The organism is Sulfuriroseicoccus oceanibius (assembly GCF_010681825.2).
GTDB lineage: Bacteria > Verrucomicrobiota > Verrucomicrobiia > Verrucomicrobiales > SLCJ01 > Sulfuriroseicoccus > Sulfuriroseicoccus oceanibius.
The window spans coordinates 2650809-2708479 of record NZ_CP066776.1; the positions used below are offsets into that span (position 1 = coordinate 2650809).

The 57671-nt window shown below is 59.0% G+C and carries 50 protein-coding genes (1 of these 50 only partly in view); 24 read left to right on the plus strand and 26 right to left on the minus strand.

All coding sequences use genetic code 11. The annotated features are described in order from the left end of the window. Positions 1 to 13 precede the first annotated feature (13 nt). From G3M56_RS10700 to gap, 6 genes are all read right to left on the minus strand, one after another. On the minus strand, positions 14 to 733 hold the full coding sequence (locus G3M56_RS10700; RefSeq protein ID WP_164362104.1) for a hypothetical protein: 720 nt from the start codon (positions 731 to 733) through the stop codon (positions 14 to 16). Between the two features lie 239 nt (positions 734 to 972). Next, positions 973 to 1782, minus strand: coding sequence for an aminotransferase class IV (locus G3M56_RS10705; RefSeq protein WP_164362102.1), 810 nt, complete (start codon positions 1780 to 1782; stop codon positions 973 to 975). Between the two features lie 28 nt (positions 1783 to 1810). Next, a complete protein-coding gene (gene argC / locus G3M56_RS10710) occupies positions 1811 to 2863 on the minus strand; it encodes an N-acetyl-gamma-glutamyl-phosphate reductase (protein ID WP_164362100.1) in 1053 nt (350 codons plus the stop codon). A 244-nt stretch (positions 2864 to 3107) separates the two neighbouring features. Further along, the gene (tpiA, locus tag G3M56_RS10715; protein WP_164362098.1) at positions 3108 to 3899 is read right to left on the minus strand and encodes a triose-phosphate isomerase; all 792 of its coding nucleotides are present in this window, start codon (positions 3897 to 3899) and stop codon (positions 3108 to 3110) included. A gap of 135 nt (positions 3900 to 4034) precedes the next feature. Then, positions 4035 to 5234 (minus strand): phosphoglycerate kinase, encoded by a 1200-nt coding sequence (locus G3M56_RS10720; protein ID WP_164362096.1) that lies wholly within the window; start codon positions 5232 to 5234, stop codon positions 4035 to 4037. 266 nt (positions 5235 to 5500) lie between these two features. Further along, positions 5501 to 6505: a type I glyceraldehyde-3-phosphate dehydrogenase gene (gap, locus tag G3M56_RS10725; protein ID WP_164362622.1), complete on the minus strand. Its 1005-nt coding sequence runs from the start codon at positions 6503 to 6505 to the stop codon at positions 5501 to 5503. Between the two features lie 271 nt (positions 6506 to 6776). On the opposite strand from gap, the gene fabG reads away from it, so the two are divergent. Together fabG and G3M56_RS10735 are read left to right on the plus strand one after the other, a co-directional pair. Beyond that, positions 6777 to 7523, plus strand: a complete 747-nt coding sequence (gene fabG / locus G3M56_RS10730; protein WP_164362094.1) for a 3-oxoacyl-[acyl-carrier-protein] reductase — start codon at positions 6777 to 6779, stop codon at positions 7521 to 7523. Positions 7524 to 7762: 239 nt separating this feature from the next. Next, positions 7763 to 9613, plus strand: coding sequence for a glycerophosphodiester phosphodiesterase family protein (locus G3M56_RS10735; protein ID WP_164362092.1), 1851 nt, complete (start codon positions 7763 to 7765; stop codon positions 9611 to 9613). Between the two features lie 410 nt (positions 9614 to 10023). Here G3M56_RS10735 and G3M56_RS10740 read toward each other — a convergent pair whose 3' ends face one another. From G3M56_RS10740 to G3M56_RS10750, 3 genes are all read right to left on the minus strand, one after another. Next, positions 10024 to 11259: a glycosyltransferase gene (locus G3M56_RS10740; protein ID WP_164362090.1), complete on the minus strand. Its 1236-nt coding sequence runs from the start codon at positions 11257 to 11259 to the stop codon at positions 10024 to 10026. Further along, a complete protein-coding gene (locus tag G3M56_RS10745) occupies positions 11259 to 12434 on the minus strand; it encodes a glycosyltransferase (RefSeq protein ID WP_164362088.1) in 1176 nt (391 codons plus the stop codon). Before G3M56_RS10745 ends, G3M56_RS10740 begins: the two co-directional genes overlap by 1 nt. A gap of 81 nt (positions 12435 to 12515) precedes the next feature. Continuing rightward, positions 12516 to 12926, minus strand: a complete 411-nt coding sequence (locus G3M56_RS10750; RefSeq protein WP_235203395.1) for a hypothetical protein — start codon at positions 12924 to 12926, stop codon at positions 12516 to 12518. Between the two features lie 149 nt (positions 12927 to 13075). On the opposite strand from G3M56_RS10750, the gene rdgB reads away from it, so the two are divergent. Continuing rightward, positions 13076 to 13696, plus strand: a complete 621-nt coding sequence (gene rdgB / locus G3M56_RS10755) for an RdgB/HAM1 family non-canonical purine NTP pyrophosphatase (RefSeq protein WP_164362083.1) — start codon at positions 13076 to 13078, stop codon at positions 13694 to 13696. A gap of 33 nt (positions 13697 to 13729) precedes the next feature. Continuing rightward, a complete protein-coding gene (gene selB / locus G3M56_RS10760) occupies positions 13730 to 15694 on the plus strand; it encodes a selenocysteine-specific translation elongation factor (protein WP_164362081.1) in 1965 nt (654 codons plus the stop codon). A gap of 521 nt (positions 15695 to 16215) precedes the next feature. Here selB and G3M56_RS10765 read toward each other — a convergent pair. The 3 genes from G3M56_RS10765 to G3M56_RS10775 form a co-directional block, all read right to left on the minus strand. Continuing rightward, positions 16216 to 16668: a helix-turn-helix domain-containing protein gene (locus G3M56_RS10765; RefSeq protein ID WP_164362079.1), complete on the minus strand. Its 453-nt coding sequence runs from the start codon at positions 16666 to 16668 to the stop codon at positions 16216 to 16218. Between the two features lie 142 nt (positions 16669 to 16810). Beyond that, positions 16811 to 17983 (minus strand): 2-oxoglutarate dehydrogenase complex dihydrolipoyllysine-residue succinyltransferase, encoded by a 1173-nt coding sequence (gene odhB, locus G3M56_RS10770; RefSeq protein ID WP_164362077.1) that lies wholly within the window; start codon positions 17981 to 17983, stop codon positions 16811 to 16813. Between the two features lie 68 nt (positions 17984 to 18051). After that, entirely contained in the window at positions 18052 to 20811 is a 2760-nt protein-coding gene (locus tag G3M56_RS10775) for a 2-oxoglutarate dehydrogenase E1 component (protein ID WP_164362075.1), read from the minus strand. A gap of 407 nt (positions 20812 to 21218) precedes the next feature. Here G3M56_RS10775 and G3M56_RS10780 point away from each other — a divergent pair, with 407 nt between their 5' ends. The 4 genes from G3M56_RS10780 to G3M56_RS10795 are packed head-to-tail and all read left to right on the plus strand — an operon-like array spanning position 21219 to position 26456. Then, positions 21219 to 22157, plus strand: coding sequence for an ABC transporter ATP-binding protein (locus G3M56_RS10780; protein ID WP_235203396.1), 939 nt, complete (start codon positions 21219 to 21221; stop codon positions 22155 to 22157). A 50-nt stretch (positions 22158 to 22207) separates the two neighbouring features. Beyond that, positions 22208 to 22963: an ABC transporter permease gene (locus G3M56_RS10785; RefSeq protein WP_164362073.1), complete on the plus strand. Its 756-nt coding sequence runs from the start codon at positions 22208 to 22210 to the stop codon at positions 22961 to 22963. 52 nt (positions 22964 to 23015) lie between these two features. After that, on the plus strand, positions 23016 to 24548 hold the full coding sequence (locus tag G3M56_RS10790; RefSeq protein ID WP_164362071.1) for a motility-associated ABC transporter substrate-binding family protein: 1533 nt from the start codon (positions 23016 to 23018) through the stop codon (positions 24546 to 24548). Between the two features lie 39 nt (positions 24549 to 24587). Further along, a complete protein-coding gene (locus G3M56_RS10795) occupies positions 24588 to 26456 on the plus strand; it encodes a DUF4340 domain-containing protein (protein ID WP_164362069.1) in 1869 nt (622 codons plus the stop codon). Positions 26457 to 26695: 239 nt separating this feature from the next. On the opposite strand, the gene G3M56_RS10800 is transcribed toward G3M56_RS10795, so the two are convergent. The 3 genes from G3M56_RS10800 to G3M56_RS10810 are packed head-to-tail and all read right to left on the minus strand — an operon-like array spanning position 26696 to position 30196. After that, positions 26696 to 27988 carry an aminopeptidase P family protein gene (locus tag G3M56_RS10800; protein ID WP_164362067.1) on the minus strand — a complete coding sequence of 431 codons (1293 nt, stop codon included), beginning with the start codon at positions 27986 to 27988 and terminating at the stop codon, positions 26696 to 26698. A 37-nt stretch (positions 27989 to 28025) separates the two neighbouring features. Then, entirely contained in the window at positions 28026 to 29033 is a 1008-nt protein-coding gene (locus G3M56_RS10805) for a PDZ domain-containing protein (RefSeq protein WP_164362065.1), read from the minus strand. A gap of 20 nt (positions 29034 to 29053) precedes the next feature. Then, entirely contained in the window at positions 29054 to 30196 is a 1143-nt protein-coding gene (locus G3M56_RS10810; RefSeq protein WP_164362062.1) for a S1C family serine protease, read from the minus strand. 333 nt (positions 30197 to 30529) lie between these two features. Between G3M56_RS10810 and carA the strand changes: the two genes are divergently transcribed. From carA to uppS, 4 genes are all read left to right on the plus strand, one after another. Further along, positions 30530 to 31729 (plus strand): glutamine-hydrolyzing carbamoyl-phosphate synthase small subunit, encoded by a 1200-nt coding sequence (gene carA / locus G3M56_RS10815; RefSeq protein ID WP_164362060.1) that lies wholly within the window; start codon positions 30530 to 30532, stop codon positions 31727 to 31729. 91 nt (positions 31730 to 31820) lie between these two features. Next, positions 31821 to 32345 (plus strand): FHA domain-containing protein, encoded by a 525-nt coding sequence (locus tag G3M56_RS10820; RefSeq protein ID WP_164362058.1) that lies wholly within the window; start codon positions 31821 to 31823, stop codon positions 32343 to 32345. 171 nt (positions 32346 to 32516) lie between these two features. After that, on the plus strand, positions 32517 to 33791 hold the full coding sequence (locus G3M56_RS10825) for an adenylosuccinate synthase (protein ID WP_164362055.1): 1275 nt from the start codon (positions 32517 to 32519) through the stop codon (positions 33789 to 33791). Positions 33792 to 33850: 59 nt separating this feature from the next. Then, a complete protein-coding gene (gene uppS, locus G3M56_RS10830; RefSeq protein WP_164362053.1) occupies positions 33851 to 34570 on the plus strand; it encodes an undecaprenyl pyrophosphate synthase in 720 nt (239 codons plus the stop codon). Positions 34571 to 34667: 97 nt separating this feature from the next. Here the strand turns inward: uppS and G3M56_RS10835 are convergent, their stop codons facing one another. After that, positions 34668 to 36068 (minus strand): hypothetical protein, encoded by a 1401-nt coding sequence (locus G3M56_RS10835; protein ID WP_164362051.1) that lies wholly within the window; start codon positions 36066 to 36068, stop codon positions 34668 to 34670. 16 nt (positions 36069 to 36084) lie between these two features. Further along, on the minus strand, positions 36085 to 36738 hold the full coding sequence (locus tag G3M56_RS10840) for a hypothetical protein (RefSeq protein ID WP_164362049.1): 654 nt from the start codon (positions 36736 to 36738) through the stop codon (positions 36085 to 36087). Positions 36739 to 36964: 226 nt separating this feature from the next. Here G3M56_RS10840 and G3M56_RS10845 point away from each other — a divergent pair, with 226 nt between their 5' ends. From G3M56_RS10845 to mnmH, 6 genes are all read left to right on the plus strand, one after another. Next, positions 36965 to 37600, plus strand: coding sequence for a L,D-transpeptidase family protein (locus G3M56_RS10845; RefSeq protein ID WP_164362047.1), 636 nt, complete (start codon positions 36965 to 36967; stop codon positions 37598 to 37600). Positions 37601 to 37609: 9 nt separating this feature from the next. Beyond that, positions 37610 to 37957, plus strand: coding sequence for a rhodanese-like domain-containing protein (locus tag G3M56_RS10850; protein WP_164362045.1), 348 nt, complete (start codon positions 37610 to 37612; stop codon positions 37955 to 37957). A gap of 192 nt (positions 37958 to 38149) precedes the next feature. After that, entirely contained in the window at positions 38150 to 38434 is a 285-nt protein-coding gene (locus tag G3M56_RS10855; protein WP_164362043.1) for a YkvA family protein, read from the plus strand. Between the two features lie 549 nt (positions 38435 to 38983). Continuing rightward, positions 38984 to 39934 (plus strand): IS110 family RNA-guided transposase, encoded by a 951-nt coding sequence (locus G3M56_RS10860; RefSeq protein WP_164365767.1) that lies wholly within the window; start codon positions 38984 to 38986, stop codon positions 39932 to 39934. Between the two features lie 226 nt (positions 39935 to 40160). Then, on the plus strand, positions 40161 to 40643 hold the full coding sequence (locus G3M56_RS10865) for a RidA family protein (protein ID WP_164365594.1): 483 nt from the start codon (positions 40161 to 40163) through the stop codon (positions 40641 to 40643). Between the two features lie 255 nt (positions 40644 to 40898). Continuing rightward, positions 40899 to 41969 (plus strand): tRNA 2-selenouridine(34) synthase MnmH, encoded by a 1071-nt coding sequence (gene mnmH / locus G3M56_RS10870; protein ID WP_164365595.1) that lies wholly within the window; start codon positions 40899 to 40901, stop codon positions 41967 to 41969. Positions 41970 to 42210: 241 nt separating this feature from the next. Here mnmH and G3M56_RS10875 read toward each other — a convergent pair whose 3' ends face one another. The 3 genes from G3M56_RS10875 to G3M56_RS10885 form a co-directional block, all read right to left on the minus strand. Next, a complete protein-coding gene (locus G3M56_RS10875; protein ID WP_164365596.1) occupies positions 42211 to 42921 on the minus strand; it encodes a GH25 family lysozyme in 711 nt (236 codons plus the stop codon). Positions 42922 to 43498: 577 nt separating this feature from the next. Beyond that, positions 43499 to 43930, minus strand: a complete 432-nt coding sequence (locus G3M56_RS10880) for a hypothetical protein (RefSeq protein WP_164365597.1) — start codon at positions 43928 to 43930, stop codon at positions 43499 to 43501. Positions 43931 to 44596: 666 nt separating this feature from the next. Next, positions 44597 to 45064: a hypothetical protein gene (locus G3M56_RS10885; protein WP_164365598.1), complete on the minus strand. Its 468-nt coding sequence runs from the start codon at positions 45062 to 45064 to the stop codon at positions 44597 to 44599. A 141-nt stretch (positions 45065 to 45205) separates the two neighbouring features. Between G3M56_RS10885 and G3M56_RS10890 the strand changes: the two genes are divergently transcribed. From G3M56_RS10890 to argS, 5 genes are all read left to right on the plus strand, one after another. Further along, the gene (locus tag G3M56_RS10890; RefSeq protein ID WP_164365599.1) at positions 45206 to 45742 is read left to right on the plus strand and encodes a DUF5069 domain-containing protein; all 537 of its coding nucleotides are present in this window, start codon (positions 45206 to 45208) and stop codon (positions 45740 to 45742) included. Positions 45743 to 46027: 285 nt separating this feature from the next. Continuing rightward, positions 46028 to 47530, plus strand: coding sequence for a hypothetical protein (locus G3M56_RS10895; RefSeq protein WP_164365600.1), 1503 nt, complete (start codon positions 46028 to 46030; stop codon positions 47528 to 47530). Between the two features lie 300 nt (positions 47531 to 47830). Next, positions 47831 to 48268: a deoxycytidylate deaminase gene (locus tag G3M56_RS10900; protein WP_235203397.1), complete on the plus strand. Its 438-nt coding sequence runs from the start codon at positions 47831 to 47833 to the stop codon at positions 48266 to 48268. A 410-nt stretch (positions 48269 to 48678) separates the two neighbouring features. Continuing rightward, positions 48679 to 49143 (plus strand): PTS sugar transporter subunit IIA, encoded by a 465-nt coding sequence (locus G3M56_RS10905; protein ID WP_164365601.1) that lies wholly within the window; start codon positions 48679 to 48681, stop codon positions 49141 to 49143. 84 nt (positions 49144 to 49227) lie between these two features. Continuing rightward, positions 49228 to 50985, plus strand: a complete 1758-nt coding sequence (gene argS, locus G3M56_RS10910; protein WP_164365602.1) for an arginine--tRNA ligase — start codon at positions 49228 to 49230, stop codon at positions 50983 to 50985. A 142-nt stretch (positions 50986 to 51127) separates the two neighbouring features. Here the strand turns inward: argS and G3M56_RS10915 are convergent, their stop codons facing one another. From G3M56_RS10915 to G3M56_RS10925, 3 genes are all read right to left on the minus strand, one after another. Continuing rightward, positions 51128 to 52087, minus strand: coding sequence for a calcium/sodium antiporter (locus G3M56_RS10915; protein ID WP_164365603.1), 960 nt, complete (start codon positions 52085 to 52087; stop codon positions 51128 to 51130). 31 nt (positions 52088 to 52118) lie between these two features. Further along, positions 52119 to 52808 (minus strand): zinc metallopeptidase, encoded by a 690-nt coding sequence (locus tag G3M56_RS10920; RefSeq protein ID WP_164365604.1) that lies wholly within the window; start codon positions 52806 to 52808, stop codon positions 52119 to 52121. A gap of 144 nt (positions 52809 to 52952) precedes the next feature. Further along, complete coding sequence (locus G3M56_RS10925) at positions 52953 to 54413, minus strand: tetratricopeptide repeat protein (RefSeq protein ID WP_164365605.1); 1461 nt, start codon at positions 54411 to 54413, stop codon at positions 52953 to 52955. A gap of 285 nt (positions 54414 to 54698) precedes the next feature. Here G3M56_RS10925 and fbaA point away from each other — a divergent pair, with 285 nt between their 5' ends. Further along, a complete protein-coding gene (gene fbaA / locus G3M56_RS10930; protein WP_164365606.1) occupies positions 54699 to 55730 on the plus strand; it encodes a class II fructose-bisphosphate aldolase in 1032 nt (343 codons plus the stop codon). A 448-nt stretch (positions 55731 to 56178) separates the two neighbouring features. On the opposite strand, the gene G3M56_RS10935 is transcribed toward fbaA, so the two are convergent. From G3M56_RS10935 to G3M56_RS10945, 3 genes are all read right to left on the minus strand, one after another. Then, positions 56179 to 56565 (minus strand): DciA family protein, encoded by a 387-nt coding sequence (locus G3M56_RS10935; protein WP_235203398.1) that lies wholly within the window; start codon positions 56563 to 56565, stop codon positions 56179 to 56181. A 142-nt stretch (positions 56566 to 56707) separates the two neighbouring features. Beyond that, a complete protein-coding gene (locus tag G3M56_RS10940; RefSeq protein ID WP_164365608.1) occupies positions 56708 to 56941 on the minus strand; it encodes a ferredoxin in 234 nt (77 codons plus the stop codon). 165 nt (positions 56942 to 57106) lie between these two features. After that, positions 57107 to 57671: the 3' portion of a DUF2062 domain-containing protein gene (locus G3M56_RS10945; RefSeq protein ID WP_164365609.1), read on the minus strand. The gene runs 17 nt beyond the window's last position; 565 of the gene's 582 nt are visible here — the last part of the coding sequence; its start codon lies beyond the right edge, outside the window; the stop codon is at positions 57107 to 57109.

Sequence of the window (57671 nt, forward strand, 5' to 3'; positions counted from 1 at the left end):
ACCAGACCACACATCACGGCCGCGTGACGGTCACTCCGTCGCCGCCATTGCCACCATTTTCCGGCTCCGGCTCGTCGTCAGCTACCGTCTCATCCTTGTAACCCTGACCTCTCAGCTGGTTGGTCAATTCATCAACGATCTCATCGATCGTCAGGTTGCGGTGGTTCGCATCATCAGTGCGGCCTTCCTCGAACTTGAGGAAAAAGTCGAACACACCGGCAAATCCCAGATGGCGGGGAATCTCAGCTCCCTCGGCGCGCTCCTCCGCCCAAGCAACGGTACCGCCATTCAGCTTCGGTGCGACCCGAGTGCGAAAATCGGACAACGCAGTCTTGAATCCTTTACTCTTGGTCGCCTCGCCAAAACACACAAACGACGCACTCGAAGAGGTCACCAAATCCTCATCGTCGCCATCGGTCGGCACCGAGGGATCCTCACTGCGGGTGACCGCCGAAGCCTCGACCACCGAGTAGATGTCATCGTTCTTGCGCGCGAAGTACAGACGCCCGCCCTCTTCGACCACATTGTAGCTGCGCACGCCATTGTTGCGGTAGGCAAAGATGAACGTCCCCTCGCCTCCGACCACCGGGCACACGAAGTAGCCTTCGTTGTAGAAGTGCAGGTTCATCGTACGGATCGGCTCGATCTTGATCCGATAAATCAAGTTTTGAGCAGAAGCCGGCAACACACCAGCCACCAACCACACGAACGCCACAGCAAATAAAGATTTCATACGCACAAAGAACAGAATCAGAACCTAGCTCCCTATCGAAGCCTAAAGCCCATCGAATTGCAACGCCCGACCAAGCGCCTGGCGACAAGTATACTGTTTGAACAATTGGCCGCGACTACGCAATTCCAATCGACCAGCCAGGACGGCGCAGAGCTTTCTCGCGTGAGCCCCCACCCTTTGCCTGCGGGCTACCAGAGCTGTGAGCCACACCGCATCACCGCCCCCTTCAGGGCCACCGATCATTTGGCATCACAGCGCCAGGCGGCAACCGCCTGCACCACAGGCTCCACCAGCGCCGGATCTAATGCCCGCTCACCGAGCACACTTACCGGCTGCACACCCCGCAGCGACGACGTGAGAAACACAGCAGGCGCGCTCAGCACGTCCTCACGGGTAATCACCCGTTCATCACAAGCCAGCCCCGCATCTCGCAAGCGATCGATTACGACCTCCCGCATCACGCCAGGCAAACAACCCGATGCCAACTCAGGGGTCGCCACCGCCCCATCCGAGCCCACGACGAACACATTACTCGTCGCGCCCTCGGCGAGTTCGCCGCGGTGGTTGAAAAACAAAGTCTCGTCAAAACCTTCCGCCCTAGCCTCGCGGAGCGCCAATAGATTCTGCGCATAGGACGTGCACTTCACGCCAGCAAGCGCCGAGGACTCGTTCAGCACGTGGCCCATCAGCGCCACCTTCGCAGCAGCCGCTGGCTCGGGGGTGCTTTCCGCCGCCACCGTCACCACCGGCACACTGGCCGATTCATAGACTGAGATGCGCACGCGGGCACGTCCGGTGACCAGTCCATTGCGCTCCAACACAAGCCGACACCAACGCGTCAGCGTGCTCGCAGGCGGCACGTCTAATCCCAACGCCACAGCATTCGATGCAAGGCGCTCGTAGTGCCGCACAGCATGGTGCAGCCGCCCGTCCACCGCCAGCATGGTGGTGAACACGCCCATCCCCGTGGTGAGACCGGGTGCCGACGCAGCAATCGCCGGCGCCGAGCGTGGCACCGCCTCTCCATCTACGATGACAAAATCAGCCATACCCGTTTCAAAGGCTCGAAGCCAAGTCCTAGAGCAAGCCGGTGGTCTCGTCGATCCGGCGCATCAGGTTGAAGCTTTGCACCGATTGAGCTGCCGCCCCTTTCCACAGGTTGTCCTCGGCTGAGGTCAGCACCAGGCGCTTGGTGCGCGGGTCGTGATGCCAGCCGATGTCGACAAAGTTGGTCTGGCGCACGTGACGCGTGTCCGGGAATCCACCGTTGCCGAGCAAGCGCACGAATGGAGCGTTGCGGTAGACCGCTTCAAGCACGGCCTCCACCTGCGACATGCTGGTGCAGCGCGGTGCCAGCTCAGCCACAATTGTCGTGCAAATCCCCTGAGTGATCGGCACCAGATGCGGGATAAAGGTAATCTTCACCGGCTTGCGCGCGGCAATGGTCAGCTCCTGCTCGACCTCGCTCAAGTGACGGTGACGCGGCAATCCGTATGGGCGCACCGACTCGTTGCATTCAGCAAAAAGAAGCGGAATCGCCGCACTACGCCCGGCACCGGACACACCACTCATGGAGTTTACCACGATAGTATTCGACTCAATCAAACCGGAGCGGACCAGTGGGATCAATGGCAGCAACATGCTGGTTGGGTAGCATCCAGGCGATGCCACGATGCGCGCGTTGGCGATCTCCTTGGCACGAATCTCAGGCAATCCGTAGACTGCTTCTTTGAGCAAGGCCGGAGCCGGGTGCACTTTGTCGTAGAACTCGCGGTACACGGACGCCTCGTTCAAACGGAAGTCAGCACTGAGATCAATCACTTTCACGCCCGCTTCAAACAAAGGCACCGCATACTCGGCGGCCACGCCATGTGGCAATGCCAGGAACGCGAACTCGATGCCGGATTTCGCCAACTCATGAACCGACGGCGAGGTGAACTTCAATCCATCCGCACCAGGGTACGCCTTGAACTGCGGCAACACTTCCACCAACGATTTCCCCGCATTCTGACGCGACGTCACAGTCGTCAAATCCACGCCAGGGTGCTTCAACAAGATCCGCAATAACTCGATCCCGGAATACCCGCTGGCACCCACCACTGCTACTTTGGCTTTTTCGACGTCGCTCATAGTAATCACAAATTGGTTCGCTCACCCGTCCGCGCAAGTACTTCCTACGCCCAAAATCACCGATCCGTCCGATACCGATACCGATACCGATAAGGATAAGGACGGAGACCGAATCCACAATCAACCGCCGCAAACGAGACGACCTCTGAAAACTGCCAACTGAAAACTAGCAAACTTATAAAAAAAAAACGCGGGACGGCAGCCTGCCGTCCCGCGTTCCTTTGAAGTCTGGAATCCGATAGGATTAGCCATTGTTCTCGATCACCTCAACCACGTTGCGGATGATCTCGTAGAACGATGCTGGCTCAAGGCTGGCACCACCGACGAGTGCACCGTCGATGTCCGGCTGCGAGAGCAGCTCGGCTGCGTTGCCGCCTTTGACACTACCGCCGTACTGGATGCGGATCTTCTGAGCGGTGTCTTCACCGTAGAGTTCGGTGAGCACGCTGCGGATGAATGCGTGTGCCTCCTGCGCCTGGGCAGCGCTGGCGGTACGACCGGTTCCGATCGCCCAAACCGGCTCGTAAGCGATCACGACGTCGGTTGCACGACGTGGACCGATGCTGTCGAGACCTTTGACGATCTGACGCTTAAGCACCTCTTCGAGTTGACCACCGTCGCGCTCTTCGAGGGTTTCACCGACGCAGAAGATTGGCTTGAAGCGCACTTCCAAAGCGGTAAGCAGCTTCTTGTTGATGATTTCGTCGGTCTCACCGTAGATCGAGCGGCGCTCGCTGTGGCCGATGATCACGTATTCCACCGAAAGCTCCTTGAGCATCTTGGCGCTGATTTCACCGGTGAACGCACCAGCTGGCTCCGACGACATGTTCTGGGCACCGAGCGACACGCCATTGGTTGCGCTGAGACCTTCTGCCACCGCAGGGATGGTCACGAATGGCGGGCAGATCACGGCTTCCACTGGAAGCTCGCGGGTAAAGTTGCGCAGGAACGGACGCAGGAACTCACCCGACTCAGCAGGTGTCATGTGCATCTTCCAGTTCGCGGCGATGATCGGTTTACGATGTGATGGTTTCATTGAGTAATTAAACGCTTGGAGAGAATTGAAAATTCGCCACCGGACGGCTAGCTGCAATTGGCAGGAAAAGCAAGCCAGCGGCGCAAACAACCCGGCGAATGAAGGTCCCCCTCCATCCGCCGGGCCATTTTAGAATTAGGCATCGGTCAAAGCAGCCACACCTGGCAGCTCTTTTCCTTCGAGCAACTCGAGGGACGCACCGCCACCGGTCGAGATGAAGGTCACTTCGTCGGCAAGACCGAACTTGTTCACGGCGGTCACCGAGTCACCACCACCGATGATGCTCACTGCGTCGGACTTGGCCACGGCCTCTGCCACCGCCTTGGTTCCCTTGGCAAACGCATCGATCTCGAACACACCCATTGGTCCGTTCCAAACGATGGTCTTGGCGTCGAGAAGCACCTTGGTAAAGTCTTCGATCGCTTTGTCGCCGATGTCGATACCTTCCCACTCAGGGTCGATCGCTGGACCTTCGGTCACGCGGGTCTCGGCGCCTTCTTTGAACTCCTGGGTCATGCGGGTATCCGCAGGGAGGTGGAATGCCACGCCCTTGGCTTCGGCCTTGGCGAGAATGTCGCGGGCGAGGTCCAGCTTGTCGTCTTCGACCAAGCTCTTACCGATTTCGTAGCCCTGCGCCTTGCGGAAGGTGTAGGTCATTGCGCCACCGATGATGAACGCATCCGCCTTCTCAAGGAGCGCGGTGATCACTTCGATCTTATCGGAAACTTTCTTACCACCCATGATCACCACGAATGGACGCTCAGCCGACTCAAGCTCGTCCTTGAGGTACTTGAGCTCGCGCTGAAGCAGGTAACCGGCAGCCGCCTGATCGACGTACGATGCCACACCAGCGGTCGATGCGTGGGCGCGGTGCGCGGTACCGAATGCATCGTTGACGTACACGTCAGCCAACTTGGCAAGAGCAGCGGAGAAATCCGCATCGTTCTTCTCTTCCTCGCTGTGGAAACGCAGGTTCTCGAGCAAAAGCACATCGCCCGCAGCCAGACCAGCGGCAGCAGCTTCCACGGACTCACCCACGCAATCATCAGCGAAGGTCACGTCCTTACCAAGGAACTCACCGAGCTTGGCAGCAACCGGAGCCAGCGAGTACTTCGCCACGCGCTCGCCCTTCGGACGACCGAGGTGCGACATAAGGATCACTTTGGCACCACCGTCGATCAGGTGCTTGATGGTTGGAAGGGCACCTTCGATGCGGGTGGTGTCGGTGATCACTCGGGTTCCGTCTTCCTGCTCCTTGAGAGGAACATTGAAATCGACGCGAACGAGGACGCGCTTACCAGCAACGTCGAGGTCTTGAACATTCAGCTTAGCCATGATGATAGATTGCGGTGATGCGGATGGGAGTCGGTCAATAAGAAGAAGTGCTGTCATCCGAACCAGCCACCTCTTCGGAAAATCGTTCGGCAAGTCGAGCCCGCTACGCGCGGCGACCGCCATGGGATGTGCTCAAGATTCAAAAAAAGCCCATCGGCAAGTGCTCATCCATGACTCGCGATAGGCCTAAAAAAACCGGGCGTGGCGCGGGAGAACAACGGAATGTTCGTCGCAGCCACGCCCGGCAAAAGTTAGGTCAACTCGGATTAGAGACCTTTGCTGAGGAGCTCGAGAGCGTCCACTGCACGGTTCGAGTAGCCCCACTCGTTGTCGTACCACGAGCAAACCTTCACGAAGTTACCTTCGAGGGTCATGGTGCAACCTGCGTCGAACACCGACGAGTGTGGGTTGCTGACGATGTCCTGGAGCACGAGTGGATCCTCGGAGTACTCGAGCACACCCTTCATGCGGCCTTCGGAAGCTTCCTTGAATGCTGCGTTGATTTCCTCAACCGATGCTTCGGTCTTGAGGATGGCAACGAAGTCGGTAAGGGAACCGGTTGGGGTTGGAACGCGGTAGGCGCCACCGTTGAGCTTGCCCTTCATCTCTGGGATGACGAGGCCGATTGCACGTGCAGCACCGGTCGACGATGGAACGATGTTCACAGCAGCCGAGCGTGCGCGGCGGAGGTCGCCGTGAGGAGCGTCGAGGAGACGCTGGTCACCGGTGTAGCTGTGGATGGTGCTCATGAAGCCCTTCTCGATGCCCCACTTGTCGTTGAGGACTTTGACGAGAGGTGCCAAGCAGTTGGTGGTGCAGGATGCGTTCGACACGATGTTGTGCTGTGCCGGATCGTAGAGCTCTTCGTTGATACCGATGCAGATGGTAAGGTCTGGGTCGGTAGCAGGAGCGGAAATGAGAACCTTCTTGGCACCAGCGTCGATGTGCTTCTGCGAACCTTCACGGCTGCAGAAGAAACCGGTCGACTCGAGCACCACGTCCACGCCGAGCTCACCCCATGGAAGAGCAGCTGGGTCGCGCTCGGCAAGAGCTGCGATCTTGTGACCATTGACGATGATGAACTCGTCGTCGTAGCTGACTTCGCCGTCAAACTTACCCTGGGTCGAGTCGTACTTGAGCAGGTGTGCAAGTGTCTTGTTATCGGTCAGGTCGTTGATAGCAACGACGTTCTTGAGTTGCTCGTCGGACATCGCGCGAAGCACGTTGCGTCCGATCCGTCCGAATCCGTTAATAGCGATTTTAGCCATGATCTGTGGATGTTAAGGTACTCCGGATGCCTTCTCCGAAGGATTTCCGCGGGCGATGGATTTATTAATTAGCCGCCCGTAGGATAAAGCCAAGGTAGACGCCTCACGCACCCCGTCAACCGACAGATGGTTAAGAAAGGTTGCATTTGCCCCGATTCCTGAACGCAGGGTGCAAATCCCCACCCACCACGCCGGAATCCGCCTGCTTTTCGCTGTGCCGATTCCTTGATCCGTCAATCTTGCGTTCCCCTAAGACCTCACCTACGGTGCGCGCATGCAGTGTTTGAAAGACCGTATCGCAGTCGTTACCGGTGCCGGACGTGGCATCGGTGAAACCATCGCCCGCACCCTCGCAGCCGCTGGCGCCAAAGTCGCCGTGGTAAGCCGTACCGAAGCCAACTCCGCCAAAGTGGCAGATGCCATCAACGCCGAGTTCCCGGGCGCAGCCAAGCCCTATGCAGTAGACGTCGCTGACTTCGCAGCCACTCAGGAAGCCGGCAAGCAGATCCTCGCCGACTTCGGTGGCATCGACATCATCGTCAACAACGCAGGCATCACCCGCGATGGTCTCTTCCTGCGCATGAAGGAAGACGACTGGGACACCGTGCTCGACGTCAACCTCAAGGGCGCATTCAACACCGTCAAAGCATTCTCCAAGCAGATCCTGCGCTCGAAGGCCGGCCGTATCATCAACATCTCGTCGGTCATCGGCCTCATGGGCAACGCCGGCCAGACCAACTACGCCGCATCGAAGGCCGGCCTCATCGGTATGAACAAATCCCTCGCCCGTGAGTTCGCATCCCGCGGCGTCACCGCCAACACCATCTGCCCAGGCTTCATCGTCACCGACATGACCGATGAACTCACCGAGGACATGCAGAACCAGATCAAATCCGGCATCCCTCTCGCCTCGTTCGGCCAAACCGAGGACATCGCCAACACCGTGCGCTTCCTCGCCAGCGACGAAGCACGCTACATCACCGGCCAGACCATCGCTGTCGATGGCGGCATGACGATGTAGTGCCCGGTTATTTGGAATTAGGTATCAGGGCTTGGGGATGATCAGCGCGCTGGTGCGCGGAGAATCCAAACAACCTCGCTCACCAGAGCGACACTTCTCCCACCAATCCCTAGTCCCGAATACCTAATACCCAGCCACCATTTTCCACCCGCGCTGCATCTTGTGGCGCGGGTGGTTTTGTTTTCACCCGCCCAAATCAAAACCTTTTAGCCGGAAGCCAAGTCGCCTATAACCAAGAGATGGGCCAGATCAAAGCGCAGCTAACCGATGCTTGGGAGTTTCTCACCAAGCGCGGCGCATGGCGCCCGATGCTCACAGTGCATATCGCGGTCCTGCTGCTCTCGGCATTGCTGTTCACCCCGATCACCGCGGCCACCGTCCGCACCTTGGTCTCCCTCTCCGGCCGCGCCGCGCTTAGCGACACGGAGATCGCATCGTTCCTGCTCAACCCGGCAGGCGCCATCGCCGCTCTAGCGATCACATCCATCGCTCTGACCATCGCGATCCTGGACTACGCGGCGCTAATGACCACGGCCTGGGCCTTGCATCGGGGTGAACCCGCCACCCTCATGGCAACCGCCGCCAGAATCCGAGGCACCGCCCCCGCTCTGGTCAAACTCGCGCTGCGCCTCATCCTGCGTTGCCTCGCCGCCGCACTTCCATTCATCGCCGGCATTGGAGCCACCTACTGGGGTTTGCTGCGCCACAACGACATCAACTACTACCTCGCCGAGCAGCCGCCGGAGTTCATCACTGCGGTCATTATTGCCACCTTGTTACTCATCGCACTTGGTGTCGTGTTGATTCAAATCACGGTCTCTTGGTTTTATGCGCTGCCGCTGGTGCTCTTCCGCCACGAGTCATCCAAACAAGCCAAAGCCCACAGCGAAGAGACGACCAAAGGGCAGCGCAAAGCCATCGCAATGTGGCTCGGGCTCTGGATCTTCGGCACCCCCATTCTCATCTCACTTCTCAACAGCCCACTCACCTTTGGCGCTCGCTGGCTGATCCCACACCTTCGCGATCACCTGCCGGCATTGTCACTCGCCCTAGGGTCGGCATTAGTCCTCACCACGACCTTGTCGTTTCTAACCGGCTTCGCAACTCTGTCTCTCCTCGCCTACCGCAACGTGCGAATGTTCGCAGCCGCAGGCCTGGACCTCCCCACCACCGACAGCCCAAAGCCCGAAGCCAAACCTCACGTCCCACTCGGCGAAAAGTCACTCCTCGCTTTAGCCGCATTGGTTTTGCTCTTCTCCGGCGCCCTCACCTACCGATGGCTCGGTCAAATCCAGATGCGCGACGAGACTCTGATCATCGCCCACCGCGGCGCATCCGCCACCGCCCCGGAGAATACAATGGCGGCCATCTACCAAGCACTTGAGGATGGCGCTCATTGGGTGGAAATCGACGTCCAGGAGACCGCCGACGGCGAGATCGTACTCTTCCACGACAGCGACTTCAAGCGCGTCGGGCGCACCGCTCTGAACATATGGGACGCCCAATCGTCCGATCTGGACCAAATCGAAATCGGCTCGTGGTTCGCCCCTGAATTTGCAAGCGAGACCACCCCCACCCTTCGCCAAGCTCTGGAAGCCTGTCGCAACCGCGCCGGCGTTCTTATCGAACTCAAATATTACGGTCACGATGAAATGCTAGAGCAACGAGTGATCAACATCGTCGAAGACCTGCAGATGGTCGACCAAGTCATGATTATGTCCCTCCAACGCCCGGGCATCGAGAAAGTTCGCCAATTGCGCCCGGATTGGAAAATCGGGCTTCTCTCGTCCGTCGCAGTCGGCGATCTCACCCGTCTCGACGTCGACTTCCTCGGCCTCAACGCACGCGCCGCAACCAAGCCGCTGATTGAACGCGCCCACCGCGCGGGTATCGACGTCTTCGTCTGGACCGTCAACGACCCAATTTCAATGTCGTCACTCACCTCGCGCGGCGCCGACGGATTAATCACCGACAAGCCAGCACTCGCCCGCGACGTGCTGCAACAACGCAAGGACCTCAACCCAGGCGAACGCCTGCTACTCGAACTCGCCCACATCTTCGGCAGCCCCAGCCGCCAGCTGGAACAGTAATCACGAATGGCACTAACTTAGGGCATCTCGTCGTATCGTGAGCGGCCTGCGAGCGGGCGCAGCGGTTTGGCTGAATCGAACGCTTGGCCGGATCGGGGCGTCGATTAACCCAGGGTGTGGTCGCCTGTGGCTCCCGTCACCCTGGGCTGGTTTGCGTCTCCCTTGCAGGGCGGGATTGACGACGATGGGGCTAAGTTAGTGCCATTCCAGTAGTCACATTTCAATGATCTCCTCGGCGCGCCCGGCGGAGATCACCCCAGTAACAAAGACTTCGGTCGCCAAGAGTCCTCTCCAAGTCGTCGCGAAGCGACAGCTTACCGGTTAGCCGGAGGTTTCAACCTCCGGATAGGAGCGCACGCATAAGGCGTCCCGCAGGGACGGTTTACACTGAGAGACGGTTGATCCTGCAACTACCCTTCCACAGGCCGCGCCAGCTGCACCGCCTCGTCGTAGCAATCCTCGAGCACCGCCACCTGCGACTCGAGCCCGAAGTTCTTTCGTACGGACTCCGCAGCGCCGCGGGACAAGTCGGCAAGCAACGCAGGATCACCCAGCACACGCATTCCGGCCGCAGCCAGTTCACCAGGTGACTTCTCAGGCACCAACAAACCATCCTTACCGTCGGTCACCGCTTCCGGGATCCCGCCATGCAAAGTCGCCACCACCGGCAGCCCGGCAGCCATCGCTTCCAGCATCGCATTCGGCACCCCTTCCTGGTCCTCGGTCTCGGTGAGCTCACTCGGATGCCAAAACACATGCCCACGGCGGAATTCATCGCGCAACTGCTCCTGGTTCAACCAGCCGAGCAACTCCACATTTTCCTGCAGCCCTGCCTCGGCAACCGCTGCCTCAAAGGCTTCACGTGACGGACCATCGCCGCACAGCACAAACTTCAAGCGTGGCCACTCAGTGACCATGACCTTCAACGCCTCAAGCGTAGTGAAAAGCCCCTTCTTGGGAATCAATCGCGACGCCTGGACAATCCGCCACTGACCGTCTTCGGGAGCCTCGCGCACAAATGTCTGCGAGTCATCAAATGGGATCGGCGTGTTGTTCAAACGCAGCTTCTCCCGCGGGCACCCGAGCTCCTCGAGCTTGTCGAGCAACGATCGGCTGCGAGCCAACACCAGCTGGGCATCGCGGAAAACCGCCTTCATCTTGTCGGCATAGCCCTCCTGGTCGAAAAACTTCACCACGTCCACACCGTGGAACGAAACAATCCACGGACCACCCCACGCGTGCAGCATCTCGTGGTACTTCACCGCCTTGTGCCCGTAGTAAACATGCACCAACGCAGGGTCATGTTTCGCCAATAAATCCGGCATATCATACGGATAGTACGGCTTCACCTCGCGGTTGATCGGGCGCGGCGGCGGCCACTGCTTGATCACATGCTTATACCAGAAGCGCAGGAGGAAGTTCCCCTTCAACCGTGGGCGCACCTGCTTGGTCATCACTTCGAGTGCATCCACGGGAAACATCTCCGCGTTCTGATGCTGCTCGGTGAAAACCACCGTGCGGTAACGCTGTAAATTGTCGATCTGACGGTAGACACTCTGCATCTCCGGCTTGAGGAATGTACCACAAGCCGACACCACTACCGGACGCTCATCCGCCTCAGAGGCCGGATCAACCTTCGCCGCCATTACTTCCGACCTCCCAGGTTCATCGGCCCAAGCGCTACGGCTTCATCGTAAATTGCTTCCAGTGCCGCAATTTGACGCTTCTGCTCAAAGCGTTCGCGCACCGAAACCGCAGCCTGTTCACCCATGCGCTGCCACAATTCGCGATCGCTGGTCAGACGGCGCACCTGCTCAAGCAGGCCCACATCGTCGCGCTCTTCTACCAAAAGCCCGGTCGACTCGTGGTCCACCGCTTCTGGAATCCCTCCGTGATAGGTTGCCAGCACCGGCAGTCCGGTCGCCATGCCCTCGAGCATCGCATTTGGCACACCTTCCTGGTTCTTGTCCGCAGTGATCTGACTCGGATGCATAAACACATGCGACTCCGCATACAACGCGTTCAATTCCGAAGGCGACAAGAACCCTGCGAAAATCACCTTATCCGCCAAGCCCAGCTTGTCGACAATGCCGCGGACTTCCTCTTCCATCGGTCCCTCACCGGCAATCGTAAACGTTGCCTTCGGGTGGTCTTTGACAAATTCAGAGAACGCCTTGAGCGCTACCGGCAAGCCCTTCTTCTCCACCAATCGGCAGGCCTGGATGAACTTCCACGCACCGTCCTCTGGATACTCACGCTTCACCGCTGGGAACACATCCATCGGAATCCCCGTCCGGTTGATCCTGATCCGGTCTTCCGGCGCACCCAACTCAATCAAACGGTCGCGCAGGGAAAACGAACGCGCCATCAACAACGGCACCGATTGCAGCAATTCCTGCAACCGCTCGATGTACCCCGGCTGGTCGTGACGCGGCTGCACATCCATTCCATGGAATGAAACCACCACCGGCAACGGGCTGCGCTGGATGATCGGCAACAAATGCACCCCGGTATGACCGAAATAAACGTGCATCAAATCCGCGTGACGACGGGTGAGTATTTTCTCCATTACACCGTACTCACCGCGATAGACGATTGGCGGCTCTTTCTTGATGTACTTCAGCCAAAAGCGGCGCAAAAAGTTACTGCGCACCTTGGGCTTCACCTCGACATCGTCGAATGGAAAGCGGTCTTCGCTGCGGCGCTCTTTGCAGATGACAAAAGTATCGTACCGATCGAGCCCGCTGACCTGACGGTAGATATGAAGCATCTCGGGCTTCAGGAAAGTAGTGCAATAACTGGCGACAACGGGCTTGCTCATGGATTCCAGTTACTTAGCTGACAATACGGACGCTGCAAGCACCATCCGCATCAACGACGGATCTCGCGTCGGCAGCGGATTCTATTCTTCGCCCTTGGACGCGTAGCGGCGCTCGATCTGCTCGATCTTGCGGATGTATCGGCTCAAAGGAGCGAGTTGATATTCCATCTCGGCCACCTTCTTGCCCTCCGGGGTCGTGACCACCAAAACAGGCACGTTGATGACTTTGTACTTCTTCATCAACTTCTGAGTGGTCTCGTCGATATCCTTCGGGTTCACCGCAACCGGCAACTCTACCAATACAAACGAATCATAGGTAGCACGGAAAAATTCCCACTTGGTCAACACGTCACGCACAAAAGCATCGCTCGGCTCATTCCACCCATGCCCGATAAAGGCGTACACAATCAGCTTGTCCTTGCGCTTGGCGACCAATTGCGCGAGCTCCACCTTCTGACGCCAGCCGTCCATAGCCTGTGCCGAAGGAGTCATGAAACCGGCGACCAATGCGCACATCAGTGCCAAGCATGCGCTTGCCATCATCCGGTTCCGTTTGAATACTCTGATCATTACCGGTCACTGATAGCCCTATTTTCGAATCGTTTCCAGACCTTAAACACCGTCAATTTTTATTACAACTCATGTCCGACTTGTTACTTCCCACTCTGTTGATCGCCACCCGCAACGCCCACAAGACCGAAGAATTCGCCGAAATGTTGGCGCCATTCGCTGAAGTCGTGGACCTCACCGACCCCGATTTCGAAAACCTTCCAGAGATCGACGAAACCGGTACCACCTTCGACGAAAACTCACTCCTCAAGTCAGCATCCATTTCCAAGATCACCGGCGGCATCACTCTAGCCGATGACTCTGGGTTGGAGGTCGATGCCCTCGACGGCGCCCCAGGAATCTACTCGGCCCGCTACTCGGGAGACAACGCAACCGACGCCACCAACCGCGAAAAACTCCTGAGCGAACTCAAAGACGCCCCCGCTCCACGCACCGCACGTTTCCGCTGCGTTCTCGCCTTGACCAAAAATGGCCAGACACTCGGCACCTGGTCCGGCGCTCTGGAGGGCACCATCGGCTTCGAAGAAGCCGGCGACGCCGGCTTCGGCTACGACCCTGTCTTCATTCCGGAAGGCGACACCCGCACGCTCGCCGAATACACCGCCGATGAGAAAAACGCCATCAGCCACCGCGGCCGCGCAGTCGAGAAACTCGTCGCCGCACTCCGTAACGGCGAAGTCGCACTCGGATAACTCGCTCCCCATTTGCTCCCAATCCCCCACTCCATGTCCCGTCGCTTCATCCTCGGAACCGCAGGCCACATCGACCACGGCAAATCCAGCCTGGTTCGCGCCCTCACCAATGTCGATCCCGACCGCCTGCCCGAAGAAAAACGCCGCGGCATGACGATCGAGCTCGGGTTCGCGCACCTCACTCTCGATGACTCGGCAGGCGATCAAATCGAAGTCGGTATCGTCGACGTCCCAGGCCACGCCGACTTCATCAAAAACATGGTCGCAGGCGCGGCGGCCATTGACGGCGTGCTACTCGTGGTCGCTGCTGATGACGGATGGATGCCTCAGTCGGAAGAACACCTCCAGATTCTCGAATACCTCGGCGTGCGCCGCGCCGTGATCGCGCTCACCAAGGCCGACCTCTCGGAGGACCCTGAATTCGCCGTCGAGATGCTGCGCGATGACTTGCAAGACAGTCACTTCGCCGAATCTCCCATCATTCCGGTCAGCAGCACCACGGGCGCAGGGATCGCCACGTTGCGCGACGAGTTGGTCCGGATGATTGAGTCCGCTCCGCTCCCTCGCGACACCGGAAAGCCCCGCCTGCCCATCGACCGCGCATTCTCACCCACCGGCGTCGGCACGGTAGTCACCGGCACGCTGACGCGCGGTACTCTCTCAGTTGGCGATCCTGTCATTCTTACCCCAGCCGGCACGGAAGGCAGCATCCGGGGTATCCAAAACCACAACGCAAGTGTCCCAGCGGCCGAGGCATCAATGCGCACTGCCATCAACCTCTCGGACATCGCTCTCGCATCCTCGGTTGGAAAGCGGGGCGCAGCCCGCGGACAAACCCTCACCACACCGCGCTTTGCCACCACGACGGACACACTGGATGTCGTCATCTCCCGCACGGCCCGCCACCACATCTCCGCATCCGACCGCGAGGTGAAATTGGGGCACCTCGGCCACGTTCACATCCACCACGCCGGCTCGCTCCACCGCGCTCGGCTCGTTCTCGACGTTTCTGTGCAACGTCAGATCGAACCCGGTCAATCGGCCATCGCCCAGCTCCGGTTCAACGAACCAATCCATGCATTCGCCGGTGACCGCTTCCTCGTCCGCGACGGCAGCCAACAACACACCATCGCAGGCGGTGAGGTGCTCCACCCATTTGGCAACCGCAGATGGTTCCACAAGGAGGAATACCAGCATTTCCTCGCCCAGCGCGTCGAAAACCGGGACGACCACGGAGTCACCGCCGAAACACTCGTCGAAACACTGGTCCACCACGACAAGATCATCAGCGACCCCTCGGTTCTCGATTACACGGACCGCTCGGATGCCGAACTCAATGCCGCCATCGACGCATTGGAGTCAAATGGAATCGCCCTGCGTACCCCGAACGGCATCGTCGACCAACAATGGTGGCAGAAAGTCGCCGCAAAAGCCGAGGCGGAAGTAGATGCATTCCACGAAGCCAAACCGGAACTCCCAGGCATCCCGGTGCTCAAACTTCAGAAAGCGCTCGGACGCGCCGCCGGTGACGACCGCATCTTCCACAGCCTCCTGCGCCACCTCTCGACTGCCGGCATCGAACGCACCGGCGTCAACGTCCACCGCGCCGGCTACACGCCGCAGCTCCCGCCCGCTATCCAACCGATCGCGGAGAAAATCCTCCAGCAACTCGACACCGATCCGATCAACCCACCGACCAAAAAGGAGCTCGCAACAGCCCCTAACGAGATCAAAGCTCTCAGCTTCCTCATCCGTCAGGGCAACGTGATCGAACTGGACGACAAATGCGTCATCTCCACCGCAGGCTACGCACAGATCAAACAAGCTGTCGTTGCATTTATCGAAGCCCAGGGCCCGGCCCGTGCCGCCGACTTAAAAACCGCCGCCGGCACCACCCGCAAGATCATGATGCCCGCCCTCGAACGCCTCGACGCCGACGGCATCACCGCCCGCGACGGCGACTTCCGCCACCTCAAAGCCCCACAGCCCACGGCCTAAACACCGCTCCGTTGTTATCGCGATCGCCCAGACCGGAATAGAGAAAAGGATAAGGATAACGAATCACGCCCACTCATCGCACCGACGCCCCCTCCCCCGGCGCGGCCCGTTTGGGAGCGCAGTGAGCATCACTGCTTTCGATTACAGACGCAGTCGGGAGTAATGGCAAACAAGACCACAAAAAGCCACGAAAACCAACGGCGATGGAGCAACCTCACTCTTGAGGTTGACCGTGCGGTGTCCCCCCCCCTAGATAAAGATAAGGAATTCTGCCCACACACCACGGCATCCCCTTCCCACGAACGGCGATGGACCAACCTCACTCTTGAGGTTGACCGTGCAGCACCCGCACACCATCAACGAACCGATGTACCTACCACCCCGCCCCCCCCATCGCAGAGCGATGACTTACCGGTTAACCTGCGGTTTCAACCGCAGGAACCATCACAACCACTGCACAAAAAAGCCGGCTGCCGTGATCTCGCACAACAACCGGCTCAAAAATGTATTCCAACTAATGCTTACTTAAGAAGCTTGGCGAAATCGGAAAGCTTGAGGGTCACCTGGGCTTCTTGACCACGCTCGATGTAGATTGGCACTTCGGTACCTTCCTTCACAATCTTAGCAGGAGCAGCGCCCTCATTGATCTCAAATCCTTCGAGACCGATCCACTCAAAGCGCACTTTGAAGTTGTCATCGAACGAAGGCTTAAACTGCACATTCAATCCATTCGCATTGAGAATATTCTGCAACTTACGACCTGCAGCAATCTGCTCGTCGACGGTCAGTGGACCACCAGTGCTGGAAGCAGCACCGCCGCCTGCACTGTTACGGGTCAAACCCAACTTGCGCTTGGTGGTTGCTACGGTAGCAATCGAAACACCGTGACGTTCAGCAATTTCAGCACCGGTTCCATTGCCTGCTTTCAAGTCAGCAACCAATGCTTCTTTTTGTTCTGGAGTAAGTCTAGCCATGCCGCACGAATAGCCATAGCACGTTTAGAGTCAAGCAAAACAAACCATATCAACGTATAAAAACACCAACCCAAGACTACAAAAAAGCCGTGTAACAATATCTGTCACACGGCTTTTGTTTTAGATTAAACTCAATCGACTATTAAACACCCACCAACAAACGGGTCGGCTGCTCGATACATTCTTTGATTCGGATCAAGAATGTCACAGCTTCCTTGCCGTCGATCAGACGGTGATCGTAGCTCATTGCGAGGTACATCATTGGACGGATCTCTACTTTTCCATCCACAGCAACCGGGCGCTGCTGGATGGTGTGCATCCCGAGAATTCCGCTCTGTGGTGGGTTCAAGATCGGAGTCGAAAGCAACGATCCATAGGTTCCGCCATTCGAAACGGTAAACACACCGCCCTGAAGATCCGACATCTGCAAAGCACCACTTTGTGCTTTCTGTGCGTAGTCGATAATATCGCGCTCGATCTCTGCGAAGCTCTTCTTATCACAATCGCGCAACACAGGAACGACCAAGCCCTTCTCGGTTCCGATGGCCACTCCGATATCGTAGAAGTGGTTCTGGACGATCTCGTTCCCTTCGATCGAGCCATTGACCGCAGGCACCGACTTCAAAGCCTCGACCACTGCCTTCACGAAGAACGACATGAAGCCGAGCTTCACACCGTGCTTCTCGACGAAGTCCGGCTGCAGCGACTTGCGCAGGTTCATCACTGCGCTCATATCGACTTCGTTGAATGTGGTAAGGATTGCAGCGGTCTGCTGGGCGTTCACCAAATGCGACGCGATCTTGCGGCGCAGCGGGCTCATCTTCTTGCGGGTCACGCGCCCTTCGGCGTCGACGACAGGAGCCGACGGCTTCTCGCTTGATGGAGTGGCGTTGGCGAGCGCGGCAAAGTTAGGGCGCTTGTCCGCGGCTGGTGCTGCCTTTGGCTCAGGCTTGCTCTCCGCTTTTGGCTCCGGCTTCTTTTCCTCACCAGCAGCTGCCTCGGACTTCTCCTCGGACTTCTCCTCAGACTCAGGCTCGCTGTCCTTAGGTTCCTCGGCCGCAGGGGCACTCTCAGCGCCCTCGCCCTCTTCGATCGTCGCGATCACGGTGCCGATCTCACAGTCTTCACCTTCTTCGACCACGATGGTCAACACACCGCTGACCTCAGCTTCCAGCTCCTGTGAAACCTTGTCGGTCTCAAGTGTAACCAACACATCACCCGGCGACACCGCGTCACCCGATTCCTTGTGCCATTCACCAACAGTCGCGCTGGTCACCGATTCACCGGCGGCAGGGATTTTCACTTCAAAACTCATGATATCTAAATAGTTGATTGGATAAATTTGGAATGTCAGCCCGGGCGCTCACCCGGACTTCGTACTCATCAGACAGTAAACGCTTCCTCGATGAGCTTCGCCTGAGCGCGCTTATGCGCGACCTTGGCACCCTCTGCAGGGCTCGCACTGGCCTCACGACCGCTGTAACCGATGCGCTCGCCGCAGACCTCTTCCAAATCATCGCGAACAAACATCCAGGCTCCCATGTTCTTCGGCTCTTCCTGGCACCAAACAAAGCGCTTCGCTTTGGTAAATGCCTTGAGCTCTTCCGCCATCAACTCGTGATGGAACGGACTGATCTGCTCCAAGCGTACGATCGCCGTATTGGTGATCCCTTGCTCTTCTCGGTAAGCCTCAAGCTCGTAGTACACCTTGCCGGTGCAGAAAACGACACGCTCCACGGCCGACGGCTTCACCGTGGTGTCACCAAGCACCTCGCGGAACGAGGTACCAGCGGCCATCTCCTCCAATGTGGACACGCACTTCGGATGGCGCAGCAAGCTCTTAGGCGTCATCAACACCAACGGCTTGCGGAACTCGCGGCGCACCTGGCGACGCAATAAATGGAAGTACTGTGCAGGGGTAGTCACATTGCACACCTGCATGTTGTTCTCAGCACAAAGCTGGAGGAATCGCTCGAGACGCGCGCTCGAGTGCTCCGGCCCCATGCCCTCATAGCCGTGAGGCAAAAGCATCACAATGCTAGACTGCTGCTGCCACTTGCTCTCCGCACTGGAGATGAACTGGTCGATCATCACCTGGGCACCGTTGGAGAAATCACCAAACTGAGCTTCCCACATGATCAACAACTGCGGCGCTCCCAACGAGTATCCGTAGTCAAATCCAAGCACCGCGGCTTCGGACAACAACGAGTTATAGACGCAGAACAACTCCTGTCCTTCCTCGAGGTTGGAGAGCGGCGTATAACGCTCACGTGTGTTCGCATCGTAAAGCACCGCATGGCGCTGGCTGAAGGTACCACGTCGGCAGTCCTGACCCGAGATCCGCACGCCATTGCCCTCAACGAGCAATCCGGCCCACGCCAAAGACTCGGCAAACGCCCAGTCGATATTTTCCCCGGACTCAAGTGCCGCGCGGCGCGCCGGAATGAAGCGCTTCTCAAGCGTCTTGTTCAGCTTGAAGCCTTCAGGCACCGTCGTCAGCTTGGCACCGAGCTCCTTGAGCTTCTCGATTTCCACCCCGGTATCCACTGCATCGAAGTTGAACGGCGGCGGCGGAGATGCCGTGGTCGAGCCCGAGAATGCGTTGATCTTCCCTTGCTCGGAAAGCTTCTTCATCTGGTCGAACTCATCTTCCAGACGCTGCAGGAAATCATTCTGGATTGCATCCGCTTCCGCCTGCGTAAGACGCCCGGCTTCAAGCATCTCCTTGCGGAACAAATTGGCAACCGTCGCGTGCTTCTGAATCTTCGCCACAAACTTCGGCTGCGTGATCGCCGCCTGGTCCGCTTCGTTGTGACCCTGACGGCGGTAACACACCATGTCGATCACCACGTCACAACCAAACTTCTGGCGGAACTCAAGCGCAAGCAAGGTCACAAACATCACGTCCAGCGGCTTGTCGCCATTGACGTGGAAAACCGGTGCCTCAATCATCTTCGCCACGTCGGTGCAGTACTGCGACGAGCGCGCATCTTCCGGCGATGTGGTGAATCCGATCTGGTTGTTGATCACCAAGTGCAAGCTGCCCCCGGTGCGGTAACCAGGCAGCTGCGAGAAGTTCAGCACCTCGGCCACCGTCCCCTGACCAGCAAATGCCGCATCACCGTGAATCAACACAGGCAACACACGCGAGCGGGTCTTGGCGTCGCCGATCAAGCGCTGACGCGCACGCGCCTTGCCCTCGACCACGGCATTGACCGCTTCGAGGTGACTCGGGTTGGCTGCGAGAGACAAACGAACGTCGTGCCCTTTCGAGTTCGGACGCACACCCTCGAAGCCGAGGTGGTATTTCACGTCGCCGTCACCCGCCACCACGCTCGGCATGTATTCCGGCGTGAACTCATAAAGGATGGTCTTGAGTGGCTTCTGCAGGAAGTTGGCCAGGACGTTCAATCGTCCACGGTGAGCCATCCCCATCTCGATCTCATCCACTCCGAACTCACCGGCCGCATCGTGCAGCGAGTTGAGTACGACCATCGCCGATTCGCCACCCTCAAGCGAGAATCGCTTTTCCCCGAGGAACTTGCGCCCGAGGAATGTTTCCACGCTCTCGGATTCCACCAACCAGCGCAGCACATTGCGGATCTGGTCGTCGCTTGGTTTGAACTCGAAGCGGTTCTCGATCTGCTCGCGCAACCAGTGACGCTTCTCACGGTCCTGGATGTGCATGAACTCAAATCCGATCCCCTGACAGTAGATCTCTTCAAGGTTGCGGCGCAGTTCGCGCAGCGTCATGCGCTCGCCATCACGGAAGTACTGAGTCGCCACTTCGCGGTCCAAGTCGCTCTCGGACAAGTCGAACTCTTCCAAGCTCAATGCACGGATCGCGTTCGGAGCCTCATCGTCGAGTGGATTCAACCAAGCCTGCATGTGGCCAATTGCGCGGTATCCATACACCATCGCAAAGAGCTTGGTCCGCAAGCGAACCTCGGCATCTACCGCCCCCTCGTCGCTCAGCGCCACCGCAGCCGCCGCGCGTTCCTGTTTCGTCTGGGCAGTACCCAGCTCGAATCCTTCAAAAAACGCTGACCAAGACGGGTCAACTGAGCGTGGATCGTTTTTCCACGCATCGTATTGCTGTTCTAGCAAGTCGGCATTGAGCCGCGGCGACACATTTGACTTCATGGGGTAATTACCTGGATAGAGAGAGATTGGTCGAAAATGAAATGGCGACTACGATGCACGTTCAGATCTCTATGAAAAGAAAACATTGTCCATTTTTCGACAATTTTTTCAGCAATCCAAACCAATCCGACAGGCGCCCCAAATTCCCCATTGATTCGGCGCTTCCCCAGCTCACGCTCCCCGCCCCGCACCGGACGATTTCAACTGGAAATTAAGCCAAACGCTCCGGCTTGGATGGCCATCCTTCCAGCCGAACCCCACAGCGTGGCACAGCGCTCACAAAAGAGTCGCTACAGAGGCGAATCGGTTCTTGTCATTGACTGTGGACGTCTCCACTTTTGGCATGCCATCGCCAGAAGATGCGCTAAGGTCGCACCTCGCTAACTTACACACCTACTTTCCGCCCTATGATCATTGATGTACGCAATGTTTCCCGCCAGTACTACTCCCGCACTGCGGTCGACAACATTTCGTTCTCTGTGAAACCCGGCGAGGTCGTCGGCTTCCTCGGCCCGAATGGCGCCGGCAAGTCCACCACCATGCGCATGCTCACCGGCTACCTGCCGCCCACCCGGGGCAGCATCCAGGTCGCCGGTCACGACGTTCTCACCGACTCCATCGCCGCCCGCCGCGAAATCGGATACATGCCGGAAAACGTTCCGCTCTACACCGACATGCGCATCAAGGAATACCTGCGCTTCCGAGGCCGGCTCAAGGGCCTCTCCGGAAAAGACCTGCGCGTCCGTGTCGGCGACGTGATGGAACAATGCGGGCTCACTCACGTTCGGCGCAAGATGATCGGCACCCTCTCCCGCGGCTACCGCCAGCGCGTGGGCCTCGCCGACTCCCTCATCCACCAGCCCAAACTCCTCATCCTCGACGAACCGACCAACGGCCTCGACCCAAACCAAATCCGCCAGGTCCGCGATCTCATCAAGTCGCTGAGCGAACGCCACACCGTCCTGCTCTCTACTCACATCCTTTCAGAAGTCGAAGCCGTCTGTGACCGCGTCGTCATTATCAATGAAGGGAAAATCAAAGCTGACGACACCCCGGACAACCTCGTTTCCAATCTGCGCCGCGCCGGCACCGTTTTCCTCGAGATCAAAGCAGACCCCGCAAAAGCAGAAGAACTGCTGCGCCAGGTCCCAGCGGTGAAGCAAGTCACGCTCCAAAACTCAGCCGATGGCTGGCACTGGTTCGTGATCCGCGCGGAATCCGGCACCGACACCCGCCAAAACATCGCCCGCCTTTGCTCCGCTCAAGGATGGGACCTGCGCGAACTCGGCCGCAAATCAGCCAACCTGGAAGACGTCTTCGTCGAACTGACCCAGCGTCAGTTCTAATTCCGGCGCATCCCCAAGACTCCGATTTATCACCCCACGACTGTCTCGTTATGACATTCCCCACTCTCCTCCGCAAAGAACTGCGCGGATTCTTCCTCTCGCCCGTCGCATTCATCGTGCTCGCCATGATGATGCTGGTTCAGGGCGTTTCGTTCATCTTCGCGCTCAAACCACTGCTCACCGCCCCACAAAGCCAGAGTCTGGTCGCCACCCAGTTCACCAGCGCGCTGTTCTGGATCCCGCTCTTTGTGCTCTTCCCGCTGATCACAATGCGCCTCTTCTCCGAGGAGCAGAAAATGGGCACGCTCGAGATGCTGCTGACCGCCCCCGTTCGTCTGGGTGAAGTCGTGCTCGCCAAGTTCTTCGCCTGCTTGATCTTCTACCTCGTGCTGTGGGCTCCATCGCTCAGCCACTACGTGCTACTCGAATGGATCGGCGGTGTCTCCAACGCCTATCCGAAGTTCAGCCTCGGTGGCGCGTTCACCATGCTCGTGCTACTCGGCGCCATGAACATCAGCATCGGCTGCCTGGCATCTTCACTGACCACCAACCAGATCGTCGCCGGCATTCTCACCTTCGCCTTGATCGTGATGCTCTTCCTTCTCGGCCACCTGCCGAGCGGAAGCCTCGGCGGCCTGACCCAGCCGGTGCAGGAGTTCTTCGAGTACATCAATTCGGACCTCCACATGCGCCGCTTCACCTCGGGCAATTTCGATAGCCGCCCGATCTTCTTCTACCTCTCGGCAACCGTGGTTCTGCTCGTGACCACCACCGTCACACTCAACGCCCGCCGCTGGAAGAGCTAAGCTCCGCACCACGCAGCCCCACCCCATTTTCCCTCCACCCACTTTCCATCTTATGTCGTCAACCGACCCTAAGAACGACCAAGCACCAGCCGATGCCAAAGCCAAGGAGCCCAAGCAAGGCGCCAAGGCCACCCGCATGCGCTCGGCCGCCCACGCAGCCAACACATCGGTACAGATCGGACTACTCGTCGTCATCTTCCTCGTTGCCAACTTCGGCGCCGCCAAGTGGTTCATCAAAAAGGACCTCTCCCCGAACGAGCAGAACACCCTCTCGGAGACCACACGCAACGTGATCGACCAGATCGATGCCGATACCCGCATCATCACCGCGTTCTCCCAAAACAGCCCGGACTTCCAACGCGTCGTCGAGCTGACCGAACTCTACGACGACGAAGCCGGCACCCGCGTGAGCTCGGAGGTGCTCGACCCGGTGCGCAACCCAACCCGCTCACGTGAAATCAGCGCCAAGTTCAACCACGAGTTCACCGGTAACGCGGTTCTCATCATCCAAGGCGACACCATGCGCGAAATCCCGGAGGACGAGCTCTTCCACCTTGAGCGCAACCGTCAGGGCGAATGGGTTCGCGGTGCCTTCGGAGGCGAGGACGCCATCACCTCAACACTACTCGAGCTCGAAAGCGAACAGCGCCGTGTGCTCTACATCATCACTGGCAAGGGCCCATGGCCACGCACCCCGAAGGGCTCTGGTGCCGACACGCTCGCCACTCTCATCGCCAAACGCCAGGGTGTCGAGGTTCGCGAACTCAGCCTGACGGACATCACAGAAATCCCAGCCGATGCCAGTGCCGTCGTCGTCGCCAACGCGAAGTACGACTTCAATGGCGCCGAGATCCGCATGCTCCACCGCTTCTTCGAAGAGCGCAAAGGCGGCATCATCACACTGCTCAACCCGGAAGCATCGCTGCCAAACTACTACGCCTTCCTGCGCCTCTACGGGATCGATCCAGTGCCACAGGTCGCCGTCACCCGCGCCAGCCAACTCGGCGGCAACGACGCCACCATCTTTGAAGTACCTGTCGATTTCGTCGCCGGACCGGAACTGACCGACCCATTCCTCAACATCGACGCCACCTTCCCCGGCCGTTCGTCGCACCTCATCGTCGACGAAGCCAATGACGAGCTCTTCCGCCGCAAGATCTCGGTCGCCAAGGTCGCCATCAGCAAGCCGGAGTTCTGGGGTGAAAGCACCCCCGCCGCAACTCCAGCCACGTTCGACGCCGCAACCGACACTGACGGACCACTCACGCTGGCAGCGATCGTAGAAAAGCGCAGCGTGGAGGACAAAAAGCTCGGCGTCCGTTCAGCCCGCATGGCCGTGATCGCCAACCCACACCTGCTCGACCCAACCACCCTCACCCAGGAAAATGTCGATTTCCTTTTCTCCGCCATCAGTTGGTCCATGGGGCAGTCGTCCATGATCGGCATCACCCCGGCCCAGCCAAGCATCTTCAAACTGACTCTCAAGGAAGGCAGCCAAGGCACACTGACCTGGGTCATCTGCGCCCTGATGCCTGCGATCACATTGATCATCGCCTACCTCGTCTGGCAGCGCCGCCGCGCCTAACCCCAGCCCCGGACTTCTCAAAGCCCATCTGTCATCGTCATGCGACTCGGCTCCAGCCTCTTGCTCATCATCATTGCCGCCACATCACTGTGGTTTGCCCGGGATGCGTTCACCCCACCGGACCCACAAGCCACCCCACCGGCAACGAGCGAACCCTTGGTGAGCTTTTCACCATCCGAGGTCGGGCAAATCACCATCACCCGCCAAAACGAAACCGCCACCATCTCGCGCGATCCGCAAGGACGCTGGCGCATGGACGCCCCGGTCAATGACCGTGTCGACTTCCAACACATCCTCGCCCTGCTCGTATCGCTCAACGGCATGGTGATTGAGGATCAGTTCACACTCGACCAAACACCGGCCACTCCCGATCAGGAGCCTGCAAACGCCGAAGAATTCCGCCTCGCGGACTCTGCCGTCGATCTCACCCTCAGTGGCCGCGACGGCAAAGAGATCGCCCAACTCCGTATCGGAGGAATCACGCCGCTGTCCGTCGATCAGATCCCAACCACCTACGTCCAACGTCTGGACTCCGACTACGACGACACCATCTTCGTCGTCGGCGGCAACGTGCGCATCATCGTCGACCGCCCATTCGACGCCTGGCGCGACCACCGTCCGCTCTTCCTCGCCCACCCACCTGTCAGCATCACCATTTCGGAGGGCCAGCGCCGCATCGAACTCACTCGCGAATCCCCACAGGACGAGTGGCACATGGACAGCCCGCTCAACACACGAGCCGATCAAGAAGCCATCGCCACCCTACTGGCCTCGCTGTCGGAACCGATCGCCACGGAGATCCTTCGCGAAGCACCGGCTCCCCCAAGCGGTAACAACACATCTCCTCCCTCCATCACCATCGAGCTCGCGCAATCCGAAGCCAACGCCCCGAAACCGGAGCCAATCACACTCACCCTCAGCCCACACCCAACCGGCGACAGCGACTCGCGGTTGTTGCGCTCAAATGACCGCGACGTCTCGCTCGTCGTGCCATCCCCTACCGCCACTGCGTTCAAACTCGACGCCACCCGCTATCGCTCGCGCCAACTCGTCGACTTGGACCCAACTGAAGTTTATAAGGTCATCGCGCGTGACCCAGCCTCACCTGCCCACACCTCTGTCCTGCGCCGCCGCGGACGCGAATGGGAAGTGATGCTGCGCAACGAATGGACCCGAGCCAACGACAAGCTCGTCTTCGACACCATCACCGCGCTCAACGAAACGCAGATCACTCATTTCTCCGACGACGCAGGCACCGACCTGGAAGCCTACGGACTGGACGCCCCGGTTCTCCAAGCCGCGTTCTTCCCTCTCGACGACCAAAACCCACTGCGCATCAACCTCGGCACCAAGAACGGAAAGACCTTCGCCAAGATCGACGGCAAGCCATTCATCTACGAAGTCCCGGATGCCACCCGTTTCCAGATCCCTGTCATCCCGGGCAGCTGGCAATCGCTTTCGCTCTTTGACTTCTCGTCGCTCGACATCCGCTTGGTCAACATCCGCCAAAAAGGCTGGCCCGATCTGGCACTCCGCTACGCGTTCATGGACGGCCAATGGTACGGCCTGCTCGGCGAAGAGGACGTAACCGCCATGATCAACGTGGCCGCCGCCCACCAAATGGGCACCACTCTCGAGCGCATGCGCGCCGTGCGTTGGTCGGTTGCACCTAACGCAGAGGTTTATCAAATGCTCAACGACCCGGTCCTCAGCGTCACTACCCGCATCGTCCCAACCGACGTCGACGGCACGGAGTTCCCTGCCCAGCAGTACAGCCTCGACCTGGCTCCAATGAGCGAAAATTCACCATACTGGTACGGCCGCATCAACCGCAGCCGCGACGTCTTCCTCATCGACGCCGCCACCATCGCCGACCTCCTCCCCCAGTCACTGCTCTCTCCCCAGTAGCCCGGATCCGCACCCCGCGTTCAGACTGGAACGCCACCGCCAACTGGAACGCCAAGCCTCGCCTTGGCAAACCGCACCACCCGCGCGCAGCGCGCTCACTCCCCCACCACCAACTCCGCGCCGCGCCTCTGGAACGCCAAGCTCCAGCTTGGCCACCACTCCATCCGCGCGCAGCGCGCACCCCACAAAAAAGGGCTCCCGCACGTAGATCACGCACAGGAGCCCTCATTAGGTAGAACTTACTTCGCCATCGCTGCCTCGATATCATCGGCGGCAATTGGCATCTCAGGCATCAGGTTCACCGTCGCGTCCGCACCCACGTAGTACGTGTTCTCCAGACGGATGCCGATGTTCTCCTCACGGATATAAACACCCGGCTCGATGGTGAACACATTACCCACTTCCACAGGCACGCCCGGCACGTTCACATCGTGCACATCGAGCCCCAGATGATGGGACGTTCCGTGCATGAAGTACTTACGCACCAGAGTAAACGGCGCCTCCTGAGCGTCCACATCCTCTTGAGTGAACAATCCAAGCCCAATCAGCTCTTTTTCCATCAGGCCCAGCACCTGCTCTTGATAATCCTTGAGCAAAATCCCCGGACGCAAGATCTCCACGCAACGTTCGAGCACGCGCAGCACCGCATCGTACACCGCGCGCTGACGCTCGGTGAACTTACCGCTCACCGGAATGGTGCGCGTGCTGTCAGATGTGTACGGTCCGAACGAAGCACCGCAGTCCATCAGCAAAAGATCCCCCTCACGGCAAACCGCAGCACTCTCCAGATAGTGCAACACACAAGCATTGGCACCGGTAGCAACAATCGGCTGATAGGCGAATGAACCGCCCGAGCGCACGAACTCATACGCCCACTCCGCTTCGACTTCGACTTCCTTAATCCCTGGCTTCACCGCGGCCAACACACGGTCGAATCCGCGCTTGGTAATCTCGCAGGCCTCTTTGATCACTGCCAGTTCCTCGCCCTCCTTGACCATACGCAGACGCGTCAGCAATGGCGACAAGCGACGGTACTGGTGCAATGGGAAGTTCTTCTGGCACTGGGCAATGAAGCGATCGTTGCGCGTTTCCACGCTACCTTCGGCGCGGATGTGCTCATTGGTCACCAAGTACACATTCTCGCTTTCGGCCATCAGCTGATTGAGCTTGCCCTCGAAGGCAGACGTCCAACCCACACTCTGAATCCCGGATGCCAAGGTCGCTTGCTCTTTGGTCAACTTGTCGCCTTCCCAAATCGCGATGTGCTCGTTGGTCTCACGCACAAACAACCACTCACGGTCCGCCTCGTTCGCCGCATCGGGGCACAGAATGAGCACGCTCTCCTCCTGGTCGACCCCACTCAGATAATAGAAATCCGCATTCTGTTTGAATGGCAGGGTTCCGTCCGCGTTGGTTGGCATCACATCGTTCGAGTGAACAATGACAATGCTGTTTTCAGGCAGCATTTCGCGCAGCTTGGCGCGGTTCTTGGTAAAGAGAGAAGATGGTGCGGGAGTGTATCGATATGCCATAATTTGATAGAGTTTCTTCTAGAATTTCTCCGCGCCACTATTCCTCGTCATCGTTGGTGCCGCCAGTCCGAATTCGATCAATCGAGGCCCGCACGGTCGCCATTGGAAGCGCATAAGTCGTTACCCGGTCGGCCCGTGCGATCAACACGGCAAGGGCCTCTCCATCCAGAGTCAGCACCGCACCACCCATCGCCGTAGGTGGCAGCGGCAAGTCGGTTTGAATCACCTGCGAGAAGCCCGACTTACGGTACGAGGTGCGCCCACTCATCTGCTGGTTGCGGTCAAACTTGTCCAAGGTCTCGGATGGTGACGCCAGCTCAGCTTCGACAACGAGTTGCTCGTCGCCTCGCTCCACGGTCACATTCACTTTGTCCCCTGGATCGTGCTCCGACAGGATCTTACCCAACGACTCCAACGTAGTTACCGGCGAATCCCCCACCATCACCAAAACATCATCCTTCTTCAGGCCCGCCTTCACCATCGGCCCGTCGGGCACCATGTCGGTCACCTTCACGCCCACCGGTTCTTTTCCGTCTTTCACCTCTTCACCGAGGAAAGCCAGTGTCCCGCCGCGCGTCTCAATCGACCGTGGGTTCGCGGAGACCAACGCCACCCGCATCCAGCCGATGCGCGGTGTGGATCCCACTACCACCGTACCGATTGGCAATTCGCCTTCCACCGGCGTCGCAGGCTCCAATGCCTCCGCATGCTCACCGGTCAGCTTCAGCAACGCCAGATCGTTATCATCATCGATCCCCACTACCTCAACCTCCATCTTCCGCCGCCGCGCATTGCTGGCATAAATCCCATCCTTGCCCTTGAGCTCGGAGGCTTTGGTCACCGCAAATCCCGGCTCGACCACCGTCGCCAGCGCAAACGGCCGACGCTCAACATGCAAAGTCACCGTGCTCTTCTTTGAAACCTCCGACGCCGTATCAAAGGCCTTCACGGTTTCGCGTCCGTTGGTTCGGTCCTCCACCTCCAACAACGCATTCGCCGAAACCGGCACCACCGTGGCCAGCGCCAGCAATCCAGCACCCATCATCCATTGACTACATGTTCTCATTATTCGCCCTCCTTTGATTCATTCTTCTCTTCCTCCGCCGCATCCGGCTTCTCATCCGTCGTATTGTCACCATCCGCCCCCGCAGGCGGAGCCGGAGCTTCCTGCGGACGGCTCATCAACCGCACCCAGACCTCCGCCTCATCGCCACCCTCACGCTTCACACGCAACATCACCCGCTCTCCCACATAGCGCCCGGCCAACGCCTCGCGCACTTCCCCCACGGTCGTCACGTCATTGCCATCGACACTCAAAATCACATCGCCCGCCAGCAAGCCGGAATGGGCGGCCGGAGCATCGGCCGCGACCTCACGCACCTGCAGCCCATCAGCTTCCTCCAACACCACCCCAAGCAATCCACCTCCCAGCTCCCTGCGGATCACCGCACCACTGCGGTACAGCTCGTCATTGTCGATCAACACACTCACCGGCACGTGCATACTGAACTCCACGTTCATTCCGACCCGGCTGTTGATTCCGATCAACCGCCCGTACAGATCAAACAACGGACCACCGGAGTCCCCGCCAATCAGCACGCAATCACTCTGCACCGTCGTCGGCTCCATCATCACCACGCGCCCCATCCGCACCACCGGACCACGCTTCTCATCCCAGCCCCCACTGTGGCCCATGGCAAACACCCAATCCCCGACCTTCAGCTTCGAATAGTCACCCAATGGAGCCGCCTGAAACTTTACCCCATCCGGGTTGATAATCCGCGCCATCCCCGCGTCGGTCCGTTCATCCACCCCCAACGCCTCGCCGTCGTACTTCGTACCGTCGGGCATGACGATCTTCAGCGCGGTTCCAGGAGTCGCCACCACGTGGGCCGCCGTCAGGATCAAGCCGGACTCTGAAACAACCGTCCCGCTGCCTGATCCACCACCCGCCTGGATGCACACCAACGAGCCCTTCACCCTTGCCATCGCCGTCTGCAGCTCTTTTGAATACTCTTTGAAGAACGCCTCATCAGCAGGCCGCTCCACCGATATCACCTTGGCCGTCTGCTCCGCCGCTTCAGGAAGCCCGGCAACCACCAACGGTGGAGCCTCTTCCAACAACGGATCTTTCGGACGCTCGCCCTCGCCAACCACCGCGCCAGCCGCGGCTGCCATCCCCAATAAAAAAATACTCCAGGTCTTCATAGTGTCATGCACGCCGTCACAGCGACCGTGCGCCCACCGATCGTTCACAATTCCGTCGGGCAATCAAGAGCCATCAAGCACCGAAGAGGCACACCGACACGCCCACGGCAAATCGATGAAAAACGGACCACCACCTCTTTAAGCCCTCCTGCGGTGCTCCACCCGGTCGAAACCACGAACCAAGAACCAGTGAAAATCACCCATTCGCCCATGCATAACAGCCCAGCCGCAGCAGCTGAGAAAGGCACCACAACAGCCCTCAAACCACCAGCGTAGAGAAGAATAAAAAATCCACTTTCATCTTCGATGATCCCGCATAACGTCTGGCTTAGCATGTCACAGTCCCATCCCGCCATTCTCGCACTAGAAGACGGCACCTTCTTTGAAGGTGAAGCCTACGGAGCCCTCGACACCGTTCACGTCGGTGAAATTTGCTTCAACACATCGATGACCGGCTACCAGGAGGTCCTCACGGACCCGAGTTACCGCGGGCAGATCGTCAGCATGACGTACACCCAGATCGGCAACTACGGCTGCAACCCTGCCGACTTCGAGAGCAACGAACCACACGTTCGCGGCTTCGTGATCGAGGAACTGTGCAAGCAGCCATCCAACTTCCGCTCGGTCGAATCGCTCGACGCATTCCTCAAGCGCCACGACATCCCGGGCATCCAGGGAGTCGACACCCGCGCCCTGACCAAAAAGCTGCGCACCGCCGGTGCCATGCGCGCCGTGATCGCTACCAAGGCAATGACCGCCGAGGAAGCCGTTGAGCTCGCCAAGAACTCACCAGGCATGGAAGGCATGGACTACGTCAAAGAAGTCACCACGCCTGACATCTACAAGTGGGATCCGGAAAACAAAGAGTCCCGCGAATGGACCATCCCGAACCCATCGCTCGACGACGAACGTGCCGCCAAGCTCGAAGAGGACGACAACCAGGTCTTCCAGTCGCTCGCTCCTGTGCGCCACCACATCGTCGCTTACGATTTCGGCATCAAGCGCAACATCCTGCGCCGCCTCCGTCAGGCAGGCTTCGCCGTCACCGTCGTCCCTGCCACCACCAAGGCGGAAGACGTGCTCGCGCTCAACCCGGACGGCGTCTTCCTTTCCAACGGCCCTGGCGATCCGGCCGCTCTCGACTACGTCCACACCGAAGTGGCCAAGCTCATCGACGAGAAGCCAATCTTCGCCATCTGCCTCGGTCACCAGATCATTTCCCACGCAGTCGGCGGCAAGACCTTCAAACTCAAGTTCGGTCACCGCGGCGGCAACCAGCCGGTCAAAGACCTGCGCACCGGAAAGATCTCCATCACCTCACAGAACCACGGCTTCGCTGTCGACGGCGACTCGCTGCCTGACAACGTCGAAGTGACCCACGTCAACCTCAACGACGAAACCGTCGAGGGCCTGCGCCTCAAGGACAAACCTGTCTTCTCCGTGCAGTACCACCCTGAAGCAGCTCCTGGTCCAAATGATGCGAGCTACTTCTTCGATGAGTTCGCTGCACTGATCGACTCGACAAAAGGTTAAGTGCCGAAAGTAGTCTTGATTGGTTGAACAATTTGGCGTTAAGACTGCGTTTGCGTCTTGCGCCAATCAACCCAACTACCGCACTCAGACCATGTCCACTCTTCACATCAAGCTTGCCGACGGCACCGACGAACGCATCACCCTGACCAAGGAGATCACTACCGTCGGTCGCGACCGGCAAAATGATGTGGTGATCAACGACGAATCGGTTTCGACCTTCCACGCGGAGATCCGTTTGGAAGACGGCGTGCACATCCTGCGCGACGCCGGATCCACCAACGGGATCCGCGTCAATGGCGACCGGGTGAGCGAAGCCCAGCTCAACGATGGCGACCTGTTGCGCTTTGGTAGCGTGGCGGGATCGTACGTGGGCACCAAGGTGGCCGCGGTCAGCTCGGCTCCTGCTCCACCCGCAGCCACATCGGCTCCGGACAAGGTGCGCGAAGTTTCTGGCAACCGCCCAACGAACGAATCCATCGTCGGCACACCAGTGGCAGGATTTGGCAGCAGCAAGACGAGCGACGCCCTGACCTCCCAGCAAAAAGCACTGATCGGCTTCGGATCGTTGGGCATTCTCGCCTGCCTCGCCGCCATCGTGATGAGCATCGGCATGTAGAGCGGCGGACGGAAGGCATTTCAAGGGTGAGATAATCGCACACGACCTCACGCTGCCACTTGCGCATTGTGGAAATCTCGCCACCCTGATGACTGCGCGGGAATCCGGCACGCTGCGCCTCGTCGTGCGCAGACCACAGACTTTTCATTCATTCATAAAGATTTCATTCTCATGTCCAACACCATCATTCTAGGCACCCAGTGGGGCGACGAAGGAAAAGGTAAAGTCGTGGATTTCCTCACTGAGGAAGCCGCGGTGGTCGTGCGTGCCCAGGGAGGCAACAACGCCGGCCACACCGTCATCGCCAACGGCAAAAAGTACACACTTCACCTGATCCCATCCGGCATCCTCTGGTCCGGTAAAACCTGCATCATCGGTAATGGCGTGGTGCTCGACCCAGGCGCACTGCTCGCTGAGATCGACACCCTGATCACCGAAGGCATCGAAGTCAGCGCGGAGAAACTCAAGATCTCCGACCGCGCGCACATCACTCTTCCAATCCACCGCGCACTCGACAAAGCACGCGAAGCGCTGCGTGGATCGAACGCAATCGGCACCACCGGTCGCGGCATCGGCCCGACCTACGCCGAGAAAATCAACCGCACCGGTCTGCGCATGGTCGACCTGCTCGTCCCTGAGCGCGTCGAAGAACGCGTCACCGAATGCGTCAAGCTGGGCAACCCAATTCTCGAAGCCGCCGGCATGGACCCTCTCGATCCAGCGCCAATGGTCGAAGAACTCCTCAAGCACGCCGAGCGCCTGCGCCCACACGTGTGCGACACCGTCTCGTTCCTCGCCGGAGCCATCGAAGCCGGCGTCTCGATTCTGTTTGAAGGCGCCCAGGGCACCTACCTCGACATCGACCACGGATCGTACCCATTCGTCACCTCGTCGAACACATCGGCAGGCGGAACCCTTACGGGATCCGGCGTTCCACCACGCGCAATTGACCGCGTGATCGGCGTGACCAAGGCCTACACCACCCGCGTTGGTGCCGGCCCATTCCCAAGTGAGAACGCCGCGTTCTCCGAGTACATGCACGAGAAGGGCCTCGAGTTCGGCGCCACCACCGGTCGCCCACGTCGTTGCGGATGGCTCGACGTGCCACTGCTCCGCTACGCACGCATGGTCAACGGCATCGACGAACTCGCCATGACCGTGCTCGACGGACTCGACGAGCGCGACGAAGTCAGCATCTGCACCCATTACCTCATCAATGGCGAGCGTGTTGACCTTCCACCAGCAGCCGTCGAAGACCTCGAGGCCGCGATTCCTCAGTTTGAGTCGATGCCAGGCTGGAAGTGCGACACCACGCAGTGCAAGTCGTTCGACGACCTTCCGCCTGCAGCCGTCGCTTACCTCGAGCGCATCGAGGAGCTCACCGGCATGCCAGTGACCATCCTCGGCGTTGGTCCGGACCGCGAACAAACACTAGTCAAAGGATAATCACCAACGGGGTGTCGCCGAGCCAAGCACTCCGGCGGCACCCCTTTTTTTTTACCTCCATGGCAACGCCCCCCGCACAGCCAAAGATCCCGAAACACGTCGCCATCATTATGGACGGCAACGGACGCTGGGCCCGTGAACGCGGACTCCCTCGCGCAGCTGGCCACAAGGCCGGTGCGGAAGCCGTTCGTGAGACCATTCAAGGCTGCCGCGATCTGGGGGTCGAGTTCCTCACTCTCTACGCATTCTCCTCGGAAAACTGGGACCGCCCAAAATCCGAGGTCAGCGCGTTGATGAAGCTGCTCGAGAAGTTCCTCAAGGACAAAGCAGACGAGCTCATGGAGTGGGATGTGCGCTTGCAAGCCATCGGCCGCCTCCACGACTTGCCGGACTCCTGCCAGCGCCAGCTCCACCAAACCATCGAGCGCACCGCTAACAACAAAGGACTCACACTCATCCTCGCCCTCTCCTACGGCGGACGCGAAGAAATCATCGACGGTGTGAAGTCCGTCATCAAAGCGGTGCAAGCCGGCCATATCGACGACGCGATGATCACATCGGAGTCGTTCTCACAGCACCTCTACACCCGCTATTTCCCGGATCCGGATTTGCTCATCCGCACCAGTGGCGAGATGCGCCTTTCCAACTTCCTGCTGTGGCAGGTCTCGTACGCCGAGTTTGTCGTCCTCCAAAAGTGCTGGCCGGACTTCCGCGCCGGCGACCTCCGCGACGCCGTGGCCGAGTTCGGTCGCCGCCATCGCCGCTACGGCAAGGTCTAGCCCGGCGAAATCGCCGGATACCCAAGCCCCCACGGTCGCTGCTAGCGGGCCACCGTGTGGAACGCACGTCTCATCCCACGACCAGCGCGAACGACCACTAACGCGCGAACTCACCCTCGATCACGTCGAGATAACCAGAGATCCTATCGTCCCTCTCGCTAGATGGAGCCCGCAGCTCGTCGAGCACATCAAAGAACGGCTTGAATGGATCACCGCTGGTCGATCCCGGCGTCACCACCTCCATCCAGTTGAGGACGTCCGCAATCGACGCCAGACGCTTGGCCAGCAGCTCACCGGAGCGCTCGAGCGCCACAATCTCCGCCACCCGCTTGGCCTGCTCTTTGCTCCGGATCTTGCGCTCCATCAAACCGGTCACCCTGTCGATCAACTCGCGCACCAATGAGCGGTATGCCGGGTGGATATCCGCCTGCAACGAAATCAAGCGCGTCCGCATGCTGTTGAGCGCGGTCAACCGGGCTTGATCCTCTTCGATTACGCCGATTTCCTGCAATGGAACGTCGCGCGTCTCATTCCCATTCTCCCCCTCGACCACGTACACCAAACGCAGCGCCGAGCGGATCCTGCGGGTGCTCTCCTCCGGGCTCACATGGTCCATCGCATCCGGGCTCGCCATGCCGGCCACCTCGAGCGCCCACCACTTCTCCAAATTGGACGGCCCCATCGCCAGGTTCTGAAAGTGCCGCTCGATCATCTCCATCGCACTCAACTCGGCAAACGGCAAATCACGCAGCATCTGCGCAAACCTCGTCGTCCCATTGATTTGATTGAGCAAAGTCAGCACCAGCGCCCCGGTACTCGCATCGTAAATCCGCTGCCCCACCTGGGTCAGCTCGGACGGATCTTTCTCCAACAGTTGCTCAACCGACATCAGAGTCTCACCCTGCATCATCGCTTTGAACAACTCGGTGCGCTGGCGGTCCGCTCGGAAAGCCATGGCCTCGACCACTCCCCGCCACAGCCACTCGGGCAAAACATCCCCCTCGTGCACCTCGTCGGGACGCGCCCGGCGCAGCCCTTGCTCAAGGATCAACGATTGCACCAGTACATCACGCAGCCGTCGTTCCGAGTACGCTTTCCCCGGCTTGGTAAAAACGGTCAGCAGATAGCTATGGCCATCCACAACTTCCACGCGCAGTACCGCCCCGCCGTCTGAGCCATCGGCAGGCAGTGAACGCACCACAATCCGCAGCCCCCACTTGCTCCCTTTTTGGCCAATCAGCCTGAGGAAGTCCTCGCGCACGTCCTCCGCAAAAGCCGCCACCTCCGCCCGCCGCGGACCGTCATCACCATGCACAATGAACTGCCCCGAACTCGAGACCGTCATGGTTTGATCGGCCGCCACACCATCAGCCACCTCAATGCGCACATCGGACGCCGCCTCATCTGCCAGACCCGACGCCCCCGCCGCCAACCACAACGCGGCACAAGCACTGCCCGTGCGCACCACTCCACTCCATGCCTTGATACTGGTCATCATCAGGTGCTGCCGTCTATTAGAGCGTCTGCGGAACCAACACGAGCTGCCCGTCTTCCACACGGATATCATCAATCCGCTCGATCATCCCGAGCTCGCTGCTCATCGCATTGACCAATGAGTCCAGCGCAGGCTTTACCAGACCGACCGTCCCTCTCCCGGCCGGCAACTCAAGCTGCCCGAAACGCACGGCCTGATATCCGATCTTCCGGTTATCCCCTTCAAAATCCACAGACACATGCACCGCAACGGTGCGCTGCATACCGCGGATCGTCCGGTCAAAAATCACTTCCATCAGCCCGGGCTTGAGGCGCACTGCCACTCCATTGAATTCGGCGGCATCGGCCAGCGCTCCGGTCTGCTCAAAGTCCACCCGGCGTGCCACATAAGCATTGAGCTCGCTCTCTGTGATGACCTGCTCCACACCTCCCGCATTCTCCAGCCGATACATCAAATTCGTTACCTCGCCCGCTGGAACCTCCCCCGAAACATACCCCTCGACGTCCGCCAAATCCTCAGGCTGCATCATCAAATACGCAGCATAGCCAAGCATCGCAGTGATCACCAACATCCCGAGAATCACAAAATTACCCAACGCACCGCCCGAGCGGACCTTGATCTTCTTCTGCGACTTCTTTTCTTGGATTGGGGGATAGGGTCGAAGCGTTGCCATAAACTCGGGAAAAGTTGCCGGACTCTACATCATTTACCCCTCATCCTCATACGAAAATCCCGTCAGATCACCATAGCCCCTCAGGTACGGACAATTACCTAACGCCTTCCCTTGACCCCTCGTCTCGAACGGAGCATCGTTTCGCACCTGTCACACGTAATCGATTTCACCCAATAGCACCCCCATTGCCTGCGTCTCTGCGCCCGTGGATCCATCGTCTTTCATCATGACCGCCCACCGCAAATCAACCACCCGCCGAACCATTACCTTGCTAGCAGCCGCCGCATTGGGCGTGCTCGCATCGTGCCAGGTCGCCCCAACGCGACTCGAAGGAGAAACCCTCTACCTCCACGACATCGCCCCAGCCAACACGGGCTACGTGCCTACCAGCCGTAACTCCGCCATCGACACCGTATCCTACTGGGACGGCGACAGCGCATCCGGCTCACCTTCCATCCGTATCAACCTGGCGGAACAAAAAGCCTACTTCTACAAAGGCTCGACTCTCGTCGGTATCTCGATGATCTCCAGCGGACGCGAAGGCTACAACACACCACGCGGACGCTTCAAAATCACCCAGAAAAACGCCGACCACCGCTCAAACCTCTACGGCGAAATCTACGACAGCAGCGGCAACGTCATCAACAACGACGCCGACTCACGCGTCGACAAAGTCCCACGCGGCGGACGGTTCGTCGGTGCCCCAATGCCATACTTCATGCGCATCCACGGAGGTGTGGGGATGCACGCAGGCTACCTGCCCGGCTACGCAGCATCCCACGGCTGCATCCGCATGCCCGAGCACATGGCGGAATCGTTCTTCAAAAACGTCAGCACCGGCACCCCAGTCACCGTCGAATAAGCATTCACCATGACCACCAGCAACGAACCCATCTCGTTCCAGATCGATTGCGAATCCCTGCGCGACCTGCTCACCCAACCCAAGCCACCGCGCCTCATCGACTGCCGAGAAGCCGATGAGCTCGCCGTTTGCGCCATCGAGGGTGCCCAGCACTGCCCGCTGAGCACGTGGATGGCACATTGGGAGCAATGGTTCACCAACCAAAGCGACCACGTTGTCATCTTCTGCCACCACGGCGTCCGCTCGATGCGCGCCACCGCATTCCTGCGCGACAAAGGCTTCTCTAACGTCCAGTCGCTCGACGGAGGAATCGACGCCTGGGCCACCGTCATCGACCACTCGATGAAGCGCTACTAACGCGCCCTCTCAGTTTCCTCCGCCCGCCCCCGGATCAACCAATGGGGGGCGGGCGGATTTTTTTTTACGCGGAGATCTCGCCACCGTTCCGTTACAATCTCCATTAATCCCTGCAATTGCCCGCCAGCCGCAAGTCGACCACGCTGCCAATCAGCAACCGCACATGCCCCGCGGAACACCTCATCATTCTCTATGGCCAACCAAAAATCAGCCCCTGAAGACAACCCCACCGGCTGTCTCGGCAAAATCTTCGCACTCATCGGCGCCGCCATCAGCGGACTCTACCTTTTGAACCCAACTCTGGGCTGGGTCGAACTCATCCCCGATAACATCCCTGGCGTCGGTAACCTCGACGAAGCCTTCTTCACCGGACTCCTTATCCTCTCACTCGCCAAACTCGGCGTCCGACTCCCCTGGCTGAACCGGAACCGCCCACCATCGAAAGAGACACCAGTGACAGTCGACGAGGATAAATAACCGGTCATCGAACCCGCAGAATTTGTCACACAAAGACTCCACAGCGCATAGAGCTTTTTCAAGGCAGCGGCGCCCCCCTCCTTGACCGATTCGAGAATCCGCGACCCACGGCCCCCGCGTACAAGCGAACACACGCAGCACGCAAAGCCTGCCCCCCCCACGGTGAGGATACCGTCAATCCACCCCACACCCGTACCGGACCGCAGTTCTCCAGTACGGCCACCAACCCCATCGAGCGCAGCGAGCCATCCCCCCCCTCCTCACAGGAGGACGGACCGCTCCGGCTCCCGGAATGGGGGCTGGGGTGAATCCTCGCCCTCCTTGGTTGGTCAATTTGAGCTATTCCTAGCTCCATCGGTTTCATACGAAACCGGAGGTTGATCAAGGTGGGGGTGGCCACCCCCACCTCGATCGCTGAAACAGTCACTCCGTTCCTCCTCGAGTCCTTGAACTCGTCTTTCAGCAAGGAGGCCTGTTTCCCTCAAATCCATCTGCAGTTCGTAGAGTTGCAAGAGCCCGAGAGCTCGTAGATCCAAGGTTGAAATACAGATGAACACTCAGAACAAACACTATATCGGCGTCGATGTCAGCAAAGATAAACTCGACTTTTATCACCCCAAAACAAAGCGCTCCTGGACCGTTCCCAACACTCCATCAAAGGTAAAATCGGAGCTCCTCAAGCTATCCAAACAACAGGACGAAATCCACATCATCTGTGAGCCTACCGGTGGCTATGAAAAGTGCCTCCTCGCTCAAGCATTGGAGCTAAACATTCCCATCAGCCTGGTTAATCCAAAGCGAGCACGAGCATTTGCCGAGGCCATGGGAATCTCAGCGAAAACTGACGCGATGGATGCCACGGTCTTGTCTCGCTTCGGAGAGTCGATCACCCCGGCATCCCGCGTAAAACCTACAGCTCTGCAGGAGAAGATGTCAGCGATCGCCAGGATTAAGGATCGTTTCACCCGCCAAGCTGCAGCTCAGAAAACGGCCCTTCAAAAGGTCACCGACAGCTTTGTGAAGAAGGAGCTCAAGACCCAAATCCAAAGCCTTGAGCGAGCGATTGCTCGTTGCCAAAAGCAACTCGACACACTCATTGCGAAAGACGCCGTGCTGCGTGAGAAGAAGCGCAAAATCGAGTCGATCAAAGGACTTGGTCTGGCTGCATCCACGGTCTTCTTGTCTGAAATGCCAGAACTGGGCGCAATCACCGACAACCAGGCTTCGGCTTTAGTTGGAGTTGCGCCATTCAACAAAGACACCGGCACTCATAGCGGCAAGAGGCACGTCCGCGGAGGAAGGCATTTACTCCGGCGCAGCCTCTACATGCCTGCTCTATGCGCCACGAACCACAACCCGATTTTGAAGGAATTTTATGGCCGTCTGATCGCCAAAGGAAAACCTCATCATGTCGCCATCACCGCCGTGATCCGAAAGCTTGTCAGACTCGTAAACCGCCTTCTTTCCGACCCCAATTTCGAGCCGATAAAACAAAATTAGAAACAGAGTTGCTGAAAGGAGGACGGACCAAAGCACAGGGCTTCAGCCCTGTGATCACCGCATCCCTCCCACATGCATCCTGAATAGATGCTGGAAATCGCCGCCCCCCCCCCATCAATCGCGGCATCAGTCGAGACTCCGCAAACCCGCACTGAAAACTTCGAACTGAACGCTAGCAAACTCCCATCCCCCTTGCACTCCGCCTACATCACGGCAAATTAGCTTCATGTCCGAAGCTATTACCGACACCATCGCCGAGCGCATCGCCGCTCTGGGTTACACCCTGCCTGAAGCCCCGGCCCCTGCCGGCTCCTATGTCAACTGCGTCCGCAGTGGCAACCTGCTCCACCTCGCCGGCGGCATCTCCATCGATGGAGACCGCAAATTCCTCGGCAAGGTCGGCGTCGACGTCACCCTCGAAGAGGCGCAGGAAGCCGCCCGCATCTGCATCCTCAACCGCCTCGCCGTCGTCAAAGCCGAGGTCGGATCACTCGACAAGATCACCCGCATCGTCGCCCTCGGCGGGTTCGTCAACTCACCTGCCGACTTCTACGACCACCCGAAAGTCATCAACGGAGCCTCCGACCTCCTGCTCGAAATCTTCGGCGAAAAAGGCAAACACAGCCGCACCGCTCTCGGCGCAGCCGCCCTGCCTCTCAATGTCGCTGTCGAAATCAACGCCGTCATCGAAGTCGAGCCAGAGGCGTAAAGCTCTTCTAGACAAGACCATGATCCAGCGCTTCGCAGCATCCTAGCGAAGCGCTGATTTCCCCGCAGGGGAAACGCAAACCAGCCCAGGGTGAAAGGAGCCTCCGGCGGCGTCACCCTGGGTTTCATCAGCACCAAAATCAGGCCAAGCCTGCGACGCAACCGAAGCCCACAGCTTTCCCGACGGCCGTTCCGAACGCGGAGCCACACCAACGTCCCAATCTCCAATCACTAGTTCCCAGTAACTACTCCGCCCATGACTCCCCACAAACGCATCGATGCCTCTGACATCAGCCACCTCAGCCCGGCGGCCGATGAGATCATTGACGTGCGTTCGCCTGCGGAGTTCGCGGAAGACCACGTGCCTGGCGCCATCAACCTGCCGGTGCTCAGCGATGCCGAGCGCAAGGAGGTCGGCACCATCTACAAACAGGTGTCCCCATTTGAAGCCAAGCGCACCGGCGCAGCACTCATCACCGCCAACATTTCCCGCCATCTGTCAGCCCATTTCGCTGACAAACCGCGCGACTACAAACCCGTCGTCTACTGCTGGCGCGGCGGCCAGCGGTCCCAAAGTCTCGTCACGATTCTCCAAGCCATCGGCTGGTACGTGCGCATCGTCGACGGTGGATACAAAGCCTACCGCGCCACTGTCATGGAGGCCAACAAGAGTATCCCACCCACCTTGCGTTTCGTGGTCGTGGGCGGCCTCACAGGGTCAGGTAAAACCAAGCTACTCCACACCATGGAGCGTGCCGGTGCCCAAGTGCTCGACCTCGAAGGTCTCGCCCACCACCGGGGCTCGCTGCTCGGCGACTACCCGGACGGCCAACCCCACCAGAAGTCCTTCGAATCCCGCATCGCCGCGGCGCTCCAATCGTTCTCCCCGGACCACCCGGTTTTCGTCGAATCTGAAAGCTCGCGCATCGGCAAGATCCACGTTCCCGACGGGCTGTGGGAACAACTCAAAGCCTCGCCTCGCATCGAGCTCGAAGCCTCAGTCGATACCCGCACGTCCATCACCATGGACGAATACCGTGACTTCCTCGACGATCCCGAGCCGCTCATCACCAAGCTCAGCTACCTCCGCCGCATCCGCGGCAACGACATGGTAGACCAGTGGATCACCGCCGCCCGCAACTCCGACTGGATCCCACTGGTCCGCTCGCTGCTCGTCGACCACTACGACCCCAGCTACTCGCACGCCCAAAAAACAAACTACCGCGATCCAGTAGCCCGCGTCAGCCTGGCCGACCACACCGCCCCAGCCTTCGAGTCCGCCGCCCGGCAAATGATCGCCCTCGGCGAAGAACACGTCGCCAAGTAAGGCTCACGCAGAGACCACGCTATCGCTATGGCGCAAAGGATGAATAGCGCAGCGAGCTAGTCCCCAGATGCTTAGGATGAGCTAGTCCGCAGATCGCTCCGATTCCACAGATTGTTTTTTGAACCACAGGGGACTCAGAGAGCGCGGAGTTAGGCCTTAAGAGGGCCGTCCCACGAAACGAACAGCAGATCATCGGAGTTTCGATTTTCCCGGCGCCACCTCCAAACAAGGCTCGCCTCATTCAACGACCTGGGATCAGCATTGCTTCAAGTTCAGCAAGGTCTCCCCTGTAAACATTCAAATCGACCTGCCCCTCGATTCCCCTCACTCGCCCTCGATCGGTGTATTGCCAAAACACCCACGCATCCGATGCCCAATCCGGCTCACCGTTTGTCGACCGCAACCAAAAGTGCTCCACGTCGATACCAGTAAGGTAATCATCATAAAATCCGCGCACTGTGTAGATGATGGGATCCACCCCGTAATACTCCCGCAAACGTCCCCGCATCACCTCCAGCTGCTCGAAGAACTCATCGTCTTTCATGACGGCTGATTCGCGACTGAATTCCAAATCAATCACAGGAGGAAGCGCGTCATTCAGCCGAGGAACAGTGGCGATGAAATTCATCGCCTGATCCGCGCCTGAGCTCGTTGTTCTGAAGAAATGGTACGCACCTACTTTCAAGCCAGCACCCTGTGCTCCATCCCAATTGGAACGAAACCTTGGATCTTGCCAATCTGCGCCTTCCGTCGCCTTGATGAACACGAAATCGATACCTTCTGATCCAACCGAATCCCACCTCACTTCACCATTATGATGTGAAACATCGATCCCCCTCACTGGATACCGGCTCACCGACGGGGCATTCGGCACCCACCACCCGCGCCAATAGGCAACAAGGCCGACCACCACTAACATATAGGTCAGCCAGCGTATCTTCCCCCATTTCATCCGTTAAGCTATAAGCTGACACACGGTAACTCAGTCAAGCCTACGGTTTGCGCCCAGCTAGCCAAACATGGCAAAAAGCGGTTCAGCATGTTCATCGCCTCTCGGACCGCCGGTCTCCAGTCCGGCCACCACACCCATCCGAGCGCAGCGAGCTGATCCGCAGATGCATAGGATGAGCTATCCGCAGATTACTCCGATTCCGCAGATGGTTTTTTGAACCACAGTGGACTCAGAGATCACAGAGGAAGATCTTAAGTGCGCCGCCGCCCGAGAAGAAACACCGGAGCGTCGACGTCCCCGTCGACCGCCATCACGGAGCGCAGCGACCACTTCTCTCTCCTGCAAGGCGATCGCAAACCGGCCCGGGCCAAAGTGTACCTCCAGCAACCGCCCCCCTGGCTTTCCCCCCAAAAAACAGAAACTCTGTGTTTTCTGCGCCCTCTGTGGTGACACCTTCCCTACCGGCTCCGCCTTCAATCGAAAGCGGTGATCCTCACCGCACTCCCAAAATCCGCCGATAGAGAAAACCTCTGCGTCTTAGCAATCGCGTGATCACCCAAGCTCCCCGTGAGTTTGCTCAAATCCGTGGGAATCCTGGTTGCTCGAATGGAAAATCCTGGATCCATCCGCAGACACAGCTCCCCGTCCGCACCCGCGGACACAACAGAGCAATCCCTTCAATCACCACAGGAAAGAGAGCCACCGCCCACGCCCAGCCGCCCATGGCATTCCTAGAATAGTGCCAGGGAGTCGTCTTCACACCGGTTGCCACAATTCCTATCAACATAAACACCAAAGCAACCACCACGAACCAGATCGACCACCCAACCAACCGCTCCATCATCCGACCAAACTTTCCCCTGCGCACCTTGTAATGAGCTGCCTGCAACGAACGGCCACAGCAGGGACACACCTCAGGCAGTCCATGCGGCACTTTCTTCGAGGGCCCAACATCACGCCAAATCCTCCCGGAAACATCCATGGACTCGATCATCTTCAACCGCTTCATCGAGCTAGATCAAAGCAGCTCTACCACATCCCCTCCATTACAAAACCAGCCATGGTGTGGAATTCACAGCCCCCGACTTCAAGGATGCCCACCTCCTGCTAGTCCGCGGATGCAAAGGACGAGCTATCCGCAGATGGTTGGTTTGAACCACAGAGGACTCAGCGAGCGCAGAGACCTCTCGGACCGCCGGTCTCCAGTCCGGCCACCACTCCCCTCCGAGCGCAGCGAGCTAGTCTGCAGATGCATAGGATGAGCTATCCGCAGATTACTCCGATTTCGCAGATGGTTTTTTGAACCACAGTGGACTCAGAGAGACCCCTTCAGTGCGCCGCAGCACGAGAAGAAACACCGGAGCGTCGACGTCCCCGTCGACCACCATCACGGAGCGCGGCGACCACCTCTCCAGAATCGCAAACCAGCCTGGGGCAAAGAGAACACACAGCAAAAAAACACCTCTGTGTTCTCTGTGCCCTCTGTGGTGACAACATCACCTACCGGCTCCGCCTTCAATCGAAAGCGGTGATCCTCACCGCACTCCCAAAATCCGCGGGATCGGCTTTATTCAAGGACTCAAAAAACTCTGCGTCTTAGCGACTTAGAGAGGTCTCTGCGTGAGATCCAATTCCGCATCCTCCCGCTGATTTCACATTCCAGCTTTCCATTTCCCTACCCCGCCGGCTCCTTTGGCACCAGCAGCACGCGCTCGACACCGCGCTTCTCGAACTCATCCCAGTAGCGCTTTTCGCGTTGCTGGCGCAGGCGCTGACGATCCGCATCCCCCAACGCCAACCATTGCTGCTCGGTCATGTCGCGGGCGATATCGCGGTCCGTCATCCGTGCGACCAAGTCCTCCCAGAACGTCCGCTCGGCCATGTCATCGATGCATTCCTTGAAGAACGATTCCTCCTCATAGTCGCGGTTCGGGAGCCACGCCTTGGCAGCTTCATCATAGTACGCCAAATCACCACAGCCCATCTTGTCCGCCTGCGCCATCAGCTCGTCGGACACAGATTCGAAGGCACGATGCCAGCCATCCCGCCCGGGACGGTTGTGGTACTGCAACGTGTAGGTTGCCAGGTTCACCATCTCGAGAAGGGTGCGGAACTGTCGTTCACTGATCTTGACCTCAGCCATGCCCACTGATGCCCCTTCCTGCCCGTATCCGCCAATGATTTCTCACCGGCTTTGATTGACCTTTGAGGGCCTGCGGCTTACCAACAATCCGACGATCCATCGGCGCCCGCCGCCGCATCACACGATCCTTTTTTCCAAACTATGAGCCACCAACACTACACCTGGGACCAGACCTTCCGCGAGTTGTTCGAACGTTCACTCGAGCGCTACAACAGCGGCGACACCAACCTCGACAACTACTACACCACTGACGACTTGTTGTTCCTCGCCGCCATCGGCTGCAAGCCGCGCGAGTTCTTCGACTTCGTCGAGGACTACGGCGACGCCCAGACACCGTCGATCGAAACCGCAATCCTCATCGCCGCCGTGCGCCGCGACTACTTCCTCACCATCCAGCACGGCCAGGCCAGCACCGAGGAAATGAAGCCCAACGAACTACCAGGACGCAACGAGGAACTCGCCGGCCACCCATGGCTGCCGCGTATCATTCAAAAAGCACGCAACAAACTGCGCGGCGAAAACGATCCCGACATCATGTACGGCTGCGGCGGCGACCGACGCTTCCTCACCCAGTACGACATCCATCCAGCCGACTTCCTGCGCGTCGTCTGGGCCGCCGGCGACAACGACCAACGCATCATCGACTACGTCAACCAGCGCTCCGCCGGCAAAGGGTAACGGAGTAGCGGGTAGCCATTAAGGATGGGCTTTCAATGCAGCCCATTCCTTAATTCAACACGAGGCGCCCCCAACTTCCGCAAAGCCGCGAATTCTTCCCCGAGGGGGAAACGCAAACCAGCCCAGGGTGAACGGAGCCTCAAGCGACGCCACCCTGGGAAGATAAAAATCAGACACAACCGGCCAAGCGAGCGGCATCACCACCACGTATCAAGATCCCGCAGGCCGCCCCTTCCTCTCCGCCACACCAACCTCGACCCAAACCGCTAACACCCCAGCCCCCCCATGCGCCACATCCTCACCGCCATCGCCAGCCTCGCCCTCGCGTGGCCGTGCCATGGTGCCGAGCCCTACGATGTGCTGCGCATTCTAGCCAACTGGGAGTGGGAGCTGGTGGATATCGACGATCCGAGGGATGCGGATTTGCTGGTGTTTCCGAGAAATTTGGAGAACGCCATCCCTATCGAAGACGCTCTGGATCAGCTGGCGCTTAAGCACGACGAGATCGACAGCAGACTCAATGCCGAACGAGACGGGCAAGTGAGTTTCGATTGGATCGTCGCCCTTCACTTCCCCCTCTCATCTCCGGATGACCTGAAGAATCCAAAGTTGGTTCGGTTTCTGGAACTCGAGGCTTCACTCCTCGCGACCGCTGACTCACTGCTCGCCGGTCGCCCATGGTCGCTACCGCCCTCAGAGGAAATGCGCGACTGCGACTGGCGCGGCCTCACTCAAGTCATCACATCCACTCAAAGAGCCTTTTCTGCCGACTTGGTAAAAGGGCGTACAGAAGCGGCACTCCATCACATCCAACGTCTGCAATTACTCAAATCCCGCTTGGATCAACTTGAAGCACCCGATCTCATGGTTCTCATCGACTCGATGCTGGCTTCAAAAGGGATGAGCAGCACGACTTGCTATCTTCTCGAACGGCTTGAGCCCACCAACGCCAATAGAGCGGCAATCATCGAACTACGAAAACTCAACAAGAGCTCAAAAGTAGCCCGGAAAAACGTGCGTCGATCACTTCAAGGAGAGCACTTGTTTTTCAGAGCATCCGTAAACGAACTCAAGCAATCCAAAGACCCTTGGCTGGACATTTCATGGATCGGGCAAAAAGAGGGCTCCACATCTCCCCTGCTCGCAGACGCCCCCTTGATCAAAAGCCTGAGAGGCTTGAGTGCCAGCTTCTCCTTCCAGCCCAATCGCACAATTCGGCAAGCTGCTGGTCACCATCGGCAATGGATCGCGCAGTGGCACCTTCCCTGGGAGAAAATCAGAGAAGCAGAATCCAGGCTCCCCGAGACCGAGCCGCTTTCACCTGACCGGTTGTTGATAGAAATCATCAACGGAAACGGCTGCGGCGACGCATTGACTTACATCTTAACAGCCCAACGCTTCCCCCTCGTAAGGAACGTCCTGTCTACCAATTCTAGCCGCGACCTCACCCAGCTGGCGCTCGCCATCCGCCTTTACCAGGCAGACAACGACAAAGCGCTGCCGGATTCCCTGGAAAAGCTCGTCCCTGACTACCTCGCCCAACTCCCCGTTGATCCCTTTGCCAGCCGCCCCTATCGATTCAGAGTCGTTGGCGATGATTTCGTTCTGTGGGGCGTTGGCCCAGACTGTGTCGATCAAGGAGCAGTGCTCGACATGACTCCGATCACGCATTTGTTAATAGACCATCAATCCGGAGAGAGTAAACCTGTGCGAGCCCCGATAAACTTCGACAACGACATCACCCTCCGCCTCCCTATCCTGCCGAAGCCTTATCCCGCGGGCGAGTAATCTTCCCCGTGTACCCCCGCCGTAAGATCGGCTTTCGGGCAAATTTCACATCTTCGTCAAAACCACACGCTCGGCCGGTGATTGGGGATCCCCCTCAGTCCCAAGGTGACGTCGCCTGAAGCTCCTTTCACCTTGGGCTAGTTTGCTCTTCCCCTTCTGGGAAAAAACAAGAACTAGACGACAGCGAAGCTATCGTGTTCATCATGTAAATCCTGTCTCCAAAAGCCCGCCCCCACCGGCATCCAGCAGCGAGCACCTCTCACTGAAAACTTTCAACTGAACACTAGCAAACTTCTCCCCATGCCTCGCATTCAGATTCCCGAATACGCCATGGCCCTGGCTGACATGGCCTGCCTGCGCTCCGAAGATCCGTACCGTCAGGTCGGTGCGGCGGCGCTCGATTTTGAAAACCGCGTGATTGGCACGGCCTACAATGGATTGGCTCCCAAGTTCGACGCCCCCGAGGGGTTCTGGGACGACCGCGACCAGCGCCGCAAGTACATGATCCACGCCGAGGTGAACCTGTGCTCGCTCTTCAAGCGCGGCGAGGCGCGGTTGGTGGCGGTCACGGCCAAGCCGTGCACGTCGTGCATGCAGATGCTCTGCGCCTATGGCGTGAAGGAGATCTACTACCGCGACGACTACCCAGCCTCCGAGGCCGACCATCTCGCTGAGTTGTATGGTATCAAATTGCAACAGGTCACCGACTACCCGCGTGCGACGGAGCCTCAGGGATAAATCGATGAGATCTCACGCAGAGCCCCAAAGCACCCAAAGAGCCTAATTCTGCGGCGTCGCCGGTAGATTGAGTGGCCGGATTGAAGGCCTGTGCGCCGTAGGGGGACTGGCACTCAGGAGCTCCCCTTCAGAGATCCTAAAAGACTTACAGGACATGTTAATGCACCTCCGCAGACCTCCCCTTTGGGTCTTCGGGCCTTTGCGTGAGCCCATTCCTAATTCAGTGGGCGGCTCTACCTTTCACCCATAGGTCCCATCGGCCACATAAGACCTACGGATGATGCGCCGCAGCGCCCCCCGTAACGAGAGCGCATAGCAACACTTGCACATTGCACCGATCGACCGTAGGCTCCCGCCCCGTGCGGAGGTGTCCCAAACCCAACCGCCGCACAGAACTCAAGCGCAGACCCATGCAGTTGGCCAGCATTCTCACCGAGCAACACATCGTCCCCGACATGAAGTCGGAGGATCACTGGTCCGCCATCGCGGAGCTCGTGAACTACCTCGATTCCCAGAACCTGCTCGCCCAGGAGTCCGCTCCGGATGTGCTGGCAGCACTGGAAGAACGCGAACGCATGACCTCCACCGGCATTGGCTCCGGAGTTGCGATCCCACACGCGTTCTCCGAAAAGATCGACCACATCATCCCGGTTTTCGGGCGCTCCAAGACCGGCATCGACTTTGAAGCGGTGGACAACTGCCCGGTGAAGTTCGTCATTCTCTTCATCGTGCCGAAGGCGGAGTACCACATGCACCTGCAAACGCTGGCCGCCATTGCGAAAATGTTCAACAACTGCACGATCCGCAAAGATCTGATTGAAGCGCCGGATTCCGCGGCGATTTTGGAGATCCTCTCGCGCAAAGCCAGCCGCTGATCATCGGCACTAGCAGCCATCAAAACACTTTTACCGGGAGCATGATTGCTCCTGTTTTCATTTCAGCCCATACCACCGATCGCCATGCCAACGCTTCCCGCCCAACTTTCCGCAGACTTGGCCACCGCTCTGAACCAAGCCGGCATCGAATTGCCGGAAGGAGTGAGCGCCGACGTCACCGCCGCCCAGGACACCCGCTTCGGAGACTACCAGACCAACATCGCCATGGTGTTGGCCAAGTCCCAGCGCACCAACCCGCGCGCACTGGCCACCTCGATCGTGGAAAACTTCCCTGCCGAATCGATCTCGGAAACCCCACAGATCGCCGGCCCGGGCTTCATTAACTTCAAGGTCAAGCCTGAGGCATTCGCCTCGCTGGTGACGGACATCGCACGCGACACCGACGGCCGCTGCGGTATGGAAAAGGTCGCCAACCCGAAAACCATCGTGCTCGACTTCTCCGCCCCGAACGTCGCCAAGCCAATGCACGTCGGCCACATCCGCTCGACCATCATCGGCGACACCCTGGCCCGCGTCGCCCGTTTCGCCGGCCACAATGTGATCACCGACAACCACATCGGCGACTGGGGCACTCAGTTCGGCATGATCATCTACGGATGGAAGAACATCCTCGATCAAGATGCCCTCGCCGCCGACCCGATCGCCGAGTTGTTGCGCGTTTACAAAACCATCAACGACCAGTGCAAAGCTGACGAATCCGTCCGCGACGCCTGCAAACTCGAACTCGTCGCCCTCCAAGCCGGCGACGAAGCCAACCTCGAGATCTGGCAAAAGTGCGTCGAACTCTCGAAGCAGGGCCTGCAGGGCATCTACGACAAGCTCGACGTTCACTTCGACCACTGGCTCGGTGAGTCCGCCTACAACGACCGCCTCGGCCCACTGGTCGAGCGCTTGATTGATGAGAAAATCGCCGAGGAATCGGATGGCGCGATCTGTGTCTTCTTCCCGGACAACAAAGCGCTCGAAGAAAAGCCATGCCTCATCCGCAAGGGCGACGGCGGGTTCCTCTACGCCACCACGGACCTGGCCACCATCGACTTCCGCGTCGAAGAATGGAAGGCCGACGAGATCTGGTACGTGGTGGGCGCCCCACAACAGCTGCACTTCCAGCAGATCTTCGAAGTGGCCGCCAAGATGGGCCACAAAACCAACATGGAGCACATCGCCCACGGCTCGATCCTCGGGTCGGACCGCAAGCTCATGCGCACCCGCTCGGGCGACAACGTCCAGCTCACCGACGTGCTGACCGAAGCGGTCGAGCGCTCGCGTGCCATCATCGAAGAGAAGAACCCATCACTCACCGACGACGAGAAGGAGACCATTTCCGAGATCGTTGGCATCGGGTCGGTCAAGTTCGCGGAGCTCAGCCAGCACCGCATGACCGACTACATCTTCTCGTGGGACAAGATGCTCGCGCTGACCGGTGACACCGCACCGTACCTGCAGTACTCGTTCGTGCGCATCCAGTCGATCTTCCGCAAACTGGCTGAAAACGAAGGTCTCGACCAAGCCGGCATCGACACATTGCTCGCCAACGCCACCGTTGCCCTCAGCGAGGACGGAGAACTCACCCTCGCCCGCCAGCTCGGACGCTTCGCCGAGATCGTGCCAATGGTGCTCGACGGCCACCGCCCGAACCTGCTCTGCAGCTACCTGCTCGAACTCGCCCGCGCATTCCACTCGTTCTTCGAGGCCTGCCCGGTGCTCAAAGCAACCGACACCGCAACCCGTGACTCGCGCCTGGTGCTGGCCCACGCCACCGCCCGCACGCTCGAGACCGGCCTCGGTCTCCTCGGCATCCGCGTTCCGGAGAAAATGTAAGAAGTTTCCTAGTCTGCTAGTTGGCAGTTTTCAGTGGCCGTGGTGCGGAAGATTTCCCGCGCTACGGCCACATTTTTTTGAGCTCCCAATAGGTGCTCTCTATAGCTCCCATTGGCCCTATCCGTCCTATGCGGAAGCCGCCCTACGCCGTAAACGCATACACGCAGTATGCCGCGTAGCCTACCAGCAGCACCACGCCCTCGATCCGGGAGAGGCGCTTGGCGGTGATCATCATTGGGAAGATCAAAAGCGTGACACCCGCCATGACGTAGAGGTTGGTCGGGTTCATGCTCTGGGTCTCGATCGGATGCACGGAGGCCGTCGCGCCCATAATGAGCAATGTGTTGAAAATGTTGGATCCCACAGCATTGCCGACCATGATGTCGCCCTGCTTCTTGAGCGCGGAAACCACGGCGGTGGCAAGCTCTGGCAACGACGTACCGAATGCGATCAAGGTCAGACCAATGACCGCCTCGGAGACACCCATGCGCAACGCCAGCGACTGCGCGTTCTCCACCAGAAGCTTGGAGCCCAGCACCATCGCCGCGATACCCACCAGCACGAGAGCCACCAGCTTCCAAGTCGCGTGAGTCGCCTCGGTCGGCACGGAGTCCTCGAATTCTTCGAGTTCTGCCCCCTCGACCATGTGCCGCTTGCTCATCATCACCGAATTGACCACGTACACGATGATTCCACCGAACAACACAAAGCCCTCCCAGCGTGCCAGTTGACCGTCGCTGAGGAACGCGATGAACAACGCAGTGGACAGCAACAGAATCGGCATCTCGCGTTTCACTACCTGGCCATGCACCACCAGCGGCGTGATCACCACCCCAACGCCGATGATCAGGGCGAGGTTACAAATGTTCGAGCCCACAATGTTGCCCACCGAGATATCCGGCGCACCGTCGAAGGCAGCCTGCAACGACACCAGAAGCTCCGGCGCGCTGGTGCCGAACGCGACCACCGTCAGGCCGACGACCAAAGGCGACATGCCGATCTTCACCGCCAGCTCGGCGGCACCTGCCACCAGCCATTCCGCGCCATAGTAGAGCAACGCGAGTCCGGCGATCACAAAAACGATTTCAAGAGTAAGGTCCATGGTTTGGGTCGGTTTGGTGTGAAAGTGTCGGTCAACTGCGCTTCGACATCGGCAGCGCGTGCAACAAAAGCCAGCGGGTGGAGGCCACCGGCCCGCGCAAATCAAGCAATGGCGCCACATCGAGCACACTCTGCGCTAACTCAAGGTCGCTAGAATCAGCGAAGACCTTTGCGTCCGCCACCGATTTCTTGGCAATCACGACAGCGCGCAGATCGGTTGCCAGCGTCACAAAAAATACGAACAAGCCCACCGCACAAGCCGCAGCAATCAGCCACAAGGCTGCCGTGGGCTGCAACCGTCTGGCAAACAGGAACAACAAACCGAGCACAAACCCAAACCCCGGAAGCGCCGAACTCCACCGCAAGGCCTGCCGCCTCCGCCTCCACGATCCCGGGGACTTGCGCGCCACCTCGGCACGCGCCGCCTGCAACGCCGCCAGCGCCAGGGCACCAGGGCTGGCCGACTCAATCAACCGCGGCGAAAGCACGACGTGCTCCTTTTCATCGTCGTAGCTGCTCCATCCTTTGAACCATCCCTCGATCACCCCGACTTTCATCAAGCCTGCATCATTGAGCAGGGCACGACAAACCAGTCTCGCCGAACTCTTGCCGCCACGCGCAGGCTCACTCAGTGCCGCGTCGAAACGCGATCTCGCCATCCCGCCCAGCCCAACGGTCACGGCGAGATACACGAGCAGCAGAACGACAGCGAGTATGATCATCGCCGCACCATGGAAGCAGAGCCCCGCAGAAGCAAGGATGGACCACCCCGATCTCCCCGGGCCACCCGAAACAAAAAACAAGCGGCGCCTCCCGTGTCGGAAGACGCCGCGCTGAATCGATCAATGAACCACAAGGGTTCTCGGTTATTGGTCCTCGCCGCCCTTCATTGAGCCACCGAGCTTCTGCAACTCAGGCACCAGCGCCCGACCTGCCTCTCTTTGCTCGGGCGTCAGTTGCGCCTCGACCCGCTGAATCAGCTCCTGACCATCACGACGCGATGCCGCACCGATCAAGAAGTGCGCGTAGGCACGGGCCGGATCCGCTTTCACACCACGACCATCAATCAACATCGCCCCCAAGCGGGAATGCGCATCGGTCACGCCACGGGCAATCGCCTGCTTGTAAAACTCCACCGCCCGCTGCGGCTGGACCGCCACACCTTCGCCCGACTCGTGCATCACTCCGAGGAAATACATTGCCTCGCCAGATCCCGCACCAGCCGCCTGACTGAACCACGCGGCAGCTGCCACAAAGTCACGCACCATCACGCCAACGCCTTCACGATAGCGAGCTCCCATCTCGACTTGCGCCGGGATCACACCATTCACCGCCGCGGCATAGATCAACTCTGAGGCACGTCGCTGGTCTTTCTTGGTGGCAATTCCTTCGTCATAAAATGCCGCCAGGTCGTAAAGCGCCGCCGGATCCCCTAGATCAGCCGCTTTGCGCACCATTTCAAATGCACCCTTCCGCCCCTCGTCATCGGTCGCTTTTGCCATCTGATAACGGGCGACTTGGCGCATGCTGTGCGCGTCGTTCAACTCGGCGCCCTTCTGGAACCACTTGTAGGCTTCCTCGGGCGACTTCTCCATGCCGTAGCCAGACAAAGCAGCCACCGCCAACCGTCGGCATGCCACGCCGCTGCCAGCGTCGACCGCTTGTTTGTAAAGCTCGATCACTTTGGCGGAGTCTTCCTCCACCCCCAGCCCCTGACGGTAAACCGCCGCCAGAGCGAGCATCGCTTCCACCGATCCGGAGTCGACTCCACGCTCAAACAACGCCCGCGCTTTCGCCACGTCTTTCTCCACGCCACGTCCCTCGGCGTACATGCCGCCCAGCAGCACCGGTGCCTCGGTCGAGCCCTTGGCATCGGCGTCATTGAGTAACTTGAGGATGCGCTCGTAGTCCGGACCGCTGGATCCAGGACGCTTGCCAGCAAACTCCACCTTGGCCAACGCCACCATTCCCTCGACATCACCCTTCGCTACCGCCTTCTCCAACCACTGCACGCCGTCGTTAAGCACCTGCGCACTTTCACCAAACTGCACCAGCAAACTGCCGAGACGCGACATAGCCCGCACATTCCCCTGCTCCGCCGCTTTCAAATACCAATCCGCAGCTTCGTTCGGCGAGGCGTCCACGCCATCACCAGTGAGGTAACGTTCACCCACCTCAAACTGCGCCGCAGCATCACCGCCCTCCACTTTCTTCAGCAGATCGTCCATCGAGTCCTTGGCCAATGCACCACCGCTCAACATCACCAACGCGGCACATCCTGCCATCACGCGGCCCAAGCCGCCAAACATATCCTGATTCCTAATCATGCCGGAACCATCTGACATCCACCCGCCGCCGTCCATAGGAATCTACGCACAGTCCCGTCATCTACCACCACGCCTCCACTGCGGCACGGAGCCCAATCCACGCCAACAATTCAATAAGGCAAAATCCGGAGATCCCGCTGCGGATTGCCACCAAGGGGCAATGCATCACAGCCGACACTTGCATCCAAGCCAATCCAAGGGAACCTTGGGCCGACCACCTCAACGGTCTGACCTGGCTTGCAGAGACCATCCGCGGCCAGACAAACAAACAACTCATCTATCACCATGCCAGTAGCTACGCCTAAACAGTACGCCGCCATGTTGGACGCCGCCCAGAAGGGTGGATACGCCTATCCAGCGATTAACATCACCTCGCTCGCGACCGCCAGCGGTGCACTCAAGGCATTCGCAGAAGCCAAGTCCGACGGCATCATCCAGGTTTCCACCGGTGGTGGTAGCTTCGCATCCGGTACCGCTGTGGCCGACGAAGCATTCGGCGCCATCGTTCTTGCCGAAGCGGTTCACCGCCTCGCTGAGAAGTACGACATTCTCGTTGGTCTCCACACCGACCACTGCCACCCACAGAAGGTCGACTCGTTCCTCCGCCCATTGCTCGACGCATCCCGCGCTCGCAAGGCAGAAGGTAAAGGCCCACTTTTCAACTCGCACATGTTCGACGGATCGGTCGTCGACCTGGACGAGAACCTCAAGATCTCGAAAGAACTCCTCGCTGAGTGCGCCGAGCTCGACATCATCCTCGAAATCGAAGCCGGCTGCGTCGGTGGTGAGGAAGACGGTCACGACACCTCCGGCCTTCCAGCCGAAAAGCTCTACACCTCGACCGAAGACATGCTTCAGGTGTACGAGACCCTCAACGGCGTTGGCCGCTTCATGTTCGCCGCTACCTTCGGCAACGTCCACGGCGCCTACAAGCCAGGATCGGTCAAGCTCAAGCCAACCATCCTTCGCGACGGCCAGAAGGCTGTGATGGAGAAGTACGGCGAAGAAGCTGAAATGGACCTCGTGTTCCACGGCGGATCCGGATCGGAACTCTCCGACATCCGCGAAACCCTCGGCTACGGCGTGGTCAAGATGAACATCGACACCGACACCCAGTACGCATTCACCCGCCCGATCGTCACCCACGTCTGCGAAAACATCGAAGGCATCCTCAAGATCGACGGCGAAGTCGGAAACAAGAAGGTCTACGACCCACGTACCTACCTCAAGAAGGCAGAAAACAGCCTCTGCGCCCGCCTCGTGGAAGCATGCGACGACCTGCTCTCCACCGGCAAGACCATCTACGGCACCGTCTAACGCCTGCCTCAGATTTTGATCGCAAGATCAAGCACAGTCGGCGCCTCCGGATCACCCTCCGGAGGCGCCGATTTTTGTTTTATCAAACCGGCACCGGCCACAGATGGACGCAGATTCCCACAGATAGGGTCAAGGCAACGCTTTGCGGTCTGGGCCACAGATGGGCGCAGATCTTCACAGATGCGCTCAAGGCAACAATTTGCGGTCTCCCCCCCCGTCGCAATGCGACGCGTTACCGGCTAGCCTGCGGTTTCAACCGCAGGTCTTCCGACCAACATCATACCTCGTCCCGCAGGGACGGTTTACCAGCGCCGCAGACCAACCGCAACGAGGTGAGGTATTCCACTATCTGTCTCGCCCCATCACCCACTCAGGTGGGAATCCCCCCCCAATCCTGAAATCTGTGGGAGATATCACCCCACGCCTCGCCAGCCCGGGCTCCCTTCGCCTACCCGATAAAGAACTTCAGGTCGCGCACCACCTGGGCACCCAGCTTCTGCTGCAATCGCTGCAACAACTGCGGCTTCAATTCCCGCTCCAGCGTGAACTTCACCGTCGGCTGGATCACACGCACTTTCAAAATCCCCGCGCGCAAACTATCGGGAAACGACTGCTGCGCCAAAAACGGTCCGGCCACCTCTGCCCAGGCTCCCTTCACCTCCTCCTCGTCCATTTGGTCGGAGAGGTTCATCTTCTGCATCACCACCCGCACGAGGTCACCGGCGGGGCGCAGATTGGTCTCGATCGAGCGCGGCTCGGCATACCCCCGCCACTCGGAGAGTGCCTTCGCCCGCACTTCCTTTGCTTTCCACTTTTTGTCCCACTTCGGTTTCATAGCCACGGTCATTGAGTCACCGATCCGTCAGCGCACGCAAGCGGATTTTCACGTCCGCTTGCTCCCGACACAAAAAATCCACCGCCGGCAGCGGGACCGCGTCCCGGCGCCAACGATGGAAAATCTGGGTCAGCAATGATGCTTACTCACCGTCGTCGCCGATGGCTTCGACCGGGCAACCTTCCATTGCCTCGACGCAGAGCTCGCGCTCCTCGTCATTTTCCGGCTGCTTGTAGACGAACGAATGCCCGCCGTCATCGTTACGGGTGAAGTTGTTCGGGGCGGTCTCGCGGCAGAGGTCGCAGTCGATGCACTGGTCGTCGACGTAGAATTCTCCGGCCACGTTGTCTTCGTAACGGTCTTCTTTTTCAGCCATGGTATGTGGGATAAGTGTTGGACTCACCGCAGGCGAAGCGCCTGGCGGCTCGCTCGAAATGACTGTAATTGCGCCCCTAGGCTTCGCAAACGCTTTTTCATACTGGCGGGAGGATCCGGCTGCCGTCACCACGAGATCGGCAAAGTCCTGCCGCCCGAGCGCCGGTCAGTTGGCACCTTTGGTCCCCTCGGCATCCGGTCGCCGCGGCACACGGTGAGGCACCTTCACATAGTGCCCGAACAAATACCACAGCGCCGATCCCGCCAACCAGCCGACCACAGCGCAAATGAGCATCGAAAGCACAATCCCCACCGAGTACTCCAGCGCATGCGTGCGCGCCCAATCCAAAATCGTCTCCGGCGACAAGCCCGCTACCGGTTTCGCAGGCAAGGCCTCGGTCTCGGTCTGTAGCAACATGCGCCCCAGCCGCACCTGCATCAGCACCTGTGGCACCCACGTCACCGGATTACTCAACCAACAACAGCCCACAGCCACTGGTATGTTCCAGCGGCGCCACACGCAGATCAGCGCGGCCACCACCATCTGGGAAACAATCACAGGCGGCAACATCGCCACCGCAAGACCACACGCCAACGCTCCGATCATCGGCTCGCGAGCCGGCACCCACAGGCTGCGGTCAAACACACGGCCACCGATCCAACCGAGGATCCCCGCTTGTTTTCGCCGCTTGGGATGGCGGAAATACCGGTAGATCCGGCGGGCAAACTTT

Coding starts and splice junctions, on each gene's coding strand:
- fbaA (WP_164365606.1), top strand. CDS start 54,699: ATGCCAGTAGCTACGCCTAAACAGTACGCCGCCATGTTGGACGCCGCC.
- G3M56_RS10700 (WP_164362104.1), bottom strand. CDS start 733: ATGAAATCTTTATTTGCTGTGGCGTTCGTGTGGTTGGTGGCTGGTGTG.
- carA (WP_164362060.1), top strand. CDS start 30,530: ATGTCACAGTCCCATCCCGCCATTCTCGCACTAGAAGACGGCACCTTC.
- G3M56_RS10860 (WP_164365767.1), top strand. CDS start 38,984: ATGAACACTCAGAACAAACACTATATCGGCGTCGATGTCAGCAAAGAT.
- G3M56_RS10890 (WP_164365599.1), top strand. CDS start 45,206: ATGAGCCACCAACACTACACCTGGGACCAGACCTTCCGCGAGTTGTTC.
- G3M56_RS10805 (WP_164362065.1), bottom strand. CDS start 29,033: ATGATGGGTGCTGGATTGCTGGCGCTGGCCACGGTGGTGCCGGTTTCG.
- G3M56_RS10820 (WP_164362058.1), top strand. CDS start 31,821: ATGTCCACTCTTCACATCAAGCTTGCCGACGGCACCGACGAACGCATC.
- G3M56_RS10940 (WP_164365608.1), bottom strand. CDS start 56,941: ATGGCTGAAAAAGAAGACCGTTACGAAGACAACGTGGCCGGAGAATTC.
- G3M56_RS10795 (WP_164362069.1), top strand. CDS start 24,588: ATGCGACTCGGCTCCAGCCTCTTGCTCATCATCATTGCCGCCACATCA.
- G3M56_RS10810 (WP_164362062.1), bottom strand. CDS start 30,196: ATGAAGACCTGGAGTATTTTTTTATTGGGGATGGCAGCCGCGGCTGGC.
- G3M56_RS10835 (WP_164362051.1), bottom strand. CDS start 36,068: ATGATGACCAGTATCAAGGCATGGAGTGGAGTGGTGCGCACGGGCAGT.
- G3M56_RS10800 (WP_164362067.1), bottom strand. CDS start 27,988: ATGGCATATCGATACACTCCCGCACCATCTTCTCTCTTTACCAAGAAC.
- mnmH (WP_164365595.1), top strand. CDS start 40,899: ATGACTCCCCACAAACGCATCGATGCCTCTGACATCAGCCACCTCAGC.
- uppS (WP_164362053.1), top strand. CDS start 33,851: ATGGCAACGCCCCCCGCACAGCCAAAGATCCCGAAACACGTCGCCATC.
- G3M56_RS10745 (WP_164362088.1), bottom strand. CDS start 12,434: ATGAGCAAGCCCGTTGTCGCCAGTTATTGCACTACTTTCCTGAAGCCC.
- G3M56_RS10920 (WP_164365604.1), bottom strand. CDS start 52,808: ATGATCATACTCGCTGTCGTTCTGCTGCTCGTGTATCTCGCCGTGACC.
- G3M56_RS10855 (WP_164362043.1), top strand. CDS start 38,150: ATGGCCAACCAAAAATCAGCCCCTGAAGACAACCCCACCGGCTGTCTC.
- G3M56_RS10780 (WP_235203396.1), top strand. CDS start 21,219: ATGATCATTGATGTACGCAATGTTTCCCGCCAGTACTACTCCCGCACT.
- G3M56_RS10925 (WP_164365605.1), bottom strand. CDS start 54,413: ATGATTAGGAATCAGGATATGTTTGGCGGCTTGGGCCGCGTGATGGCA.
- G3M56_RS10765 (WP_164362079.1), bottom strand. CDS start 16,668: ATGGCTAGACTTACTCCAGAACAAAAAGAAGCATTGGTTGCTGACTTG.
- G3M56_RS10785 (WP_164362073.1), top strand. CDS start 22,208: ATGACATTCCCCACTCTCCTCCGCAAAGAACTGCGCGGATTCTTCCTC.
- G3M56_RS10905 (WP_164365601.1), top strand. CDS start 48,679: ATGCAGTTGGCCAGCATTCTCACCGAGCAACACATCGTCCCCGACATG.
- G3M56_RS10735 (WP_164362092.1), top strand. CDS start 7,763: ATGGGCCAGATCAAAGCGCAGCTAACCGATGCTTGGGAGTTTCTCACC.
- G3M56_RS10775 (WP_164362075.1), bottom strand. CDS start 20,811: ATGAAGTCAAATGTGTCGCCGCGGCTCAATGCCGACTTGCTAGAACAG.
- G3M56_RS10740 (WP_164362090.1), bottom strand. CDS start 11,259: ATGGCGGCGAAGGTTGATCCGGCCTCTGAGGCGGATGAGCGTCCGGTA.
- G3M56_RS10845 (WP_164362047.1), top strand. CDS start 36,965: ATGACCGCCCACCGCAAATCAACCACCCGCCGAACCATTACCTTGCTA.
- G3M56_RS10720 (WP_164362096.1), bottom strand. CDS start 5,234: ATGGCTAAGCTGAATGTTCAAGACCTCGACGTTGCTGGTAAGCGCGTC.
- G3M56_RS10895 (WP_164365600.1), top strand. CDS start 46,028: ATGCGCCACATCCTCACCGCCATCGCCAGCCTCGCCCTCGCGTGGCCG.
- G3M56_RS10875 (WP_164365596.1), bottom strand. CDS start 42,921: ATGAAATGGGGGAAGATACGCTGGCTGACCTATATGTTAGTGGTGGTC.
- tpiA (WP_164362098.1), bottom strand. CDS start 3,899: ATGAAACCATCACATCGTAAACCGATCATCGCCGCGAACTGGAAGATG.
- G3M56_RS10850 (WP_164362045.1), top strand. CDS start 37,610: ATGACCACCAGCAACGAACCCATCTCGTTCCAGATCGATTGCGAATCC.
- G3M56_RS10790 (WP_164362071.1), top strand. CDS start 23,016: ATGTCGTCAACCGACCCTAAGAACGACCAAGCACCAGCCGATGCCAAA.
- argS (WP_164365602.1), top strand. CDS start 49,228: ATGCCAACGCTTCCCGCCCAACTTTCCGCAGACTTGGCCACCGCTCTG.
- G3M56_RS10705 (WP_164362102.1), bottom strand. CDS start 1,782: ATGGCTGATTTTGTCATCGTAGATGGAGAGGCGGTGCCACGCTCGGCG.
- G3M56_RS10825 (WP_164362055.1), top strand. CDS start 32,517: ATGTCCAACACCATCATTCTAGGCACCCAGTGGGGCGACGAAGGAAAA.
- rdgB (WP_164362083.1), top strand. CDS start 13,076: ATGTCCGACTTGTTACTTCCCACTCTGTTGATCGCCACCCGCAACGCC.
- G3M56_RS10900 (WP_235203397.1), top strand. CDS start 47,831: ATGCCTCGCATTCAGATTCCCGAATACGCCATGGCCCTGGCTGACATG.
- G3M56_RS10750 (WP_235203395.1), bottom strand. CDS start 12,926: ATGACTCCTTCGGCACAGGCTATGGACGGCTGGCGTCAGAAGGTGGAG.
- fabG (WP_164362094.1), top strand. CDS start 6,777: ATGCAGTGTTTGAAAGACCGTATCGCAGTCGTTACCGGTGCCGGACGT.
- G3M56_RS10915 (WP_164365603.1), bottom strand. CDS start 52,087: ATGGACCTTACTCTTGAAATCGTTTTTGTGATCGCCGGACTCGCGTTG.
- G3M56_RS10865 (WP_164365594.1), top strand. CDS start 40,161: ATGTCCGAAGCTATTACCGACACCATCGCCGAGCGCATCGCCGCTCTG.
- selB (WP_164362081.1), top strand. CDS start 13,730: ATGTCCCGTCGCTTCATCCTCGGAACCGCAGGCCACATCGACCACGGC.
- G3M56_RS10840 (WP_164362049.1), bottom strand. CDS start 36,738: ATGGCAACGCTTCGACCCTATCCCCCAATCCAAGAAAAGAAGTCGCAG.
- G3M56_RS10885 (WP_164365598.1), bottom strand. CDS start 45,064: ATGGCTGAGGTCAAGATCAGTGAACGACAGTTCCGCACCCTTCTCGAG.
- argC (WP_164362100.1), bottom strand. CDS start 2,863: ATGAGCGACGTCGAAAAAGCCAAAGTAGCAGTGGTGGGTGCCAGCGGG.
- G3M56_RS10880 (WP_164365597.1), bottom strand. CDS start 43,930: ATGAAGCGGTTGAAGATGATCGAGTCCATGGATGTTTCCGGGAGGATT.
- G3M56_RS10935 (WP_235203398.1), bottom strand. CDS start 56,565: ATGAAACCGAAGTGGGACAAAAAGTGGAAAGCAAAGGAAGTGCGGGCG.
- odhB (WP_164362077.1), bottom strand. CDS start 17,983: ATGAGTTTTGAAGTGAAAATCCCTGCCGCCGGTGAATCGGTGACCAGC.